The organism is Streptococcus sp. 29887, assembly GCF_032595075.1.
Classification (GTDB): domain Bacteria; phylum Bacillota; class Bacilli; order Lactobacillales; family Streptococcaceae; genus Streptococcus; species Streptococcus iners.
In genome coordinates this window covers 1,531,787-1,589,457 of sequence record NZ_CP118735.1, presented here as the reverse complement: position 1 = coordinate 1,589,457, position 57,671 = coordinate 1,531,787, and the positions used below count along the sequence as shown (strand labels likewise).

Genomic DNA, 57,671 nt, shown 5'->3' with positions numbered 1-57,671 from the left:
CGACCGAAAGGAAAGAAAGGGAAACTACGCTCGAAGGATTTTGTCTATGATGAATACTATGACTGTTATATCTGTCCTGAGAATCAGGTCTTAACCTATCGCACTACAACCAGAGAAGGTTATCGGGAATATAAGAGTGACTCAGCTATCTGTGCTACTTGTCCACTTCTATCAATTTGTACAGAAAGCAAGAACAAGCAGAAAGTGGTAACTCGACACATTTGGAAAGAGGCTTTAGAAAGCTGTGAAGAGATTCGGCACAGGAAAGGTATGAAGGAGCTCTACCAGAAGCGGAAAGAAACCATTGAACGCCTCTTTGGGACAGCCAAAGAGTACCACAATCTTCGTTACACAAGAGAGAAAGGCAAGTCCAAAATGGAGGATAAGGTTGGACTGACTTTGGCGTGTTTAAATCTCAAGAAATTGGTAAAAATGAGGGCAGGGAAGCCTTTTTATTTTGTCCAAATAGCCACTATTCTGGCAAAAAGACGGACTATCAGACCAATAAACAGAAAAAGACAAACATCAAGCGAGATGTTTGTCTTCATTCTGAACCGCTGGTAAGCGGTTTTCTTTATAAGTGGGTTACCCCACGTTTTAAGTTGGAAATAGGAAAACCAGCAATGTACGTTGCTGGTTTGTTCGTAACCCTGACGGGTTGTTTTAGGTCGGAAATAGGGACCGTCGGCAGACGGTCTTTCCTTTTATTCATTTTTTGGACCTTTTTAGGTTAGAAATGAGAAACGCCGGTAGGCGTTTTTCTTTTAATCAAAATTGGGCTGTTTTAATCGGGAAATAGGAAAACTAGCAATGTACGTTGCTGGTTTGTCCTTAACCCTGACGGGTTGTTTTAGGTCGGAAATAGGGACCGTCGGCAGACGGTCTTTCCTTTTATTCATTTTTTGGACCTTTTTAGGTTGGAAATGAGAACCGTAGGGAAGCGGTTTTATTTATAAATGGGTTACCCCACGTTTTAAGTTGAAAATGGGAACTGCCGGCAGGCGTTTTTCTTTAAATCAAAATTAGGCTGTTTTAGTAGGGAAATAGGAAGTTGAGGTAGACAATCTGCTTGGTTTTATATTCCAATTCTTCAACGTGGAAAGTTGACTTCCTTGCCAAGTCAGTCTTCTTATGCTAGACTGTCATAGTAGAAAAGGAGTTAGGATGAAACAGAGATTATCGCTTATTGGATTGCTGCTTGTCATTATTTTGACAGTCGTTCTTTCTTTGGCTAATCGTCAGGAAGTTGTTGTCAATTACTTGTTCGGCCAATTTAGAATGCCCTTGATTTTGGTGATGATTGGTTCACTTTTACTTGGTATGGTTTCCCAGTATTTGCTTGGTTTGACCAAGCACTTGACATTAAAGAGCGAAATAAAGAGTTTGAAAAAGGAATTGTCAGAAATACCAGTTCTACCAAGCCTAGAGAAGGCTGATAATGTGGATCAAAGCTAGTAAGCTTGGCAAAAATTGCCCTTATAAATAGAAGGAGAAATGATGTTTACAAAAGAATTTGGATTGATGTTTTATGTGGATGATGTTGCTGCTGAGAAGGCTTTTTGGAGCGATGCTGGTTTCACAATCTTCAATGAAGCTGAGATGATGGGCTATGAAACTTTTGATATGAAGCCACATCCAGAAGCAACGACAACCATCACTGTTTACGCAAATGAGTTTATTCGTCAAGTGTCACCAGAGGTGATTGATATGAAGCCTAGCATTTTGTTTGAAACAGATGATATTGAGGGACTTCAAAAACGTATTTCAGGCTTGACAGACACGTGTAGCGCAGTCAATGCAGAACCATTCCCTAACTTTAATTTTGCCAGCCCAAGTGGACATTATTTTGCAGTGAAGGGATTATGAATAAGTAAAACCAGTGGGGTACCGCTGGTTTTTACTTTTACTGGACCAAAGGAAGAGAGAAGCAAGTCTTCGAATTTGAAAGGAACTATGGTATAATAGAAGAAATAAGGGGAACTGTATGTTGTATAAAAAAATAATTGCAAGCGATATGGATGGGACCTTTCTAAGAGAGGATCATCATTTTGACAAGGAGCGTTTTCGCCGCCTACTTGCTCAATTTAAAACGGAGGGCTATCTGTTTGTTGCTGCAAGTGGCCGTTCTCTACCAGGTTTGAAACTCTTGTTCGAGGATTTCTTAGATGATATTGCCCTGGTTGCAGAAAATGGAGCAGTAGTTCTGTATGGTAATCAGACGATTTACATGGATGAGCCCATTAAACCGGCAACCTATCTATCCTTGGTGGATGAACTGCTTAAGAGCGGATATGTTAAACCTCAGCATATCACCCTATCTGGTCTGAAGGCTTCTTATATGTTGGATACGGTTGAAGATGATCTATATCAGGTCCTATCAGACTATTACCAAGATATTGTTTTGCTTCCACGTTTTGAGGATGTTTCTGAGGATATTATTAAATTAAATCTCTATATTGATGAGGATATACGTACAGAAGCGCAAGACTGGATCAATAATCATTTTCAACAATTGACTGCTGTCACGACGGGCTTTACCTCAATCGACATTATCTTGTCAGGTGTTCATAAGGGAATTGGTTTATCGCATTTATGCAAGTACTTTGGCTTGTCTGGAAAGGATTTGATTGCCTTCGGAGATAACCAAAATGACCTAGAAATGATGAAGCTGGCAACCTTTTCTGTTGCGACCGCAAATGCAGTTGATGAAGTCAAGACACAAGCAGACTTGGTTATTGGGCATTGTAATGAAGAAGCCGTGATGGCCTACATGGAGGAATTAGTAAATGGTAATTAAGTTAATCGCATTAGATTTAGATGGAACGCTTCTGACATCTGATAAACGGATTTCAGAGGCAAATAAAAAAGCTCTACAAGCTGCGCGTGATCAGGGGGTCTATGTGGTTTTGACTACAGGACGCCCCTTGCAAGCCATTGGCGTTTTTTTGGAAGAATTAGATTTGCTGGGTGAAAAACAGTACTCCATTACCTTTAATGGTGGTCTGGTTCAAGAAAATACAGGTCGGGTTTTGGATAAGGTGGGCTTTACCATTGAGGAAGTCCGTGCCATTCGTCAGGTGACTAATGAACTAGATTTACCCCTTGATGCAGTCTATGGAGGGGATGTATACTCTCTACCAGCTGCCCACGAATCTCTCTATTTAACTGCTAACCCCCTTTTGAATAAAATCAAGGTGACTGATGACGAATTGCCAGAGGACTTTGTGTACAATAAGGCAGTATCAGCAGTAGATGCAGATTTCTTGGATGCACAAATTCCGAAAATTCCTGCGGAAATGCACGAACGTTTTGAGATTTTTAAATCGCGTGATATTTTGCTTGAGTGGAGCCCCAAAGGTGTCCACAAGGCAAATGGTTTGGCTAAGTTGATTGGTCATCTTGGAATTGACCAGTCAGAAGTCATGGCTTGTGGCGATGAAGGCAATGACCTTTCTATGATTGAATGGGCTGGTATGGGTGTTGCTATGGCTAATGCCACAGATGAGATAAAAGCTGCCGCCAAGGTAGTCTTGCCTAAGACCAATGATGAGGACGGCATTGCCTGGGCTGTTGAACACTATGTATTGAACGAGGACTAGTATGGGATTATTCGATCGATTATTTGGACAAAAGGCTCAAGAAGAGCCTAGAGAAGAAGTTGTTGAAGAACTTGAAGTAGAGCAGTTGGTTTCTGAAAAGGACACTGAAGTATCTGAAACGGAGTCAACTATTCCTGAACAAGATAGTCCAGGACCAACTGACTTGAATGCTGAGCAAGAAGCACAGAAACAGCGTACGCTAGACATGATGGCCCAATATTATGCGGCAAAGGAAGCTGCTGCAGCTCGAGTTAAAGAAGCGCAGGAACAAGGTTTTGACCCTGCCATTCAAACCAAGGCCAAAGAAGAGCCTGTTCAGGAAATCGCTCAAGTCGAGGAGGAAAGTGAGCAGGACAAGTACCAGCGGACCTTGAAAAAGACGCGTACAGGCTTTGGTGCAAGACTTAACGAATTCTTTGCTAATTTCCGTTCAGTAGACGAAGAATTTTTCGAAGAATTGGAAGAAATGTTGATTTTGTCAGACGTAGGCGTGCAAGTAGCCTCTACACTGACAGAGGAGCTCCGCTATGAAGCCAAACTACAGAAGGCTAAAAAGACAGATGAACTCCGTCGTGTGATTATCGAAAAATTGGTGGATATTTACGAAAAAGACGGTCAATTCAGCGAGCAGATCAACTTCCAAGACGACCTAACGGTCATGCTCTTTGTCGGTGTTAACGGGGTTGGGAAGACGACGTCTATCGGTAAGTTGGCCTACAAGTACAAGCAGGCTGGCAAGAAGGTTATGCTGGTTGCGGCGGACACCTTCCGTGCAGGTGCGGTGGCTCAGTTGGTCGAGTGGGGCCGCCGTGTTGATGTGCCAGTAGTGACTGGTCCTGAAAAGTCAGACCCAGCCAGTGTGGTCTTTGACGGGGTCAAACGTGCCGTGGCAGAAGGCGTGGACATTCTCATGATTGACACGGCAGGTCGCTTGCAGAATAAAGACAACCTTATGGCAGAGCTGGAAAAAATCGGCCGTATCATTAAACGAACGCTGCCTGAAGCACCGCATGAAACGCTGTTAGCGCTAGATGCCTCGACAGGACAAAACGCCCTCAGTCAAGCCAAGGAATTTGCAAAAATTACTCCCTTGACTGGTCTAGTCTTGACCAAGCTAGACGGTACAGCCAAGGGTGGTGTTGTCCTTGCCATCCGTCAGGAACTGGATATACCAGTTAAGCTAATTGGTTTCGGTGAGAAAATTGATGACATCGGAGAATTTAAATCCGAAGAGTTCATGCGTGGACTTTTGGAAGGATTGGTATAGAAAAAAGTCGTTAGTTGAAAAACTAGCGACTTTTTCTATCTGTATGTAGCAGTGAGTAAACAGCAATGTCAACAATACCACGATTATTTCGAGCGGCTTGGCGGAGAGTTCCTTCATAGGTCATACCGACTTTTTCCATGACACGACCAGAAGGACGATTTTCACTATCGTGAACAGCCGTAATCCGTAAACAACCAACTTCTTCCAGCAGAAAGTGAGTGACTGCTTCAAGGGCTTCTGGCATATAATTTTGTCCCCACCATTTACTACCTAACACCCAGCCCAATTCAGCAGCATGTACCCGTTCATCTAGACTGACGACGGAAATATCTCCAATGGGTTGCTGACTTTCTTTGAATTCAATAGCCCACCTGTACGCTTTTTCTTGTGAATAGGATTGAAGACAGAACTGGACATAGTCTTCAGTATCTTGGAGTGTCTGATGAGTTGGCCAGGTCAGATAGGTGGTAACCTTTTCATCTGAAGTCCAGTTTTGGAAAACTGATTCAACATCGCTTGCTTGAAAGGGGCGTAAGACTAGGCGTTGGGTTTCTAATACCTGAGTTCCTTTATGTTGCATCTCATTTCCTCCTTAATAATGCCTCAATCCAGTCGGGTGCATAGGCAGAAGTACAGCCCTTTGGCACCTTCATATCCGCATAAACTGCCAATTCTTGACCGATTGCAAGGCCCTGTTCAAGGTAGTCAGAATAGGCAACTGCAATCTCCACTAAGCATTGGTTCATGGTCCATTGAACCTGTGGGTCTGCGGTTTGTAAATGCAGGCGAATATGTTCTAGAGTTTCTTCAATTTCTTGATTTGAAGCCGTTTTACCCGCAAAGTATTTGGCGCGGAGAAACCAGCCTAGTCTGTTAAAGATGGCCTCGTCTTTGGCAAGCAAGTCTTCTTCCCAAACCCTGCTGTCTTTTCGTTTGCTGAGGATAATGGAAGCCAACTTATCGAGAACATTGACCGAAATTTGTTCATTGAGGCAATTCTCTAGGTCAGCTTGGAGAAGCTGGTCAGGCTTATTTTTTGCAATTTGAATGGCTAAATATTGTGCTTCTAGGACACCTGTTTGCCAGAGTGGGGCAAACAAGTCCAGTCGATTTTTATAGGCCTTGGCGATACCAGAAATAGCTCCCATAGGAACGCCGTAGTAGGGATTGGTTTCGCCAATTTTTTCATAGCGCTTGAGGGTGCCAGTATGACTGGCTGCTTGGAGTTGGGTGAGAATGGTGTTTAATTCAGTCATAAATATCTCCGAAAAAAACTGGATTGCTCCAGTTTTTCTATTTTATTTCAATAAGCCACGTTCACGATACCATACATCCGGAGTCCATACCCACTTGCAGCCGTAGCTTTCTAGCAAATCAAAGGCTGCTTGTGGTCCCATGCTTCCAGCTGGATAGGTGTGGAGTGGGACTTGGTTGCTTGCCCACAAATCAACAATGCGGTCAATCAAGCTCCAGCTTGCCTTAACTTCTTCCCAATGGCTAAAGTTGGTAGAGTCGCCGTTCAAGACATCGAAAAATAGTTTTTCGTAGGCTTCAGGTGAATTACCAAGTGCCGTTGCATTGTGGCGGAAGTTGAGTTTGGCAGGAGTAAGAGCGAAGTGGGAACCAACTTCCTTACCATTGATAGAGAGCATAAAGCCTTCGGTTGGTTGGATGAAGATGGTCAATACGTTGGCTTCAGAAGGCTGACCAAAAATATCTTCCGCATGTTTGAAAGTGATGGTCACGCGCGTGCCCTTTTCTGTCAGGCGTTTACCTGTACGGAAGAAGAAAGGTACATCACGGAAACGGTCAGTATCAACGAAGAAGACACCTCCTGCGAAGGTTTCCGTCTGAGAACCTTCTGCAATATTTGGTTCGTCCAAGTAGCTAACGTAGTCTTTTCCGTCGATGGAACCTGCAGCATATTGGCCACGGATGAAGTTGCGCTTGAGGTCTTCGTCTGACGGTTGACGTAAGTGTTGGAAGACCTTGATCTTTTCAGCGCGGACATCTTCCTCCTTGAAGCTGGCTGGCTTATCCATTGCCAAGAGAGAAAGGACTTGAAGAGCATGGTTTTGAACCATATCTTTTAAGGCGCCAGAATGGTCGTAGTAGCCACCACGGTCCTCAACCCCAATCGCCTCAGCGAAAGTGATTTGGACATTGTCAATGTAATCGCGGTTCCAGATATGTTCAAATATAATATTGGCAAAGCGGACAGCGAAGATGTTTTGCACCATTTCCTTACCAAGATAATGGTCGATACGGTAGATTTGGTCTTCCTCGAAGGCAGCAGCCAATTCATCATTGAGTTTGCTTGCAGTTGCAAGGCTTGTTCCGAATGGTTTTTCGATAATCAAACGCTCAAAACCTTGTCCGTCAACGATCTTCTCAGACTTGAGGTGTTTGGCAATGGTTCCGAAGAATTCAGGTGCCATGGATAAGAAGAAGACCTTGTTGTGTTGGGTATCGTACTTTTCACACAAGTCATCTTGTAATTTTCGAAGAGCTACATAATGCTCCGTATCGTTGACATCATGGCTTTGGTAGTAGAAATGACTTGCAAATTCATGAGCCTGACGTGGCGTGTCGGGCAAATCTCCTAGTGATTCAATGACGGTTTGCTCAAAAAATTCCTTGGTCCAGGGTCTGCGAGCTGTTCCAATAACAGCAAAGTTTTCTTTGATATGTCCCGCCTTGTACAGACGGAAAAGTGATGGATAGAGCTTGCGTTTGGCTAAGTCGCCACTAGCACCAAAAATGGTAAACAATACATGTGATGACATAAATTCTTTCCTATTCTATTGAGTATAAATCTCATTATAGCATAAATTGTCAGAAAATTCACTTTATGACTTCATTTTTCTAAAATACTCTATAAACGTAGGGATTTTCAGGTTGCTGGATTTCTTCTATTTGCTCCAGTTCCAGTGTCGGCAGGCTTTGTTTTAAGGAATGATGGTAAGCAATCTTAATTTTTCCGCTGGCCTTGACCCAGCTGTTGTTAGGAAAAGTCTGCGAAGCTCCTGTAGAGAGTAGACCATAGACACCAGAATCGGCGATACAATGGATTATGCCAAAACGGAAGAGAAATTGCTGGTCAGTCTTGTCTGGATCATTATAAACGAATCCGACCATTTCAATTGTTTTACCGGCAAATTCATTTGGATAGTCATAGATGGCCTCCATGACCTCCATGTAATTATCACTTGTCACCTCTATTTCATCTTGAGCTAAATAGTGGTCTGCTATTGCGCGCATCTCAGATTGGTAAATTGACTTTGTAAAATAGATGGATGTATCAGGCTTGAGGTACTGGACGCTGGTTCCTTCCTGAGCCTGAGTAGCTGTGTCATTTTCAGCAGCTAGGGGGAAATGATAGCCTTTAGCCGCCACAGAAGTAGCATCTAAACTAACTGTTGGAAAGAGCCAGGCAACTGTAAGCGGAAGGATGAGGAGCAAGATACTTGCAAATCTGGCTGATTTTTTTGTCAAATGACTATGTGTTTCAATGTCTTTTACCCAGACATAGAGTTGAACCATGGCTAGGATAAAGGAAAGTATCATAGACAGATAGGCTAGATAGGTGTAGTGCAGATTGATATACTGGTCTAGTTTGCCTGATACATAGAGGTACATGGTCATTTCAAAATAAGCTGCGAGAATTAAAAATCGAATCATACAAGCCCTCCTAGAATGATGCAGTAGCCAAGGATAACCAGGAAATTAATAGTAACGAAGCTCAGAATAAATTTACCTGTGAAGTAACGCTTCATCATGAGCAGATTTTTGACATCTACCATTGGTCCAATGACAAGGAAGGCCATGACGGGAGCTAGACCAAAGCTGGATAGAAAAGATGCACCGATAAAGGCATCTGCTTCAGAACAAAGGGAGAGCAGAAAGGCAAGTCCCATCATGAGCAAGATAGCTGATAGAGGGCTGTGACCAATCGAAGTCAAGATAGCTGTTGGAACATAGACCTGTACTAAACTAGCAAAGAGGCAACCAAAGACCAAGTATCGACCTGTATCGAAAAATTCATCAATGGCATGAATAAAAGCTAGTCCGACTTTTTGCCAGTTGGTTTTATCTGAAAAATCATGGGTCGGTTGGCAGGCAGTCTGTTGGTTTTTAATCGGTTCTTTGACCCAAAAGCCAAGGACCAGACCAAGGACGAGTGCGACCAAGATAGATCCTAGAACACGATAGGCAGCCAGAAGCCAAGAATTTCCAAACGCAGTATAGGTTGCAAAAAGGACAATGGGATTGATAAGGGGGGCAGTCACTAGAAATGGAATAGCAGTATAGCTAGGCACTTTTTTTTCTAAGAGCCTATTCACAATAGGGACTATCCCACATTCGCAGGAAGGAAAAACAAAGCCCAGAAAGGTCCCGAAGAGGATGGCTAAAAAGGTATTCTTAGGTAGAAATCTGACCACCTTTTCAGGTGTGACAAAGACCTCAATGAAACCAGAAATAACTGAACCTATTAGAACAAAGGGCAGAGCTTCAATGATAATTGATAGGAAAATAGCCCCCGACTGTAAAACAGAAGAGGGCAGTTGCTCAAATCCAAACATCCTTACTTATCGTCAACTTTCTGCTTATTTTTTTCAGTGCTTGTTGGGTCTGGAAATTCAACTTCCTCGAGTTTGTCAAAGGATGCAAATTCTTCCAGCATTTTTTCCAAATCGTCTTGTCGTTTATATGTGATAGCCACGAGGCACCTCCCAAAATTTTATATATCTATTATACTCTTTTTTGCTCAAATGTATCTAAAATTTCCTAACCTAATTCAAAACTAAAATCTTCAGTTGCCATCTTAAGTCGTGGTATAATTGTCTTATGGAAAAAAGAATATCAGAATTAGTAGACTTACTTAACAAATATGCCGACGAATACTATCGCACAGACAAACCAAGCGTGTCTGATTCCGAATACGACAAACTCTATCGAGAATTGGTGGAACTGGAAACAGCCCATCCAGAATTGGTTTTGCCAAATAGTCCTACCCATCGTGTTGGTGGCAAAATTTTAGACGGCTTTGAAAAATACAGCCATGTCTATCCTCTTTTTAGCTTGCAGGATGCCTTTTCGCGTGAAGAATTAGATGCCTTTGACCAACGTGTTCGCAAGGAATTTCCACAAGCGACCTACATCTGCGAACTCAAGATTGACGGCCTGTCCATTTCCCTGACCTATGAAGCAGGCAATCTAGTAGTAGGTGCGACACGTGGTGACGGTAGTGTCGGTGAGAATATCACGGAAAACCTCAAGCGTGTGGCAGATATTCCCTTGACCTTACCTCAAGCAGTTGATATTACTGTCCGTGGCGAGTGCTATATGCCCAAAGCCTCTTTTGACCGCGTCAACCAACAACGTCAGGAGGCAGGAGAGGCTGAGTTTGCCAATCCACGTAATGCAGCGGCGGGGACCCTTCGCCAGCTGGATACGGGAGTTGTGGCCCAGCGTGGCCTTGCTACTTTCCTCTACCAAGAGGCTAGTCCGTCTGAAGCGACCAGCCAGTCACAAGTGCTGGAAAAGCTGGATAGTCTAGGCTTTGTGACCAACCACGACTACCAGTTGGCCGACAGCATGGACGATGTTTGGGCTTTTATTGAAAAAATGGCAGAGCGGCGAGAAGATTTGCCCTATGAAATCGACGGTATCGTCATTAAGGTCAATGACCTAGCTATCCAAGAGGAATTAGGATTTACTGTTAAGGCCCCTCGTTGGGCAGTGGCCTACAAGTTTCCAGCTGAGGAAAAAGAAGCCCAAATCCTGTCTGTTGATTGGACGGTTGGTAGAACAGGTGTCGTCACTCCCACAGCCAACCTCAGCCCTGTTCAGTTAGCTGGCACGACTGTTAGCCGTGCCACTCTGCACAATGTGGATTACATTGCAGAAAAAGACATTCGTATTGGTGATACGGTCATTGTTTACAAGGCAGGGGACATTATCCCTGCTGTTCTGAAAGTGGTGGACAAGTATCGGTCTGAGCAGGAAGTGATGCCTGTTCCAAGCCAGTGTCCGTCTTGTCAGAGCGACTTGCAGCATTACGAAGATGAAGTGGCCCTTCGTTGTATCAATCCCATTTGCCCAAGTCAGTTGATGAGTAAGTTGGAGCATTTTGCCAGCCGTGATGCCATGAATATTGCAGGTCTGGGATCTTCTATTGTAGAAAAACTCTTTGGAGCCGGCTTGGTACACGATGTTGCTGATATTTATAAATTAACTGTTGATGACCTATTGACCTTGGAAGGCTTCAAAGAAAAATCAGCTGACAAGCTCTATCAGGCCATTCAGACATCAAAAGGAAATTCAGCAGAACGGCTCTTGTTCGGTTTGGGTATTCGCCATGTCGGCAGCAAGGCCAGCAAGATTTTGCTAGAAAACTTTGGCGACTTGGAAGCCCTAGCTCAAGCCAGTCAGGAGGAAATTGCTTCCCTAGAAGGATTGGGTCAGGTAATAGCCAAGTCCTTGACCAGCTTCTTTGCCAGCTCAGGTGCCCAGCAACTTTTAGCTGAACTTAAGGAAAATGCCGTAAACTTGGCTTATCTGGGACAGGTAGCGGATGAAAATGCTGCCTTGTCTGGACTTACGGTCGTATTAACTGGTAAGTTGGAACGGATGAAGCGGGGCGAGGCCAAAGCTAAGCTAGAAGCTTTGGGTGCCAAGGTAGCAGGCTCTGTTTCCAAGAAGACCAACCTAGTTGTCGCAGGTGCTGACGCAGGAAGCAAGTTGGCCAAGGCCCAAGAGTTAGGAATTGAAATAAAAGATGAGGCTTGGTTAGAAAGCCTTTAAGGTATAGGATATGGAAGAACGCAAGCGAGCAAGATTGATTTACAATCCTACCTCAGGTCAGGAAATCATGAAAAAAAATGTGGCAGACGTACTAGAAATTTTAGAAGGTTTCGGTTATGAAACCTCTGCTTTTCAGACAACGGCCGCAAAAGATTCAGCAAAAAATGAGGCGAAAAGAGCAGCAGAGGCGGGCTTTGACCTAGTCATCGCAGCAGGAGGAGATGGCACCATCAATGAAGTGGTCAACGGAATTGCTCCCCTTGAAAATAGACCAAAGATGGCTATTATTCCAACAGGAACGACCAATGACTATGCGCGTGCACTCAAGGTACCTCGTGGCAACCCGATCGAAGCAGCCAAGCTGATTGGGAAAAAACAAACGATTTTGATGGATATTGGCTTGGCAAAGAATGAAAAAAATGGACTTTATCAAGAACATTACTTCATTAACATCGCTGCCGCAGGAACTCTGACAGAATTGACTTACAGTGTGCCAAGTCAGCTCAAAACAATGTTTGGCTATTTGGCTTATGTGGTCAAGGGGGCGGAGCTTTTGCCACAAGTCCAATTTACACCTGTACGAGTGACGCACGATGGGGGAAGATTTGAAGGATCCATTTCCATGATATTTGTCGCCTTAACTAATTCTATTGGTGGTTTTGAGCAAATTGTTCCAGATGCCAAGTTGGATGATGGGAATTTTACCCTGATAATGGTAAAAACAGGCAATCTCTTTGAAATCCTTCAGTTAATTGGTCAAGTTTTAGATGGTGGGAAGCATATTGAGAGTGATTTAATTGAGTATATCAAGACAAGGTCTTTATCTATCGAAAACCTTAGTTCCGACAGCCGCCTTCTTCTCAATCTTGATGGAGAGTTTGGTGGAGATGCGCCAGTTGAATTGCACAATCTTCAAAATCATATTGAATTTTTTGCGGATACGGACCTGGTTTCTGATGAGGCTATCACTTTGGATACGGAGCAGGTTGATCGAGAAAATATGACCAAACGTTTCATTGAAGAAAGTAGTCATATAGATTCTGCTATATAAATAGGAAGAAAAGACAGCAGGTCTTTTCTTTTTCTATTTCAATGGCGAATTAAACGCTTTCAAAGGCGGTATTTTCTTGACAAATAGATGTTTTAGGAGTATCCTTACATGGTATTAAATTTTAAAAGGAGAATTCGTTATGAATTTAGGCGCGTTGGCTTTAGGTTTGGCCTGTCTTGGTGTAAGTATTGGTGAAGGACTGTTGGTAGCTTCTTACCTTAGTTCGACTGCACGTCAACCAGAAATGCAAAGCAAGTTAATGGCTGGTGTATTCTTGGGTGTTGCCTTTATCGAGGGAACGTTCTTCGTAACCTTGGCTATGATGTTTGTCTTGAAATAGTAGAAAATAGAGAAATAGAAAAGGGGGGAACCTCCATTGGAAGAACATTTAAGTCCAACCCTTACCCTTGGTCCCGTAACCTTTGACCTGACCATGGTATTGGTTTCTATCATAACCATTTCCGTTATTTTCTTACTTGTTTTTTGGGCTAGTCGCCGAATGGAACTGAAGCCAAAAGGTAAACAGAATGTTTTGGAGTACGTGTACGAATTGACCATCAATTTCACTAAGGGAAATCTTGGAGATGAAGATGCTAAAAGGTACGCCTTGTTCTTCTTCACGGTCTTCACCTTTCTTTTGGTAGCAAATAACTTGGGTTTGATGACCAAGTTGGAAACAGCAGAAGGTCATAATTTGTGGACATCTCCGACAGCCAACATGGCCTACGATTTTGGACTAGCAGCCATTGCAACTGTTTTTTGTCATGTCGAGGGTATGCGCCGTAGAGGGGTTAAGCAATATCTGAAAGATTTTGTGACCCCTTTGGCAATGACTCCGATGAACATTTTAGAAGAAATTACCAACCTTGCTTCACTTGCCTTGCGCTTGTACGGTAATATTTACGCAGGTGAGGTTTTGGTTTCACTTCTTTTACAGCTATCACAACAAAGTGCAGTAGCTTATCCAGTTGCATTTGCACTAAACATTGTCTGGACAGGCTTCTCTGTCTTCATTTCATGTTTGCAAGGCTATGTATTTGTCATGCTGGTATCCATGTACTTGAACAAAAAAATCCACGGTCATGGTGAGTAAGAAAGGGAAAGAAAAATATGGCAACAATTTTAGCAATGCAATCTAGCACTGTTCTTGGAAACTTTATTCTCGTAACGGCTTCTTTTGCGATATTGATTATCCTTATTCGTGTATTCGCTTGGGACCGAATTACAGGTATTTTTGAAGAACGTGCCAATAAGATTGCCAATGATATTGATGCGGCAGAAGAAAAATTAACTGCTGCTTCAAACCTGGTTCAACAACGGGAACAGGAATTGGTTCAAGGTCGTGTTGAAGGACAAAAAATCATTCAAGACGCTATTGAGCGAGCGAAACTAGAGAAAAAACGTCTTCTTGAACAGGCAGAAGTTGAAATCCAAGGCTTGAAACAAAAAGCGCAGATGGAAATCGAAGCTGAGAAGCGTGAAGCCCAAGAAAACTTGCGTGTTCAAGTCGCTGAATTAGCTGTTGATTTGGCAGGTAAAATCATTTTAGAAGACCTAGACCAGGCAGCCCACAGCAATTTGATTGATCGTTATTTGGATAAGCTGGGAGAAAAGTAGATGAACGCTAGAGAAAATGCCCTTGTGCAAAAATACGCTCTATCATTTGTTGAAAAAGTCAGTGATCATGCAGAAATTTGGGAAATGTATGACCAGCTTTCTGAATTGATTACGATTATCCATGATAGCAAGCTTAATCGTCTTTTGTTGTCTGCTACGGTATCAAGAGAGGAAAAAGCTGCATTCGTACGAACCGTTCGCCAATCAAGTTTCTGGCAAATCAATGATTTGATTGAGGATATTATTCGTGATGGGCATGCAGACTTGCTACTGGAAACACTAGAGCGTGTCCGTTTACAAATCAGTAAATTTAAAAATGAATTTGAAGCCCATGTGGTTTCCGTTTATCCCTTGACTGAGGTGCAAAAAGATCGACTACGTCAGTTAGTGGAAGAACGATTCTCCTTGCGTGTACGAACTATCATCGAAGAATTAGACCAAAGTCTACTTGGTGGTTTCATTGTGAGTGTTAACCACAAGGTCATCGATGCAAGTGTTCGGACACAATTGAAGGATGTTAGAAAAAAACTTTAGAAAATAGAAAGTGGTGTTCTTTTGATAAATGCACAAGAAATTAGCGCTTTACTAAAACAACAAATTGAAGGCTTTCAGCCTGACTTTGACTATACAGAAACTGGTGTCGTAACCTACATTGGTGACGGTATCGCCCGTGCGCAAGGTCTTGACAATGCCATGAGTGGAGAGCTTTTGGTATTTGAAAATGGCACCATTGGTATGGCCCAAAACTTAGAAACCAACGATGTTGGTATCATCATTCTTGGTGAATTTACAGATATCCGTGAGGGGTCTGTTGTTCGTCGGACTGGTAAAATCATGGAAGTGCCAGTTGGCTCAGCCTTGATTGGTCGTGTCATCAATCCACTTGGGCAACCAGTGGATGGTCTTGGTGACATTCGTACGACTAAAACCCGTCCAATCGAGTACCCAGCGCCAGGTGTTATGCAACGGAAATCAGTAAATGAGCCGTTGCAAACTGGTCTTAAGGCTATTGATGCTTTGGTTCCAATTGGTCGAGGTCAGCGTGAATTGATTATCGGTGACCGTCAGACAGGGAAGACATCTGTAGCCATTGATGCTATTCTCAACCAAAAAGGCAAGGATATGATTTGTATCTACGTTGCCATTGGTCAGAAAGAATCAACAGTTCGTACGCAAGTTGAAACCCTTCGCCAATATGGTGCCTTGGATTACACAATCGTAGTAACAGCATCTGCTTCTCAACCTTCTCCATTGCTATTCTTGGCTCCTTATGCCGGTGTTGCCATGGCAGAAGAGTTTATGTATGAAGGCAAGCACGTTTTGATTGTCTATGATGATTTGTCAAAACAGGCGGTTGCTTACCGTGAATTGTCCCTCTTGCTTCGTCGTCCTCCAGGTCGTGAAGCTTACCCAGGTGATGTATTCTACTTGCACAGCCGCTTGCTTGAGCGTTCAGCCAAGGTTTCAGATGAGTTAGGTGGTGGCTCCATTACAGCTCTGCCATTTATCGAAACCCAGGCAGGTGATATTTCAGCTTATATAGCGACTAACGTGATTTCAATCACGGATGGACAAATTTTCTTGAAGGACGATTTGTTCAACTCTGGTATCCGTCCAGCCATTGATGCGGGTTCTTCCGTATCTCGTGTAGGTGGTTCGGCTCAAATCAAGGCCATGAAAAAGGTTGCTGGTACCCTTCGTATCGACTTGGCTTCTTACCGTGAATTAGAGGCGTTTACGCAATTTGGTTCCGATTTGGATGCAGCAACTCAGGCCAAACTCAACCGAGGTCGTCGTACTGTCGAAGTTTTGAAACAGCCCTTGCATAAGCCACTTCCAGTTGAAAAACAGGTTTTGATTTTGTATGCTTTGACAAATGGCTTCTTGGATTCAGTGCCAATTGATGATATTTTGGCATTTGAAGAAGAGCTATACGCATATTTTGATTTGCACTATGATAGTCTTTTGGATGTCATTCGTACGACGAAAGACCTTCCCGATACAGATGAGTTGAATGCTGCTATTCAAGCCTTCAAAGACCAGTCTGTCTTTAAGTAAAGGAGTGAATGATGGCAGGTTCTCTCAATGAAATCAAGTCAAAAATTGCATCTACTAAGAAAACCAGTCAAATCACCGGTGCCATGCAGATGGTTTCGGCATCTAAACTAGCCAAATCCGAGCAATTAGCCCAATCCTTTCAGATCTACGCAAGCAAGGTTCGTCAGATTACAACGGACCTCTTGCGTGGAGAATTGATGGCTTCAGATACAAGCAATCCAATGCTGATTCGCCGTCCAGTTCAAAAATCTGGTTATATTGTCATCACATCGGACAGTGGATTAAAGGGTTCTTATAATTCCAGTATTTTGAAGGCTGTGATGGGGATGATTGAACAGGACCACGACTCAAAAGATGAGTATGAAATTATTGCCATTGGTAGTATGGGGGCTGATTTTTTCCGTGCCCGTGGTATCAATCCAGTCTTTGAATTGCGTGGTCTGGCGGACAATCCAAGCTTTGAAGAGGTTCAAAAAATCATTTCTAAGTCTGTTGAAATGTATAAGAATGAACTTTTTGATGAGTTGTATGTTTGTTATAACCACCATGTCAATAGCTTGACCAGTCAGGTGCGTGTCCAGCAGATGCTTCCTGTTGAGGATTTGGACCATAATGAAGCAGATGGTTATACATCTACTTTTGAATTGGAGCCAAACCGTGAAGTCATTCTGGAGCAATTGTTGACCCAATATGCAGAATCAACCATTTACGGAGCGATTTTGGATGCCAAAACTGCTGAAAATGCGGCTGGTATGACGGCCATGCAGACAGCAACGGATAATGCTAAGAATGTCATTAACGATTTGACAATTCAATACAATAGGGCTCGTCAGGCAGCTATCACTCAGGAAATTACTGAGATTGTAGCAGGTGCCTCAGCCCTTGAGTAATAGAAATAGAGGAAATAGAATGAGTTCAGGCAAAATTACTCAGGTTGTCGGACCAGTTGTAGACGTTGCGTTTGCAGCAGAAGATAAACTTCCTGAGATTAACAACGCACTCGTTGTATATAAAAATGATGATTCCAAGCAAAAAGTTGTGCTTGAAGTTGCTTTGGAACTTGGTGATGGCGTTGTACGGACCATTGCCATGGAATCAACGGATGGATTGACACGTGGGATGGAAGTTCTCGATACAGGTCGTCCCATCTCTGTTCCAGTCGGTAAGGAAACCTTGGGGCGTGTCTTCAATGTCTTGGGAGATACCATTGACCTTGATGAGCCTTTCCCAGCTGATTTTGAACGTGAGCCAATCCATAAGAAAGCACCGGCTTTTGATGAACTATCTACTTCAAGCGAAATTTTGGAAACAGGTATCAAGGTAATTGACCTCTTGGCTCCTTATCTAAAAGGTGGTAAGGTTGGTCTCTTCGGTGGTGCCGGTGTTGGTAAGACCGTTCTTATCCAAGAATTGATTCATAACATTGCCCAAGAACACGGTGGTATTTCTGTATTTACCGGTGTTGGTGAGCGTACTCGTGAAGGGAACGACTTGTATTGGGAAATGAAGGAATCAGGTGTTATTGAAAAAACGGCCATGGTATTTGGTCAGATGAATGAGCCACCAGGTGCCCGTATGCGTGTTGCTCTGACTGGTTTGACCATTGCGGAATACTTCCGTGATGTGGAAGGTCAGGATGTGCTTCTTTTCATCGACAATATCTTCCGTTTCACGCAGGCTGGTTCAGAAGTATCTGCCCTCTTGGGTCGTATGCCGTCAGCCGTTGGTTACCAGCCAACACTTGCGACGGAGATGGGTCAATTACAAGAACGGATTACCTCAACCAAGAAAGGTTCTGTTACATCTATCCAGGCTATCTATGTGCCTGCCGATGACTATACGGATCCTGCGCCAGCAACAGCCTTTGCCCACTTGGATTCAACGACTAACTTGGAGCGTAAATTGACCCAGCTTGGTATTTATCCAGCAGTAGATCCTTTGGCATCCTCATCTCGTGCACTTTCTCCACAAATCGTAGGGGAAGAACACTATGTAGTTGCTATGGAAGTCAAACGTGTTCTTCAGCGTTACCAAGAATTGCAAGATATTATTGCTATTCTTGGTATGGATGAATTGTCTGACGAAGAGAAGACCTTGGTTGGTCGCGCACGTCGTATTCAATTCTTCCTATCTCAAAACTTCAACGTTGCTGAGCAATTCACAGGTATGCCAGGTTCTTATGTGCCAGTAGCTGAAACAGTGAAAGGCTTTAAGGAAATCCTAGATGGCAAACATGATCATCTGCCAGAAGATGCCTTCCGAAATGTCGGTTCGATTGAGGATGTAGTCGCAAAAGCTGCAAAAATGAGATTCTAAGAGGTGGCCTATGGAACAAATGACTGTTCAAATTGTGACACCAGATGGAATGAAATATGACCACCATGCAGCCTTTGTTTTGGTAAAGACTGTCGAAGGTGAGATGGGAATTTATCCCGGGCATGAGGAACTGATTGCCGTTTTGGAAATCGATGAAATGAAAGTCCGCCGTGTTGATGATGAAAATCACGTGGACTGGATTGCCGTCAATGGTGGGATTATTGAAATCAATAAAAATATGATTACGGTAATTTCGGACTCAGCAGAGCGTGAGCGCGATATTGATATCAGTCGTGCAGAGCGGGCTAAGTTGCGAGCTGAAAGAGAGCTTGAAGAAGCTTATAAGGCCCACAATGCTGATTTGGAAAAACGTGCTACAGTTGCACTTCAAAGGGCCATTAACCGTATTCGAGTTGGTAAACATTAACACACTAAAAGAGATGGGATTGGACTTGGTTCAGTCCCATTTTTCGTTTTCATGGTATAATGGAAGCATGATTATTTCAATTTTACAATTTTTTAGTCACATACTGTTTATCTATCTGGCCCATCATCTTTTGGTGACAACAGTTGACTGGTCACGGTGGTTAAAGGTTACTGGAGAAAACCAGCAGAAAATCAACCTGCTCATTCTCTTTCTAGCCATTGCTCTGGGCTACCTGGTATCCAACTTTTTCTTGGAATTGTTGGTGGTGGGGCGCTCATTTGCAAGTATATGATTTAAGTAAGAAAAGGATAGTAAATGGACACAATTATTGTTAAAGGTAGTAAAACTGGCTTGAAGGGTCAGGTAGAAATCGAAGGTGCAAAGAATGCTGTTCTGCCTTTATTGGCAGCGACGGTATTAGCTAGTCAAGGACAGACCAAATTAACTCAAGTGCCTATTTTGTCAGATGTCTATACCATGAACAACGTCGTTCGTGGTTTAGGAGTTCGTGTGAAATTTGACGAGGAAACAAAGACTATAGCTATTGATGCAACAGGTAAACTTGGTAGCGAAACACCTTATAAGTATGTAAGCCAGATGCGGGCTTCTATTGTCATTCTGGGGCCAATTTTGGCTCGAAATGGTTATGCTAAGGTATCCATGCCGGGTGGGTGTACCATTGGTAGTCGTCCAATTGATTTGCATTTGAAGGGCTTGCAGGCACTTGGTGCCAAGATAAAGCAACGTGCGGGTTATATTGAGGCGAGTGCAGAGAAATTGCAGGGGGCTCATATCTATCTTGATTTCCCAAGTGTTGGGGCTACGCAAAACTTAATGATGGCTGCAACGCTTGCTCAAGGTACGACTGTTTTGGAAAATGCTGCGCGGGAACCAGAAATCGTTGACTTGGCTATTCTCCTCAATAAAATGGGTGCCAAGGTCAAGGGTGCTGGTACAGAAACCATTACCATCACAGGTGTTGACCAACTGCATGGAGCTGAACACCAAGTAGTACAAGACCGAATTGAAGCAGGGACCTTTATGGTGGCTGCAGCAATGACAGGCGGAGATGTCTTGGTCAAGGATGCTGTCTGGGAACACAACCGTCCTCTCATATCTAAGATGCTAGAAATGGGTGTTGAAGTGACAGAAGAAGAAGGGGGCATCCGAGTTCGTTCGCAAGTGGATAAACTTAAACCCGTAACTGTAAAAACCTTGCCTCATCCAGGTTTCCCAACAGATATGCAGGCTCAGTTTACGGCTCTCATGGCAGTTGCCAAGGGGGAATCAACCATGATTGAAACAGTATTTGAAAATCGTTTCCAGCATCTAGAAGAGATGCGTCGGATGGACTTGCATTCAGAAATTTTGCGTGATACAGCTATCATTACAGGTGGTCAGACCTTGCAGGGTGCCCAGGTGATGTCAACGGATTTGCGGGCAAGTGCAGCCTTGATTTTGGCAGGTTTGGTCGCTGAAGGTGAAACGATTGTTGGTAAATTGTCCCACTTGGACCGAGGTTATTATCGGTTCCATGAGAAATTGGCAGGACTTGGCTCTGACATCAGACGTGTAAGTGGAGAAAGTGAAAATGTTTAAGGAAAATCTGAACTATGTTGGAAAAAATCTGCTTTTGGTTGCTATCGTAGCACTTTTAGCCCTACTTGTTTTTGCTCTAGGACTTATGGTAGGCTATGGTGTCATTGGTGATGGGGATAATTTATTTGCAGTCCTATCCCCTGCAAAATGGCAGGATTTAATCAATAAATTTACAGGAAAGTAGGGCAACCTACTTTTTTGATGGGAGATTTTATGGCGAAGAAAAATGTAAAGAAACAGGCTATGAGCCTACTAAGTTTGTTAGCTACTATTGTTGTAGTTGGTGGTGGCTACTTTTTAAATAATACGAGCAGCGACAATGCTGCAAACTATTCTTATTATGTCAATCAGTCGCAAGCAAGCGAGTTTACACCTAGCCAGGAGCTGGCTAGTTCGGTATTGACGGAGAAAGTAAGGAAACAACTTGGGAATTCCATTGAATGGAATGGAGCTGGAGCTTTTCTGATCAACGGCAATAAGACTGATTTAGATGCTTCGGTCGCTAGTGCACCTTATGGGGATAATAAGACTAAGACTGTGCAGGGAGAAACGGTTCCAACCGTAGCCAATGCCCTATTGGCTAAGTCAACACGTCAGTATAAGGATCGTGAAGCAACTGGTAATGGGCGTACATCATGGACTCCTGCTGGTTGGCACCAAATTCATGATTTGCCAGGGGAATATGATCATGCAGTTGATCGTGGACATCTGCTTGGCTATGCCTTGATTGGTGGTCTAGCTGGATTCGATGCCTCAACAAGCAATCCAAAAAACATAGCGGTTCAAACAGCCTGGTCTAATCAAGCCAATGATTCTACCTCAACAGGTCAGAATTATTTTGAAACCTTGGTACGAAAAGCCTTGGACAAGAACAAGCGTGTCCGCTACCGTGTTACCCTAATCTATGCAGAAAAAGACGACCTAATTCCAGTAGGAAGCCATCTAGAAGCAAAATCATCCGACGGTAGCTTAGAGTTCAATGTATTTGTCCCAAATGTGCAGAGTGGCTTGAGTATAAACTACCATAGTGGGGAAATCCATGCTAACTAGGCGAGAAGTTCTCAGATGATTTAATATTTTTAAATTGGAATATATCAGACGATTTTTTACAAATAATCGTCTTTTTTTGTCTATTATTAAAAAAATTTGCAAAAACTATTGACAAATCATCAGATGAATATTAGAATATACTTAAAGAAAACGCTTACGATTTTATCGTAGAAAAATTTAGGAGGACTTTCCGATGGAAAAACATGTTGAGCAACGTGTCGAAGACGTTACTTATAACAAGGCTAAATTATGGCAGATTATATTGTTTGCAATGAATAATTCGTCGACCAATATCTACCTAGTTGCCTTCACTTTTGTGACATATTTATCGACAGGGGTACTTGGTTTAGCAGCGCTATTTGTTAGTCAGCTCATGGGATATATTCGTATCTTCGATGGATTTATTGATCCATCAATTGGTGTTCTCATTGACAAGACTGATACTAAGTTTGGTAAGTACCGTCCAATCTTAGTTTTAGGGAATATTATTACAGCTTCCTCACTCTTTATGATGTTAGGCTTAAGTGGAGTTAGCGAAAATTTGCGTCTACCATTGTTCCTAGTTGTTTTAATTATTCATAAAATTGGTTATTCATTGCAACAAACGATTACCAAAGCAGGGCAAGTTGCGCTTACCAATGATCCAAAACAACGTCCGATTTTTAACATTGTTGATGGTATCGCTACAACTGTGTTAATGACTGGTAGCCAAGTGGTCGTGTCAGGAACCTTGGTTCCAAAACATGGTGGGTTTACCCCGGGATTCTTCCAAGAGTTATTCCTTGGTGTAGTCATTATTTCAGCTGTTCTGGGTATTCTTGCTATTATCGGTATTTGGGAGAAAGACAATAAGAAATACTTTGGTCTTGGTGAGAAGACACAAGAAACTAAGTTGAAAGACTACTGGAAAGTTATCAAAGGAAACAAACCTTTGCAGGTTCTTTCAATCTCTGCAGCTTTTGTAAAATTTGTTGCTCAACTGTTTGGAGATTCCGTTATCGGGGTTATGCTGTATGGTATTATCTTCGGTGACTATGCTCTTTCTGGAAAAATGTCTATGCTCTTGATTTTGCCAGGTATTCTTGTAACAGTTGGTGCAGCGCAATTGGCTCGTCGGAAAGGTTTGCGTTTTGCATATGTAACGGCCCTTCAACTGGGAATTACAGGCTTGATTATTCTTGCTGTTATGCTTCTTTCTGCTGAACCTGGAATGTTAGATTTAACGAATTGGAATCTCTATACAATCGGATTCTTTGTTGTCTACATTGTTGCACGCTATGCATCTAGTGCTCCATCTGGCTTAGTATTGACCATGGGTGCAGATATTACAGACTATGAAACTTCAGTATCTGGTCGTTACTTGTCAGGTATGATTGGGACTATCTTCTCATTGACGGACTCAATTGCTTCTTCATTTGCTCCGATGGTGGTTGGTTTTGTATTAGCGGCGATTGGATTTGGCAAAGAATACCCAACTGTTGAAACTGCCTTCTCTACAGATTTGAGAATGGCCTTGATTGTCCTGTTGACAGTGATTCCAGTAGCGGTTTTGAGCCTATCCTTGTTCTTGATGAAATTCTACAAACTAGACCGTGAAGAAATGGCTCGTATTCAAGAGAAAATCCATGTTATGAAAGCGGCTAAAGATGAAGAACGTGTGCGTGCGATTGCGAAAAACGTTCCATTATCTGATATGGATTATGTTGATGTAACTAAGTACAAAGTAGACCAGTACGATGGTAAGTAATAAGTAACAAATAACTGACCTAGTTGGAGGATTCCAGCTGGGTCTTTCATCTAGGAGGCGGTATGAAGAAAATTTTGGCTTTTGGGGAAGTTTTATTGCGACTATCTCCTCCTCATTATCAGACCTTAACACAGGCATCTAGTTTAGAATGTCAATTTGGTGGCTCAGAGTTGAATGTCTTGGCTAGTTTAGCCCAGTTGGGGCATTTAGTTGAGTTGGTGACGGCACTGCCTAAGAATGAAGTGGGAAAAATGGCAGAACACTTTCTCTTTGCACGGCAGATTGGACAGAAGCATCTGATTCGAAAAAAAGGAAGGCTGGGGCTTTATTATTATCAAAAGGGCTTCTCTCTCAGGCCTAGTCAGGTGACCTACGACCGTGATTATTCTGCCTTTAGCTTATCCAAGGAAGAAGAGTATGATTTGGAAGGTATGTTTGACGGTGTAGATTGGTTTCATGTCAGTGGAATTACAGTTGCACTGAATCCAGATATTTATCGTCTGGCCTTTCGTTTGATGGAAATGGCAAAGGGGCAGGGTGTTAAGGTTTCCTTTGACTTGAATTATCGCGAAAGTTTGTGGTCTTCTTTTGAAGAAGCGAGGGAAAAACTATCTCCCTTTGTGCAATTGGCGGATGTCTGCTTTGGCCTAGAGCCTATTCAACTTTTAAATGAATCTGGAAAAGATCTGAAGGATGAATTGGGGCTAGAACGTCCTTATGAATATAAGGATACCTTGCTGAAGGTTGTTAAAGGTTTAGCAGAGAACTATTCTTTGCAGGGTCTTGCTTTTACCCAGAGGGAAATGACCTACAATAATGAATATTTGTTGAAGGCATACTTGTATCAAGATGGTATTCTATATGAAACGGAAAAAGAATCCATTCAAGTTTTGGACCGTGTTGGTACAGGGGATGCCTTTACAGCAGGAATTATTTTGGGCTATTTGCAGGAAAAAACGCCACAGGAAATAGTCGACTTAGGGATGGCTAGTTTTCAATTCAAACATACCATTGAAGGGGACATTAATGTCATCAGTCAATCAGATATTGATTTGCTATTGAAAAAAGGGTCACGTGAAATAAAACGATAGAAAGAAGGAAAAAGTATGTTGTATCCGATACAAACAAAAACACGCTCAGTCTATTCTTTAAATGGAATATGGAAATTTAAGCAAGGGAACAATGATGTTCATACTCTGTTAGATACAGATGAAGTAATGGTTGTACCGAGTTCTTTCAATGATCTTGTTGTCGATAAAGCAAAGCGTCGTTTTGTCGGTGATAATTGGTATGAACTCACGGTGGCTCTTCCTGTCGTATCAGCTGATGAAGAGTTGGTTGTGCGTTTTGGTTCGGTGACGCATCAGGCAAAAGTCTATGCAGATGGTCAGCTAATCGGGGAGCACAAGGGTGGTTTCACACCTTTTGAATGCTTGATTCCCTCAAACTTATACGATGCTGACCAATTCCGTTTGACAGTCTGTGCCAATAATGAGTTGAATTACACAACCCTTCCAGTAGGGAATTATAGTGAAGAAGTGGATGAGAATGGTCAAGTTGTGAAGACAGTCAAGGAAAATTTTGACTTTTTCAACTATGCTGGTATTCAGAGAACCGTACATCTCTATAAACGTCCCCAAAATAGGATTGAAGATATTGTTATTCGGACGGAGCTAAATCAAGATTTGACTCAGGCGGAAGTGAATGTTGATGTGAAGACAGTTGGGCAGTACGATTCCATCCGTATGTCTATTTTAGATCAAGAGGGACAGGAAGTAGGTCTTCTTGAAAATGGACAAATGGTCATTGAACATCCACGCCTTTGGGAGGTCTTGGATGCCTATCTCTATACTGCTAAAGTTGAATTAGTTGACGGAGAAAACTTGCTCGATACCTACTCAGAACAATTTGGTATTCGTAGTGTAGCAGTTGAAAATGGGCAATTTTTCATCAACGGAAAACCTTTCTATTTCAAGGGATTTGGTAAACATGAAGATACCTTTATTAATGGTCGTGGTTTCAATGAAGCAGCCAATCTGATGGATTTGAATTTGCTTAAAGATATTGGAGCAAATTCCTTTAGGACATCCCATTATCCCTATTCTGAGGAAATGATGCGTTTGGCTGATCGTTTGGGAATTGTCGTCCTTGATGAAGTGCCAGCAGTTGGTCTGTTCCAACAGTTTAATGCTGCCTTGAATTTGACAGGGGATTCTGAAGAGGTAAAAAGCACCTGGGAAGTTATGCAAACCAAGGAGGCTCATGAGCTGGTGATTGATGAATTGATAGCGCGTGATAAGAACCACCCATCTGTAGTGATGTGGGTTGTCGCCAATGAGCCAGCAGGGCATGAAAAGGGAGCACGTGCTTACTTTGAACCTCTGATTCAGCGCATGAGGGACAGAGATCCTTCTAAGCGTCCTGTGACCTTGGTCAATATTATGACAGCAACGCCTGATAAGGATGAGGTTATGGATTTGGTCGATGTTGTCTGTCTCAATCGTTATTATGGCTGGTATGTTGCTCATGGTGACTTGAAGACCGCAGAGAAGGGACTTCGTAAGGAATTAGAGACCTGGCAAGAGCTTTATCCAGACAAGCCGATTTTGATTACAGAATATGGTGCAGACACCTTGCCGGGCCTACATTCGATGTGGGATATTCCTTATACTGAGGAATTTCAGGTGGATTACTACGATATGAACCATCGCGTTTTTGACTCTATTCCGAATTTAGTGGGTGAACAAGTCTGGAATTTTGCAGATTTTGAAACTACAGTTGGTATCATTCGCATTCAAGGAAATCACAAAGGATTGTTCTCGAGAAATCGACAACCCAAGCAAATTGTAAGAGAAATTAAGAAACGTTGGACTGCCATTCCGAACTACCATTATAAGAGGAAATGAGCTATAATAGTAGCAAATAGAAAGTTGTAATGGAGGACCAAGCACATGGCGAAACCCTTGGTAGAAAAAGCATCAGAACGCTTATTGGAATTGATTTTGGAAAGAGGATATGAAGTTGGTGACAAGCTTCCAAATGAGTATGAATTGGCCCAAGATTTAGAAGTTGGCCGTTCGACTGTTCGTGAAGCTGTTCGGAGTTTGGCTACTCGAAATATTCTGGAAGTGCGCCAAGGGTCGGGAACCTATATCAGCTCTAAAAAGGGAGTATCAGAGGATCCTTTAGGTTTTTCTTTGGTCAGAGACCGTGTGAAGTTGACGACAGATTTGTTTGAAGTGCGGTATTTGCTTGAACCGAGAATTGCGGAGCGTGTCGCTCAGTTTGCTTCAGATGAAGATATTGCTCGACTAGAAGAAATTGTCCTTGCTATTGAAGAGGCGGTAGCTGCTGGAGATTCGAAGCATCTGGAATTGGATGTAGAATTCCACTGTATGTTAGCTGAGATGAGTGGGAATCTGGCTATGACAAGTCTCATGCCTGTCATTAATCAATCTATTCATCTGATCAATGAAAATTATTCAAATCGTCAGATGAAATCGGATAGTTTACAGGCCCATAGGAATATCTTAATGGCTATCAAACAACGCCATCCTGTTGCGGCCTATGATAGCATGCTAGCACATATTATAGCAGTAAGACAGGTTGTGTTAAGTGAATGGTTCGATAAAGATATGACCATGCATGGTCTCAATGATCATAAATAGAAATAAAAAATATACTGCCCAGAATAATTTTCTGGGTATTTTTTGCATTTTCCTTGACAAATCATCTGATGAATTATATACTATATCTATAAATGACAACGCTTTCTAATTGGAGGTCAAGATGTTAAGACAATTAAAAGAAAATTATTTTTTTGCAGTGATTCGCGGAAAAGATGAAAACGATGCGAAAGAAATCGCTCGCCATGCGATTTTGGGAGGTATTCGAAATATTGAGATTACATTTTCGACTCCAAATGCAGCGACAGTTATCAAAGAATTACAGGAAGAGTTCTCAGACGATTCTTCCGTAGTCATTGGTGCAGGAACTGTAATGAATGTATCTCTCGCACAAGAGGCCATTGATGCTGGTGCTAGTTTCCTGGTTAGTCCCCATTTTGATAGGGAAATTCAAGACTTGGCACAAGAGGCTGAGGTGCTCTATTTCCCAGGCTGTGCAACTGCAACAGAGATTGTCACAGCCAGTCAAGCGGGATGTCCTATTATCAAGCTTTTCCCTGGTGGCGTGTTGGGGCCTGGATTTATCAAGGATATTCACGGCCCGGTGCCTCAAGTGGATTTGATGCCTTCAGGTGGCGTATCAGTTGATAATGTTGCAGATTGGAAAAAAGCCGGTGCTTGTGCTGTTGGAGTCGGTTCGGCTCTGGCAAGTCGAGTGCAGGCTGAAGGCTATGAAAGTGTAACGACAATTGCTCGCAGTTTTGTTGCAGCTTTGGAGGGATGAAATGAGTTTTAATGACAAAAACTTTATGCTAAAAAACGAGCCTGCTAAGGAGCTTTACGGAAAAATAGCAGAGCTTCCTATCTATGATTTCCATTGTCACTTGGATCCTAAGGAAATTTTTGAAGATAAGGTTTATGAAGATATTGTTGATCTGTGGCTGGGGGGTGACCATTATAAGTGGCGCTTGATGCGGGCTAATGGTATCTCAGAAGAAGAAATCACAGGTTCAGCAAGTAAACTAGATAAGTTTAAAGCCTGGGCAAGGACCTTGGAACGGGCTTTCGGAAACCCTCTCTATCATTGGAGTCATTTGGAATTGCGACAGGTTTTCGGTGTTGAGGAATTGTTGACCGAAGAAAATGCCGAGCGACTCTATTATCAGCTCAATGCTTATTTGCAAGAACATCAAGTTAGTCCACGTAAGTTGATTGCGGATGCTAGGGTGACCTTTATTGGGACAACTGACCATCCACTAGATAGCTTGGAATGGCATAAGCGTCTGGCTGAGGACTCGACCATAGATACTGTAGTGGCACCGACTTTCCGCCCAGATGAAGCCTTTATCGAGCATCGAAATTTCAATCCATTTATGAAACGCTTGGAGGAAGTAACAGGGGTAGCAGTAAGAGACTTTGCAAGTTTTGTAGAGGCACTAGGTCAGCGTGTTTCCTATTTTGCTCAACACGGTTGCCGAGCAAGTGACATTAGTTTTACGGCTATTTCATATGAAGAAGCAAGCCTTGAAGAGTTGGATGAAATTTTACTAGCACGACTTGCAGGTAAAGAAGCTGGTCAATCCAGTATCAATAAATGGCAGACTGCTATCTTTAGAGAATTGTGCCGATTGTACAAGAAACATGGCTTTGTGACACAAGTTCACTTTGGTGCCTTACGGAACAACCATACCGGACTGTTTGAAAAACTTGGAGCAGATGTAGGTGTGGATTCGATTGGAGACCAGACATGTCTGACTGTGAATTTGAATCGTTTGTTAGATAACTTGGTCAAGGAAAATGCCCTTCCAAAAATGATTTGGTACAATCTCAATCCAAGTTACAACATTGCTCTGGCCAATACTTTGGCGAATTTCCAGTCCAATGAGGAAGGGCGCCGTAGTCAGCTACAATTTGGTGCTGGTTGGTGGTTCAATGATACCAAGTTGGGCATGATTGACCAGATGAATGCCTATGCAGAACAGGGCATGCTTGCCAATTTCGTTGGTATGTTGACAGATTCGCGTAGCTTTTTATCTTATCAACGGCATGATTATTTCAGACGCATTTTAGCGACCTATGTTGGTCAATGGATAGTTGATGAGGAAGTGCCAGAAGATTACAATCGTTTAGGCCAGTTTGTAGAAGCCATATCCTATTACAATGCCAAAGAATTTTTTGAACAATAAAGGAGAGTAAATCATGAAAATGTCATTTCGATGGTACGGGAAAAAAGATCCTGTGACACTGGAAGAGATTAAAGCAATCCCTGGTATGCAGGGAATCGTAACAGCAGTCTACGATGTACCAGTTGGTCAAGCTTGGCCCCTTGAAAACATTCTAGAGCTGAAAAAAATGGTAGAAGAGGCAGGACTTGAAATTACGGTTATTGAATCCATTCCTGTCCATGAAGACATCAAACAAGGGAAGCCAAATCGTGATGAGTTAATTGAAAACTATAAAACTTCCATCCGTAATGTAGGGGCTGCAGGTATTCCAGTTGTATGCTACAATTTCATGCCTGTGTTTGACTGGACCCGTTCAGACTTGCACCACCCACTTCCAGATGGTTCAACCTCTTTAGCTTTCCTAAAATCTGATTTAGCAGGTGTTGATCCTGTGGCGGATGATTTGAACTTACCAGGTTGGGATTCGTCCTATTCCAAGGAAGAAATGAAGGCGATTATTGAAAATTATCGTCAGAATATCTCTGAAGAAGATTTATGGGCGAATTTGGAGTATTTTATCAAAGCGATTCTACCAACGGCTGAGGAAGCTGGAGTCAAAATGGCCATTCACCCTGATGACCCTCCGTATGGAATTTTTGGATTGCCACGTATTATTACTGGTCAAGAAGCCGTTGAACGATTTTTGAATCTCTATGATTCAGAACACAATGGAATTACCATGTGTGTAGGATCCTATGCTTCTGATCCGAAAAATGATGTCCTTGCCATGATGGAATATGCTCTCAAACGCAATCGTATCAATTTTATGCATACGCGCAATGTGACGGCAGGTGCTTGGGGCTTCCAAGAAACTGCACATTTGTCACAAGCTGGTGACATTGATATGAATGCTGTTGTTAAATTATTGGTGGACTATGACTGGGCTGGAGCCTTACGTCCAGACCACGGCCGCCGTATCTGGGGAGATCAAACCAAGACACCTGGTTATGGTCTGTATGACCGAGCCCTTGGGGCAACCTACTTTAACGGTCTCTATGAAGCCAATATGCGAGCAGCAGGCAAGACACCAGATTTTGGAATTACAGTCAAAACAGTTGGAAATAAGGAGAGCTAATATGTCACGTGTTATTGAATTTAAGGATAAGGTTGTTGTTATTACAGGAGCAGGTGGCATTCTCTGTGGCTATTTGGCAAAAGAATTTGCCAAGGCAGGTGCAAAGGTTGCGCTTTTAGACTTGAATGAGGCTGCGGCTCAGGTATTCGTTGATGAGATTGAAGCAGTAGGTGGTGTTGCAAAAGCTTACAAATCTAACGTTCTTTCTAAGGAAAATTTGGAAGATGTTCGCCAGCAAGTCCTAGCAGATTTTGGCCCTGTAGATATTTTAATCAATGGTGCTGGAGGCAATAATCCAAAAGCGACAACGGACAATGAATTCCATGAGATTGGTCTGCCAGCTGAGACCAAGACTTTCTTCGACTTGGATGAGGCAGGTATCAACTTTGTATTCAATTTGAATTATCTTGGAACCTTATTGCCAACACAGGTCTTTGCACAGGATATGATCGGTCGCTCGGGAGCAAATATTATCAATATTTCCAGCATGAATGCCTTTACTCCTTTGACAAAAATTCCAGCCTATTCAGGTGCCAAGGCTGCTATTAGTAATTTTACCCAATGGTTAGCAGTCCATTTTTCAAAAGTTGGCATCCGTTGTAATGCGATTGCGCCTGGATTCTTGGTTACCAACCAAAACCGTGGTTTGCTGTTTGACGAGTCGGGTCAACCGACCGCACGTGCCAACAAGATTTTGACCAATACACCAATGGGGCGGTTTGGTGAAGCGGAAGAGCTAGTCGGCGGAGTCTTCTTCTTGGCAGACGAGAATTTGGCAAGCTTTGTCAACGGTGTTGTTTTACCGATTGACGGTGGCTTCTCAGCCTATTCAGGAGTTTGATGATGAAAACGGATTACGTATTTTGTGTGGACTCTGATGGCTGCGCCATGGACACCATGACCTACAAACATAAACTCTTTTTCGGCCCCTTGGCTGCGGAAGTTTTTGGTGTTGAAGATAAAGAACCATTTTTAACTGAATGGAACCGAGTCAATCTCTACTCACGAGAACGTGGCATTAACCGTTTTGTTGGCTTAGTAAAAGGCCTAGAATTTGCAGGTGTGACTGGTATAGACAACTTGAAAAATTGGGTTGCTACAACATTTTCTTTGTCAAATGCTTCTCTGGAAAGATTGATAGAGGAGCAGCCGTCAAAAGACTTGGAATTAGCTTTAGAATGGTCCAATCAAGTCAATCAAGCCATTAAGCATTATAGCGGTCCTGTTTTAGCCTTCATCGGCGTTCACAAGGGCTTGGAAAAATTGAGCCAGTTAGGAAAAGTCTACGTGGTTTCTTCTGCTAATAAGGAAGCGGTAGAAGAAGAGTGGACAGACCAGAGGTTGATGGACTTTGTTACAGAATTGTACTGTCAAGACCGTGGCAAGAAAGAAGATGTCATCAAACTGTTAATAGAGGAAGGGTATTGTCCTGATAAGATTATGATGATTGGTGACTCGCCAGGTGATTTGAAGGCGGCGGAACTCAATAATGTCCACTTCTATCCTATTTTAGTAGGACAAGAGATGCAATCTTGGGCAGATTTGACAGAAACGATTGCAGATGACTTTGTTCATCAAGCATTCACAGGTGAGAAAGAAACAGAATTGACACAGAAATTTTGGAATAATTTAGACGACTAGAGAGAAGGGCTAGAGGCGCTATGCCCTCTAGCTTTTTTGGAGGCAAACATGACACATTTAGTAGATTTACAGAAGAATCCTTACAATCTTGACGAAGAGGCTATTTCTTGGATTGAAGAAACCATTGCTCAGATGACTTTGGATGAAAAAATCGGTCACCTCTTTGTCAACATGGGGAGCCAGCGGACGGAAGAATATCTGACTGGAGTATTAAATGATTATAAGATTGCTGCTGTTCGTTATAATCCTGGACCTGCTGCAGATATTTGGGAGCAAAACTATATTTTGCAGACCAAGTCTAAGATTCCCCTTTTGATTGCAGCCAATACCGAATCTGGTGGGAATGGCGCTGTTACGGACGGAACGAAAATTGGGGATGAAATCAAGATTGCTGCGACAGCCGAACCTCGCTATGCTTATGAAATGGGGAAAGTTGCAGGACTTGAAGCAGCTGCGGTAGGCTGCAATGCCTCCTTTGCACCGATTATGGACCTCAGCCGTAATTGGCGAAATCCAATCATTGCAAACCGAACTTGGGGAGCTAATGTAGACCAAGTCATTGAATTATCCAAAGAATACATGCGAGGCATTATGGAACATGGCATTGTACCGTTTGCTAAGCATTTTCCTGGAGATGGTATAGATGAACGTGACCATCATCTCTCTTTTGCTTCGAATCCCATGACCAAGTCTGAATGGATGGAAACATTTGGACGGATTTACGGTGAGATGGCTGACGCAGGTCTTCCAGGTATCATGGCTGGACATATTCATTTGCCAAATGTTGAGAAAGAAATGCACCCAGAACGTGAATTGGATGACATGTTACCAGCTTCGCTGAATAAAACCCTCTTGGATGAATTGCTTCGTGGAGAGTTAGGTTACAATGGAGCCATCGTCACGGATGCCAGTCACATGATCGGTATGACTGCTTCTATGTCCCGTCGTGAGCTATTGCCTACAGCTATTGAGGCAGGTTGTGATCTTTTCCTTTTCTTCAACGATCCAGAAGAAGATTTGCAATGGATGAAAGAAGGATTGGAAAATGGTCTGCTTTCTGAGGAACGCCTCCATGATGCCCTTCGTCGTACCTTGGGCTTGAAAGCTAAACTTGGTCTTCACTTGTTTGAAGGTCGTCGTCAGGAAATCATGTTGCCAAAAGAAGAAGCACTGGCTTTGATTGGTAGAGATGAGGCAAAACAGCTTGCAAAAGAAATAGCTGACAAGGCGATTACCTTGGTAAAAGCCAAACAAGAAGGAATTTTCCCAGTCAATTCAGAACGCTACAAACGGATTTTATTGGTCGAAGTGGATGGCTATAAGGGTGGTTTTGGCGCCATGATCAATGCTGGCAAGAAGAGAGCAGCCGATACGCTGAAAGAACTATTAGAAGCTCGGGGACACCAAGTATCCATCTGGGAAAACACAGAAGCACGGATTGCCAAATTGCCAGAAGAAGAAAGACCGGCAGCGATTGCAAATGTCTATGCTTCCAAGCGTCCAATTGCCGAAATCACAGATAACTATGATTTGATTATCAATTTAGTCGATGTCAACTCAGGAGGAACAACTCAGCGGATTATTTGGCCAGCTGCCAAGGGAACACCAGACCAGCCTTTCTATGTTCACGAAATTCCAACCATTGTTGTTTCAGTTCAGCACCCATTTGCACTTGCAGATATGCCACAGGTTGCAACCTATATCAATGCCTACGATGGCTTGCCTGTCACTTTAGAAGCCTTGGTTGCTAAACTAGCAGGAGAGTCAGCCTTTACAGGAGTATCGCCTGTTGATGCCTACTGTGGTTTGCTAGATACACGTATTTGGCGCGGAAAATAAGGAGGAAATAATGCCTAGATTGGTTGATTTGCGGAAGAAACCCTATTGTTTGAATGAAGAGCAGATTGCTTGGGTAGAAAACACCTTGGCTCATCTGACAGATGAGGAAAAAATCGGTCAACTGTTTGTCAATCTATTCTTCTTCGGAGGGGATGCCTTTAGTGGAAATAATCTGAGTAATCAGGAATTGATAAAACGATACCACATAGGTGGCGCCCGTTATATGAATGGCAGTCCAGAACAGGTACAAGGACTGATTAACGAGTTGCAAAGCTATTCAAAAGTACCTCTCTTGGTTGCGGCGAACTGTGACTCAGGTGGAGATGGAGCTGTGAAAGGAGGGACCTATATTTCTTCAGGCGCTCAATCTGAAGCCAGTCGGGATCCTCGTATTCCCTACCTAGCAGGTCTCGTATCTGCGCGCGAGGAGACTGCATTAGGTGTAAATGTCAACTTTGATCCTTGCGTGGATATTGTTCAGAACTGGCGCAATACCATTGTCAATACCAGAGCCTACGGCACAAATGCGGATGATGTTATTGCTTATACCAGTGCCTATCTAGAAGGATTGACTGCTGAAAGAGATGTTATTCAATGTATCAAGCATTTCCCAGGAGATGGTACAGAAGAACGTGATCAGCACCTAGTCCTCGGTGTCAATGAACTCTCTCCAGAAGAATGGGACAAGAGTTTTGGTCGTGTCTATCGTCATCATATTGAAGCTGGTGTTGAGATGATTATGGCGGGTCATATAGCCTTGCCATATTACCAGAAAGAACTGAATCCAAGTTTGATGGACGAAGACATTTTGCCTGCAACCCTGGCTCCCGAATTGATCCAAGATTTATTGAAAGAAAAACTGGAATTCAATGGCTTGGTCATAACAGATGCCAGCCACATGTTGGGTATGACAGCAGCCATGCGTCGTGAAGACTATGTCCCAGCAGCTATTGCTGCGGGTTGTGATATGTTCTTATTCTTCAATAACTTAGAAGAAGATTTTGAATTCATGCTCAATGGCTACCGCAAGGGAGTGATTACTGAGGAACGCCTTCATGATGCTCTCCGTCGCATTTTAGGTCTGAAAGCCAAACTCAATCTGCATATCAAGCAAGCGGAAGGAACCTTGCTAAAATCAGCTGATGAATTGGCTATTATCGGCTGTGAAGAACACTTGGCTTGGCAACGTGAAGCAGCAGATAAAGCAATTACGTTGTTGAAGGATACCCAGAAAAATCTTCCAATTAGTCCAGAAACCCATCGCAGAATCCGTTTGTATTACTTAGAAGGTGAAAAAGAAGGCATTATGGCGGCAAGTACAGAAGTGGTTGATAACCTTAAAGCTGCCTTGGAAGCGCGTGGTTATGAAGTGACTGTCAATGATGGTACGACTCGAATCAAAGGTAAAACGCTGCAATACCGAGAAGAAGTTGATTTAGCCTTGACTGTTGCCAATGTCATTGGATATGGAGCGCAGAATAATTACCGCATCCAGTGGAAAACGGCCATGTCCAATGAAGTTCCTTGGTATGTACATGAAGTTCCAACCATTTTCGTTTCACTAAACTATACAACTCACCTTCACGATGTTACCATGGTCAAAACTGCTGTCAATGCCTACCATCATAATAAAAACACGATTGAATCCCTCCTTGATAAATTAGAAGGAAAAGATGACTTCTATGGTGTGCCAAATGAGAATGTTTGGGCCAATAAATGGCAGGCAAAACTATAAAACTAAACTCCTTTCTATCCTAGATAGAGGGAGTTTTTCTAGGGATATTTATTGCCAAACTTTCTTATTTTTGATAGAATATTCTTAATTGAATAGAAGTCTGTGAGACTAGTACACCTATGGAAACTGTCCAGGGAGTTGAGCCGTGACTGTAAGCTCAATCAGTGAAAGTTGGTCGAATTCACTCACACAAGGACTTAGAACCTGTATTCACAGTTCAGCACTTCCATCTAAGGCTAGTTTTTCAGCTACTCATCGTTAGTTTTTTTCAAAATACAGTCAGTATTCCCTCAAAAAACTGCCTTGATTAGCGAAAAAACTATCTCTTATGTGCAAGCACTTTACTTGTGAATACAGGTTCATAGAACTAAGGTCTGCCTTGCAGATGAAAACGGATGGTACCGCGTGACAACGCTCCGATACGAGTGGTGTCATGCGTTTTTTTATTGGAGGAATTATGTCAAACATTGAACAACAGTTGGCTGAATTAAGCCAAACTACACTTGAAAAGTTAAAAGAAATCCAGCACCAAGGAGAAAAAGAACTACAAGACCTGCGTGTTGCGGTTTTGGGTAAAAAAGGGTCTTTGACGGACTTGTTGAAAGGCTTGAAAGACCTTTCGAACGAAATGAAACCAATCGTTGGTAAACAGGTCAATGAAGTGCGTGATGTGCTGACGGCTGCTTTTGAAGAAACAGCTCAGAAGGTTGCAGCAGCGAAAATTCAGCAGCAATTAGCTTCAGAAACCATTGATGTGACCTTGCCAGGTCGTCATGTCAAGGTCGGAAAACGCCATGTCTTGACTCAGACTTCTGAAGAAATCGAAGATATTTTCTTGGGCATGGGCTTCCAAATCGTTGACGGATTTGAAGTGGAAAAAGATTACTACAACTTTGAGCGCATGAATTTGCCAAAAGACCACCCAGCACGTGATATGCAGGATACCTTCTACATCACAGAAGAAATCCTTATGCGGACCCATACGTCGCCTGTTCAGGCGCGTACCATGGACCAACATGATTTCTCAAAAGGTGCCTTGAAGATGATTTCGCCTGGACGTGTTTTCCGTCGTGATACGGATGATGCGACCCACAGCCACCAGTTCCACCAGATTGAAGGCTTGGTTGTCGGTGAAAATGTATCCATGGGCGATCTCAAAGGTACGCTTGAAATGATTATCAAAAAGATGTTCGGTGAAGAGCGTCAGATTCGTCTGCGTCCGTCTTACTTCCCATTCACTGAGCCTTCTGTTGAGGTGGATGTTTCTTGCTTCAAGTGTGGTGGTGACGGCTGTAATGTATGTAAGAAAACAGGCTGGATTGAAATCCTCGGTGCCGGCATGGTCCACCCGCAAGTATTGGAAATGAGTGGCATTGACTCAACCAAGTACTCTGGATTTGCCTTCGGTCTTGGTCAAGAACGTATTGCCATGCTTCGCTACGGTATCAACGACATTCGTGGTTTCTACCAAGGTGATGTACGATTCTCGGAGCAATTCTAACGTAGCACTACTTAAGGCTGACAAAGCCAGCTCTTAAGTAGACGGAAATCGCCATTAAGCGACTTTCCTAGCTACCTTACTAGGCTTTCAAGCAAAAAATATCGTTTTGCTTGAAAGCCGTCGTAATCTGATAAAGGTTAGTAGATTGTTGGTTGAGAGAAATGGTAGCCGCTATGGCGGTCTACCTACTCCCCTCACTAGGTTCAAGGTTGAAAAAAATGTTGTTTTCAACCTTGAACCGTCGTAACACCGCTGGAGTAGGTGAACGGAAATCGCCATTAAGCGACTTTCCTAGCTACCTTACTAGGCTTTCAAGCAAAAAATATCGTTTTGCTTGAAAGTCGTCGTAATCCGATAAAGTTAGTAGATTGTTGATTGAGAGAAAAGGTGGCCGCTATGGCGGTCTGCCTACTCCCTTTACTAGGTTCAAGGTTGAAAAAAATGTCGTTTTTAACCTTAGAGCGTCGTAATCTCGCACTATTTAAGGTGTGGGAATCGCTGCTCTGCGACTTTCCTAGCTACCTTACTAGGCTTTCAAGCAAAAAATATCGTTTTGCTTGAAATACTAGTAATCCGATAAAGTTAGTAGATTGTTGATTGAGAGAAAAGGTAGTCGCTCTAGCAGCTTACTTAACCCAGTTAGAATGAGAGGCAATGAGATTCAGATTGATCCTATACGTTTAGAAGAGGTTTCCGTTTTGCAGGAGTTGGCCAAGCAGACCTTTGCTGAAACCTTTGCTCATGACAATGATCCAGAGGAGTTGGAAGCATTCTTCGAGGAGGCTTATTCCGTGGAGGTTTTGACCCGTGAGTTGTCGGACCCAAATTGCCAGCATTATTTTCTGAGGATTGGTGATCAGGTGGCTGGTTATCTCAAGCTCAACCAAGGTCCTGCCCAGACGGAGCAGGAGTTGGACAATGCCTTTGAAATTCAGCGTATCTATCTCTTGCAGGCTTTTCAAGGTCGCGGTCTTGGGAAGGTCTTGTTTGAATTTGCTTTGGAAAAAGCAGAGCAGTCTAGTTGTGACTGGGTCTGGCTGGGAGTTTGGGAACACAATTACAAGGCTCAGCAATTCTATACAAAATATGGATTTGAAAAATTTGGCCAGCATGAATTTGCGGTCGGTGATAAGATAGATGTGGATTGGCTACTGAAACGGCCTTTGCACCAGAAAGGATAATATGTTAGTAAGTTACAAATGGTTAAAAGAACTAGTTGACTTTGATGCGACAAGTCATGACTTGTCTGAAAAAATGTCAACAACAGGAATTGAAGTAGAAGGTGTTGAGCAAAAGAGTGCTGGCCTTTCTAAGTTGGTTGTCGGTCAGGTTGTGTCTGCTGAGCCAATTCCAGATACCCACCTCAATATCTGTCAGGTCAATGTGGGTGAGGAAATCACGCAAATCGTTTGCGGTGCTCCGAATGTCAAGCCTGGCATCAAGGTGATCGTCGCTCTGCCAGGAGCTCGTATCGCTGGAAACTACAAGATCAAGAAAGGCAAAATTCGCGGCGTTGAGTCTTTGGGTATGCTCTGCTCATTGAGCGAAATCGGCGTGTCCGACTCTGTGGTGCCAAAGGTCTATGCGGACGGTATCTACCACCTGCCAGAAGATGCAGTCGTGGGTGAGCCAATCTTTTCATACCTGGACCTGGACGACGAGATTATCGAGCTGTCCATCACGCCAAACCGTGCTGACGCCCTTTCTATGCGTGGCGTGGCTCACGAAGTGGCAGCTATCTATGACAGCAAGGTCAACTTCAAGCCTGTTGTCTTGGAAGAAAGCGATAAAAAAGCCAGCGATGTGATTGAAGTGGCTATCGAGTCGGACAAGGTGACTGCCTACACGGCCCGTGTTATTGAAAATGTGACTATCGCACCAAGTCCACAGTGGTTGCAAAATCTGCTCATGAACGCAGGTATCCGTCCGCTTAATAACGTGGTGGACATTACCAACTACATCTTGCTTTACTTCGGTCAGCCAATGCACGCCTTTGACTTTGACAAGTTTGACGGCAAGAAAATCGTGGCTCGTCAGGCAAAAGAGGGTGAGAACTTGGTAACTCTTGACGGCGAAGAACGTGACTTGATTGCTGATGACATTGTCATTTCCGTTGCGGACAAGGCAGTTGCCCTCGGTGGTGTTATGGGTGGTGCCAATACAGAAATCGACAATAGCTCTAAGACCGTCGTGCTGGAAGCTGCCCTTTTTGACGGCAAGTCTATCCGCAAGACCTCAGGTCGCCTCAACCTTCGGTCTGAGTCCTCTTCTCGCTTTGAAAAAGGCATCAACGTAGCGACCTTGACGGAGGCTATGGACACAGCGGCTGCTATGATTGCAGAGCTGGCTGGCGGTCAGGTCTTGTCTGGTATCGTTTCTGCGGGCAGCGTGGACACTTCGGACGTCCCAGTCACAGCAACCATTGATTACGTTAACCGCTCGCTCGGGACCAACCTCGACTATGCTCAAATCGCAGACATTTTCCGTCGTTTAGGTATGGAAACAACTGGCGATGCAAGTCAGTTTACAGTCGCAGTACCGCGTCGCCGTTGGGACATTCGCATTCCAGCGGACTTGGTAGAGGAAATCGCTCGTATTTATGGTTACAATAATCTACCGACCACTCTTCCGAAAGAGGACGGAACAGCAGGTGAGTTGACCCTGACCCAGAGCATCCGTCGCCAAGTTCGTAGCCTGGCAGAAGGTGCAGGTCTGACAGAAATCATTTCCTATGCTTTGACAAAGCCTGAAAAGGCTGTGGAGTTTGCGGCTCGTCCAACCACAGTCACTGAACTAATGTGGCCAATGACTGTTGACCGCTCTGCCCTCCGTCAGAACATGGTGTCTGGTATGCTGGAAACAGTAGCCTACAACGTGGCTCGTAAGAATAAGAACTTGGCCCTCTACGAAATCGGTAAAATCTTTGAACAGTCTGGCAATCCAAAAGAAGACTTGCCACAAGAAATCAATAAATTTGCCCTTGTCTTGACTGGCTTGGTAGCTGAGAAAGACTTCCAGACACCAGCTGTGCCTGTTGATTTCTTCCATGCCAAAGGGATTTTGGAAGCTATCTTTGCTCATTACAAGTTGGCAGTTGACTTTGTAGCGACTAGTGAGATTGCTGCCTTGCACCCAGGTCGTACAGCTGAAATTCATTTGAATGGGGAGGTAATCGGCTTTGTCGGTCAGGTACATCCTCAAACGGCTAAGGACTACGGTATTCCTGAGACCTATGTGGCTGAAATCAATCTGAATGCGATTGAAGAAGCCCTCCAGCCTGCTCAGCCATTTACCGAAATCTCTAAATTCCCAGCAGTTAGCCGTGATATTGCCCTGCTCTTGAGCAGTGATGTCAAACATCAGGATGTCCTGGATGCGATTGCTGGTGCTGGCGTGAAACGCTTGACCAAGGTGACCCTCTTTGACGTCTATGCTGGCAGCAATATTGAGGCTGGCAAGAAGTCTATGGCTTATAACCTGACCTTCCAAAATCCTGCGGACAGCCTGACGGATGAGGAAGTGGCTAAGTACATGGAGAAAATCAGTAAGTCGCTCGAAACACTTGGAGCTGAAATTCGTTAAACTTTAGTCTTTCATTTTATCTTTTATTACTTCGACGTATGAGGAAACTCCGTTTCCTTATCTCCAACTTCAAATAATTTCAGATTATTTGAACTCGCTTTGCCGTACTCGACAGCTGTGACTTGCTATCGCAAGTAATATTTCTAGCCTTACACAGACGGTTGGTCTGTGCAAGCTATCTGCAGCTTGTGATGCGAACTTTATTCGCTCTATTTCCGACCTCCAAAGGTTTCCCAAACCTTTGGAGCTAGTACAAAAGCAAACTGAAAGACTATACTACAAATCCTAGTCTGCGGGCTAGGATTTTTGGGAGGGAAGTATGAACACTCAAGGTATTCAAGAAAAATTTTTCCGAGATGGGAAGTTGCTTGTCATTCCGAAGAAATTAAAAAGTAAGCAGGTCTTGTTTGCCTACTTGCAGGAGGAATTGGCTAAGAAGGGCTCGACATTTACAGAAAAAGATGTCAATGCCTTTCTAGCTGAGATCTATGATGATTATGCTATTTTAAGACGTTACTTGGTAGATTATGGCTACCTATCGCGTGACCAGTATGGTTTGGAATACAGAATAGAAGAAGAGAACTGATGTCATCGAGTAGAGAAAGGCTGGTAATCTGATTTTATCAAATCCTAGTTTTCAGACTAGGATTTTTTGCAATTTTTTTATAGAATTTATAGAAATTTCTTGTACAAAATAGTATAATATATACAATTGAGAGCTAGTTTATCAATAGTAGGTATCAACTCAAGGAGATTTTTCCTTGATGGTCTTAGACCCGAAGGCTAAACGAAAGGGGTAATCTATGCTAAATAGTGATATTCGTGCGAAAGCAAGAGATATTAGAAGTACAACAGATGGGATGATTTTCTTGTTTATGCCCCCCATTTTGATTTCTTTCCTCTCTACTCTGGTTACATCTTACTTGAAGGTTGCTTATGGTTGGGCTGGTATCCCTATTTTTAACAAAACGGTTGAGGAATTTGGAAGTGTTCGTAGCTTTCAAATCCACCTATCTCCACCAAGCATATTTTTAAATCTGGCTATAGAATGTCTGATAATCACCGCTTGTTTTCAGCTCATACGAGTTGTTCGAAAAGAAGGTTGCCGTTTGACTTTCATGGATTGTTTTAACCGACTGGATGAGAAGAATATCTTCCCGCTGGTTTTAACGGTTGTCATTCGAAGAGCCTTGCTCTTTGTGTGCAGTCTACCGATTTTGATTGGAACCAGCTTGATTACTTGGGCGCTGTTAGATGAGGGAGCTTTAGGAGCTATCTATTTTGGACTACTACCAGACATCGGTGCTTTGTTTCATTCTAGTAGTATGCAATTAGGGCTAGCCTTGCTCATCATAGGTGGCTTAGTGACCAGTTTTATTGGCTATAGTTTTAGTCTGGTCGAATTTCTACTCTATGACCATGTGGAAATTGGGACCTACTCCTCACCTTTGGTCTTATTCAGACAGAGTTGGCAATTGATGAAAGGAAATAGATGGCGTTTGTTTTTGCTAGACCTGTCTTTCCTGGGCTGGTTTATCGGTATTTTCATGACTTTGGGATTGCTAGCTTTCCATGTTTATCCATATTATTGGACCTGTAGGGTCTTGTTTTATGAGGACTTGAAGGCAAAAAATCCTCTTGTCTTTAAAAGTCTTTTCTCAGAAAGCAATCGGTTTATGTCATCGTCGGTAGTTTAGCTTTTACTTTAGTAGAGTGAATAGTTGAGTTAACAAGTAGAGAGTTGAGAGGAGGGATGATGATGTGGATGAAGGAGAAGATGGCAGAAGCTACCCTGATCCGTGAGGCAACCCAGGGCATGACGGCCGCCTTTTCGCCTGTAGTTGTATTGTCTATTTGTCATCTTGTAGTGGGCTTACTTGCTGCTCTAAGAGGCTTTCTTCTGCTTAGGCAGGATAGCAGTCTGGTTGTAGAACGCTTGGTAGCCCATCTCTCTCTGGCCCTGGTCACTAGCTCGATATTGAATGCTATCATACACATTCTCTTTGGTCTAGCAAGCTTTCAGCTAATAGACTTTCTCAAAGGGCAAGTGGACAAGCTCAGTTTAAAGGGGAGCCTGTCCCTTTCTAGAAAGGAGTGGACAAAACCAGTTTTAATCACCCTGATTTTCCATTACTCGATTGATTTTCTAGCGGGGTTACCGCTGGGCATAGGTATTGGCCATCTCATCGTCGGCTTGGTTTTACATAGTTTGATGATTTTATCACCTGGGGCAATGGCAGAGCTGGCACTTTATCATCCAAGCCAATTCTTACAGACAGGCTTCATTCTTCTGGTCCTTGGAAGTCTAATCTATTTCTTTATCCATTATCGCTTCTCCCAGACCGTATTTGTTTTATATGATCAACTAGCAGAGGACCGCTACCATCAGCCTAGAGCTGTTTTTCAAGAAAGTCAGCTATTGATGAAGGGAGCTTATTGGAAAGCTTTCTGTTTGGACTTGGCATTTTTTGTCTGGTTTATCAGTGAATGCCTGACCCTCAACCTTCTATCTTTTTATGTCAGACCTTACTATCAAATCAGCAGAGCTATTTTTTATCAGGATTTAAAAGAAAGACTGTCAGCTAGTGAATAGCCGACAGTCTTTCTTCATTATTGAGCTGTATTTTTATTTTTAAAGTAGAGGTCGTAAACCAACCAGGCGATGACAAGACCTTGGACGATGAGGCTGATAACGGATCCTTCCACACCGAAAGCACCGCCTGACAACCAGTCTGGGCCAGAGGTTTCTACTGCAATAAAGGCTTGACCAGCCTGGTTACCGCTCACTGGAAAGGCGAAGACATTTCCTTGGAAACAATTCCATGCGGCATGGATACCACCAATCACCCAGAGATTGCCTGTTTTCAACATGACCAGACAGGCCAGAATGGCAAAGAGGGTCAGGTCTAGGATAGGAATGAGGGAGATAGCATTATTTCCCAAGTGGAGAAAGGTGAAGAAGAGGGAAGAAATAAGGATACCGACAGGGATATTGTGCTTGGTAGCTAGGGAAGAAAACATCCAGCCCCGAGTGAGTAATTCTTCGGTCGTTCCCTGAACGGACCAGGCCAAGACCAGAATGAGAAATTCCCCCAGAAAGGCGGGCGAAACATGGAAGCTAGTAAACTGCACGACACCAAAGGCCCACATGAGCAAAACGCAGGCTGTTAACATGGCTGCACCAATTCCCCAACCAAGTATGAAGTCTTTGAAGGCTCCTTTTTTTATCATGCCCAGTCCAGACCAGGAGCTCTTTTCAACAAATCTAGCCCAGAGGATAACAGCGAGGCTGATAAAGGCAAAGGAAAATAATTCCAAACTTAGTGATATAAATGGATCGTAGATGTAGTTGAAAAATAAGGTCATTATGACTATATAGCCGATAATTTCCGCTAGAATCATCAAGATAATGCCCACGATAGGCGATAGGATAAAATTGAGGTTAAAGCGTGATTTGGCTTTTTCTGAAATGAATGCTGTTTTCATATTTTTCTCCTAGTTTGTGTTTAGTACTAGTCTATCATATTTTCCTATGGAAAACTAGACAGAATTTTGTTAAGCGTGATATAATGATACAAAAGTATAAAAGGAGAATATCTATGAAACTAATGGATTGGCTAAGAGATTTTCAATTTGGCGAACACCAATTGGTAGGTCCATTTTTCTATGCAACCCCGCTCGCTTTGAAATTTGAAGTTGGTCCTGCAGAGGAGGCTGAAACCCTTCCTAAGAAAGTTTATCTGGACCGAGCTTATGCGCGTGCGGTTGAGCTTTTGGAGCGGGCTAGTTCAGGATACGACTATGTGGTTCTCTCTCTTCTTCAAGAGGAAGAAAGGGATATAGCCAGCTACCTCTGGCATTTTACATCGAAATTTAACTTTAACAAGTGTCCTGAGCCTGAGCTGATAGAAGTGGAGGACTGGACGGGAGAAGTGCTGGTCTTTGAACGCTATCTTTTCCCAGTCGCTGACCAAGATTTGAAAGCTCTTTTGTGGGAGATCATCAAGGCCGACCATGGTGGTTTTCACTACCTTTCATCTTCTGTATTCTTCCTATCCAGTAAGGAAAAGGTCATTTATCATTGCTATGACGATAGGGGAGTGGATGTTGCGGTGGTGGATGATGACAAGCGTCGCCAGCTTTTTACGGACTGCCATAACCTGCTTTTTGACTATGATATGGAGGAGATGGTGAGGAGGATGGAGAGCTAGAAATCCTTGTCTAAAGATGGTATACTACATCTGGAATCAACATTTGAAGGAGATTTTATGGAAATTGATAACCGACTGGTTCTCTTAGGAGATCAGTTAAAAGAACATTTAGGAAAAGGCAGTAAAGTAAAAATGGCTGCAGCAACTTTTTCCATGTTTGCTTATCAGTCTTTAAAAGAAGAGCTCGAGCAAATTGAAGAGCTGCAATTTATTTTTACAAGTCCAACCTTCACGACCAATGAAGTTGCGAAAGAGTACCGCGAATACACCATACCAAAGAAACAGCGAGAATCATCTATATTTGGAGCTGAGTACGAGCTCAAATTGATGAATGAGCTGACCCAAAAATCTCTTGCTAGAGAATGTGCCGACTGGGTACGTCGAAAGGCTCAGTTTAAGTCTGTCAATGTCCATGAAGAAATTGACAACGGCATTCGGATTGACAACGGTCAAATCATCGCAGTAGACAAGCTGAAAAACTTTGACCGTAAGGAACTGGGTTATGAAAATTCACTTTTTAAGTCCAGTCGCAATCTCTACACAGAGCCACAAAGTTTGACCTATCTACGAAACTTTGAAGACTACTGGGAAAATGATGAATATTTCCGTGATGTGACCGAGGAAGTTTTAGAAAATCTGACCCTGGCCCATAAGGAACATTCGCCAGAGTTTCTCTACTATGTCATGCTTTATAATATCTTTAGTGAATTTTTAGAAGATGTCAATCAAGACCAACTGCCAAATGAACATGTTCAGTATAAGGAAACCAAGATTTGGAATCTCTTGTATGATTTTCAAAAGGATGCGGTCAAGTCGCTGATTTCAAAATTGGAACGATACAACGGCTGTATCTTGGCGGATTCGGTCGGTCTAGGAAAAACCTTTACAGCTCTTGCTGTCATGACCTACTATGCCTATCGAGGCAAACGGATCTTGGTTCTTTGTCCCAAAAAGTTGGAGCATAACTGGAACATGTACCGTCACGACTATGTCAACAATCCCATTTACGACCGCTATCTCCAGTATGATGTTCTCTACCATACAGACCTCAGCCGTGACAAGGGAATATCAAATGGAATTGATTTAGCACTTAATCGTTGGGATACCTATGATTTGGTGGTTATTGATGAATCACACAATTTTAGAAACGGTGGATCATCTGATGCCGAGATTGAAGAAGGTCGTGAAAACCGCTATTCCCGCTTGATGAATCGGATTATCAAAAGCGGTGTGCCGACAAAGGTTCTTATGTTGTCTGCTACACCTGTCAATAATCGCTTTAATGATTTGAAAAATCAAATTGCCCTAGCCTATGAGGGCGATGCGACACAATTTGATGCCAAATTAGATACCAAATCCTCCATCAATGATATCTTCCGTATGGCACAGGCTGCTTATAATCAATGGGCAGAGCTACCAGCAGAATCACGGACGACAGCAGCTTTACTAGATAGACTTGATTTTGATTTCTTTAAAGTCCTTGATAGCGTGACCATTGCACGAAGCCGTAAGCATATCCGACAATTTTATGATAGAAATGCGATTGGTGATTTTCCAGAACGACTGGCCCCTAAAAACTTCTATCCAGACTTGACGGTCAATCGAAGAGATATTACTTATGAACGGATTTATGCTCTGTTAGACCAACTTCAATTAACAATCTATCAGCCAAGTCTTTTCATTCATCCCTCAAAACGTTCCCGCTATGAAAAAGCGGAAGGGCAAGGTTTGACCCAGCTTGGACGGGAAACGGGAATTAAGAAACTGATGATGATCAACCTCTTGAAACGCTTGGAAAGTTCTATCGAGGCCTTTCGCTATACCTTGATTGAGGTGGTCAAGGCTTATGTAGACAAAACAATTCTGAGCATAGAAGAGTTTGAAGTTGCAGGTGGTGAAGGGAATGTTCAGTTGCAAGAGTTGGCTGAAGATGATTTTGATGTCGAAGATAGCAACACGGATTTCTTTGTTGGAAAGAAATTCCCTATCAAGCTGGCAGATATGGACTACCTATCTTGGAAGAGGGATTTACAGGCTGACCAAACAGTGTTGAGAGAATTAGAAAATCTGGTCAATTTAATCACACCACAGGAAGATCAGAAATTACAGACCTTGTTTAACTTGATTGATGACAAATTGGCACAGCCAATCAATCCAGATAACAAGAAAGTGATTATCTTCTCAGCCTTTGCGACGACAACAGACTATCTTTATAAAAATATTAGCCATTATCTCTTGGATAAGTATGGACTTCACACAGCCCAGATTTCAGGGACAAAAGGCTTTTCGACCACTTTGCCACTCAAAAATAAGGACTTGAACACCCTTCTGACCTATTTTTCACCGAGATCCAAGCAGAAGGACTTGCTTTATCCTGATGATCATCGAGAAATTGATGTCTTGATTGCGACAGATGTTATCTCAGAAGGTCAAAACCTGCAGGATGCTGATACCATGATTAACTATGACATTCACTGGAATCCTGTCCGTATTGTCCAGCGCTTTGGACGGGTAGATCGTATCGGTAGTCAGAACAAATACATCCAGCTGGTCAATTTTTGGCCAAACATTGCTTTGGACACTTATATCGATCTCAAGGCGCGTGTGGAATCCAGAATGAAAATCTCAGTTCTGACTTCAACGGCTGATGACAATGTCTTGACCAACGAGGAAATCGAGGACAATAATTATCGGAAGAAACAGCTCGAACGCCTCCAGACAGAGGTCGTTGATTTGGAAGATATGAATGAGGGGATTTCCATTATGGATCTAGGTTTGGAAGACTACCGTATGGACCTGCTCAGCTATTTAGCCAAACATCCAGAGTTAGAAGCGATGCCTAAAGGTCTTCAAGCAGTGGTGCAGGCAGGGCAAGGTCAACCAGCTGGAGCCATCTTCCTCTTGAAGAATATTGCCCACCAGACCCATCTCAGTAAGAAAAATCGTCTTCATCCCTACTATCTGGTCTATATCAGTGACCAGGGAGAAACGGTCTACTCCATTGCAGATACCAAGGCATTGCTGGAGCACCTACGCATGATTACCAAGGGCAAAAATCAGCCTGAGAAAGATTTGGTGGCAACCTACAATCGTGCCACTGATGATGGTGCCAAAATGGAGCATTACTCCGACCTCTTGCAAAGAAGTCTTGAAAATCTCGTGGAGAGTGATGAGGAGACCTTCAATGAGTCCCTCTTCACGTCAGATACCATTGACTTTATGGATAGCGGGGTGGACGGAAGTGATGATTTTGAACTAATGGCCTTCTTTGCCGTTTTGAAAGGAGAAGACTAAGATGCCATTTTTACCATCTACTCTAATTCCAAGACCCAAAGTCCTCTACAAGCCTTATCAAAAAGGCAACAAGGACTTTCTAGATAATTTTGGCCTGTCTACAGCTGATAAGCAGCTCCTCCGGCAACAAATCGGTCAGATTACCGCTACCCATCAACTAGATGCCAAGACCCTCCCCATTCCAGCGGGTAAGACCATTCAGCAAATCATCGTCCTTCGGATTGATCTCTTGAGTCAGCAACTAGACCCGCACTTACTAGCAGAGCTGGACACTTATCTGGGATTTTACACCCTCTTTCATCTGGTATTTCCAGATGGGACAAGCCAGTATTTGATTCATTTTAAGGAAAAGCTGGCGCAATCGAGAGAGGGTCGGAATTTTAAGATTGTTCGTCACTTTCAAACAGATAAACCTCTGGCATTGACCTACCAAGAAAGAGACTTGGACCAGTTTTATGAAAACTTGGTCAAACAAGCGGGGGAAGAAGAACTGGTCGGAGGCGAAGCTTCTATCAAAGAACAGATTGAGCAGACGGAACGCTTAGCAGCAATGGAAAAGCAAGCAGCCCAGCTCAAGAAAAAGATGTTTGCCGAAAAAGCCATGCGCAAACAAATGGAGCTTCGAAAGGCCTACAAAGCCCTAGAAGAAGAAATCCAACAGTTGAGAACCAGCATTCACAGTTCAGCACCTTCATCTAAGGCTAGTTTTTAAGCTACTCATCGTTAGTTTTTTCAAAATATAGCCAGTATTTCTTCAAAAAACTATTACTTATATGAAAGCACTTCACAAGTGAATACAGGTTCAAAAAAAATCCACAGTAAATTCTGTGGAGAATATGGTATAATAGAACAGTAGAAAAGTTCCAAAAGCGGGGTGGAAATCTATTTTGGGAGGTGGTGCCTATGCAGTACCGAACTAGAAAGGTTTGCCGCAATGTCTGTCGCAGAGGCCCTTGGGCTGATGTTTCAGTTTGGCACGTTACTAATCGTGCTACTGACATTTATTTTTAACAATCGTAAAAAATAAAAGACAGCCAACCGCTACGAAACTTTGACCGAGTGAACTAGCAGGTTGACTGTAATCTTCATTCGTCCCGTCTTTAAAATGCTCAAACAGTCTGGGAGACTGTTTGAGGTCGTTTCTCGAAAACGGAAGGAAACGATACTGGGATTGAGTTGACGCTCAATCCCTTTTTCAAAACCATTATACCACAAACTAAAATCGTTTGACAAATGCTACATGAAATTTTAGTAAGCATTAAAATCCAGGTGAATTCTGTAAAAAAACATGGTATAATAGAACAGTAGAAAAGTGCTCCTGTATCCATGAATGGATGTAGGAGAAAGACGGTGGTTACTTTCTAAGTGAGAGGACGGTGATGCCTATGAGCAACTCATCAAAATCTGACGGAAAGGGGGTAACAATCTTTTGACAGCGTTTGAAGTGGTACAAACTTTATTGAGTTTTGGTGGTTTTACCATCGCCTTGATAGGGTTGTGCTATAAAATCTTCAAAGATGATGACCAAAAGAAATAGCCGTCAATACTTTGGCTAGTAACGGCTATTTCTGAATAGTTAAAAATGAGCCACCGTCTTTAAAGCGGTTCTACTGGGATTGAGTTGGCGCTCAATCCTTTTTTCGAAACTATTATATCACAAACTAAAATCGTTTGACAATTTTTTATCTACATCATCAAAAAAGGCTTGACAGCCTAAGAAAAGGAGATTACCATGAGCACAGCAAAGTTTGGAGAATACACTCAAGTTGAAAAGCTAGACCTGACTTCAAAAGATATTTTATCAGACAATATTGCAAAGATTGGTCAGCTTTTTCCTGAGGTTCTAACAGAAAGTAGTGATGAAAATGGCAGGTTGCGTCCAGCTATTGACTTTGACAAGCTACGCCAATTCCTTTCAAGAGAGATTGTTGAGGGGCGGGAGTCTTATGAGTTTACCTGGGTCGGCAAACGCGGAGCGATTGCGGAGGCAGGTAAACCGACCAGCCAGACCCTTCGCCCAGATCTTGAGGAAAGTGTTGACTTTGACAAGTCTGAAAATGTCTTTATAACAGGGGACAACTTGGAAGTCCTCAAGGTCTTGCAGGAGTCTTATCTGGGCAAGATTGATATGATTTACATCGATCCGCCATACAATACAGGCAAGGACTTTGTATATTCAGATAAATTCCAGATGAGCGAGGAAGAACTGGCAGATGAAATGGATCTGCGAGATGAGGACGGTTTGCAACGGGTGGGCTTGACCAAGAATGAAAAATCCTCCGCCCGCTATCACTCTGACTGGCTCAATATGATGTACCCTCGCCTAGTCCTTGCCCGCAACCTCCTCAAAGACAGTGGCGTTATCTTTATCTCCATTGACGATAACGAACAAGCCAACCTCAAAGCTATCTGTGATGAGATATTTGGGGAAGAGAATTTTGTTACAAATTTTTGCTGGCATAATAATAAAAAAGGGCGGCAAATGGATAAATTTGTAAAAAATTCATTTGAAAACATATTACTATACTCTAAAAATATTAATGAACTTGAGATTAATTCAAAAAAGGTTCAAGTTGATTTGAAAAAATATGATCAAGTTGATTCGATTTCAAGGTATAAAAAGGGTTATCCATTGCATAACGGTACTGCTTCGTTCCATATTGATAATCGACCAAATCTGGCATATTCAATTTATTACAACCCATTTTCAGCAAATGTGAAGATCCTTGATGAGAAAGTTCTAGGTGATTCTGGCTATGAGATCGTTTTGAGTAAAGAAGGTCAAAATCTACTAACTAGAGGTTTTGTACGAGTGGTACCTAAGTATAACTCAAAATATGATAATCAACGTGTATGGAGATGGAGCGCAGAAAAATTTCTAAAAGAGTATAAGAGTGAATTAATATTTGTACAGGAGGATCAAGGATATTATTTTTATCAAAAAGAACGTATAGATGATGAGGGAACCAAAAATCAGCAGTTCACTAATTATATAGATATTGATACTTCTAATGGGAAAATTGAATTAAATCGTCTATTCGATAATAAAACTTATTTTGATTTCCCAAAAACAATTAAGTTGATAAAAATGCTTTGTGACATAAAATTAGGGACAGATTCAGTTATCCTCGACTTCTTCGCTGGCTCTGCAACCACAGCTGATGCAGTCATGCAGTTGAATGCTGAAGACGGTGGTAATCGTAAGTACATTCTTTGTACGTTGGATGAACAAGTGGCAGACAAGTCAGCTGCCAAGGAGGCTGGCTATCAAACCATTGACCAGATTTCTCGTGAGCGGATTCGTCGGGCTGCTAAAAAGATTCAGGAAGAACATCCTGAAACCGTCGGCAAGCAAGACTTTGGTTTTAGAGCTTATAAGCTAGACAGTTCAAACTTCAAGGATGTCAGCCAAACACCAGACAGCTTTAGCCAAGAAAGTCTTTTTGACAGTGTTTCCAATATCAAAGACGGTCGGACAGACCTTGACCTCCTCTTCCAGATTATGCTGACCTGGGGGATGGAGCTATCCCTTCCAATCGTTAAAACTCAAATTGACGGCACAGACATTTACAATGTAGCAGACGGTGCCTTGATAGCCTGCTTTGCCGATGAAATTTCAGAAAGCGTCCTCCGCCAAATCGCTAAAGAAGAGCCACTTCGTGCGGTCTTCAAGGATGAATCCTTCGCCAACTCCGCAGCCAAAATCAACCTCGGTCAAATCTTCAAAGAAGAAGCCCCAAATACCAAAGTGAAGGTGGTGTAGGGGTATGAACAATTATTTACAAATTTCAATATCAGAGAGAATAAATAAAAAGTTAAATTCACTCAATATTGTCCGAAATGCTCGAATTGCTGCTGGAAAAAGATTGGCAGGATATGCAGCTTTGTGGGACGTACTATTCTTGATTATGAATATCATTTCTGCGACAATGCTCATTTATTCGTTGATACAAAATGAAACTGAAACAAGATTGGTTATATCAGCAACTTTTTCACTATATTCACTAATCATTCAATATTATTGTTCAACACAAAACTATAAAGAAAGAGCGATTAAATTTCATTATCATCAAATTCAACTTGAGAGATTTATTACTGAGTTACAAAAGTTGTTTCTATTTCGTGTAAGTCATGCTGAGAAACTTAGAAGATATGAAGAGATTATGAATAGTTATCACGTTTGCTTGCAAGGGGAAGAAAATCATTCATCAGTTGATAGATTTTGTGAAGATAATAAAAAGTATATAGAGTCAAAGAACTTTAGGGAAAACAAGTTTTATCACTATATAAATATAGATACAGTGGTTATGTATTCCCAGTTCCTCATAATTATTATTTTTATTGTGTTATATTTTTATGCAGGATCGGAGGCAACCAATGAAACTTCAATTTAAACAGCAGCAATTTCAGTTAGATGCGGTGGCCTCTGTTGTGGATGTTTTTGCTGGTCAGGGCAAACATAGCGGTTTTGACTACCACATGGACAAAGGTCAGGGAATGGATGCGGAACTGGATATGAATTTTATCGGTTTCCGCAATGCTCCCATCCAGCTTTCGCAGGACATTGTCAGCCAGCAGGTACGAAATCAGCAGCTCCGCTATGGACTTAAACCTTCTGAAAACCTATCCATCCAAAAAGTGGATGGTCGTCCGTCTTACAATTTGACCATTGAGATGGAGACAGGGACAGGGAAGACCTATACCTACATCCGCACCCTGATGGAGCTCAATAAGCAGTATGGCTGGCTCAAGTTTATCATTGTGGTGCCGAGTATCGCCATTCGTGAGGGGGTGCTCAAGTCCTTTGAGATCATGGCAGACCATTTTCAGATGGAGTACGGCAAGAAACCACGTTACTTTGTCTATGATTCTAGCCGTTTGGGAGAGCTGGACAAGTTCGCCAATTCCTCGGATATTCAGGTCATGATTATCAACTCCCAGGCCTTTAATGCCACTGGAGCGGATGCCCGTCGCATTCACACCGAGCAGGAAAGTTTCCGCTGGAGAAAGCCCATCGATGTTATCGCAGCGACCAATCCCATTTTGATCATCGATGAGCCTCAGTCGGTTGAGGGGAAAAAGACTAAAGAACGCTTGGAGGACTTCAAGCCTCTATTTACCCTCCGCTATTCAGCCACCCATAAGGACAAGCACGATATGATTTATCGTCTGGATGCCTTGGACGCCTATAATAAAAAGCTGGTCAAGAAGATTGCCGTTAAGACCGTGGAGCAGACTTCTACCACAGGTACACAAGGCTACCTTTATCTGCAAGAACTGGTTCCGCAAAAATCAGGAGCACCCAAGGCTCGAATTGAGTTTGAAATGCGGACTAAGTCAGGTGATGTCAAGCGTGTAACCAAATTGGTGGAAGAGCCTTTTGCTCTCTATGAAGAGTCTGGTAATCTCCCAGCCTATCAAGATGGTTGGACCTTGAGTCATTTTGATGCGCGTGAGGGTGAAAATTCCATTCAAATCGGTGCCAATCGCAAACTCCATGTGGGCGAAGTGATTGGGGAAACCAACGAAGATGACATCCGTCGTATCCAGATTCGGGAAACCATTGCCAGTCACCTGCAAAAAGAAGAAGGCCTTTACAAACGAGGTATCAAGGTGCTATCCCTTTTCTTCATTGATGAGGTAGCTAAGTACAAGTGCTACGACGAGCAAAATGATGCCTACAATGGCACCTATGCCCAGATGTTTGAAGAGGAATATGAAGCCCAGGTCAAGGCCTTGTTGGCAGATCCCAACCTCCATGGCAGCAACTTTTGGCATTATCTAAATAATCATCAGGAAGGCAATCCTGTTCACGCAGGTTATTTCTCCGTTGATAAGGTGAAAAAATCGGACAAGGTCAAGTTTGTGGATTACAAATCGGCAACTGAGAAGAAAAACAACCAGTCCAACGACAAGGATGCCTTTGATTTGATTATGAAGGACAAGGAGCGTCTGCTGTCCTTTGATGAGCCAGTACGCTTTATCTTCTCCCACTCAGCCCTCAAAGAAGGCTGGGACAATCCTAATGTCTTCCAGATTTGTACTCTGAAAAATACGGGTACGGAGACAGAAAAACGGCAAAAGATTGGTCGTGGGATGCGTCTTGCTGTTGACCAAAAAGGTGTCCGTCAGGATGAGGAACTCTTAGGAGCTGATGTTCATAATATTAACAAGCTGACCGTCATTGCCAATGAAAGCTATGAGGATTTTGCAAAGAACTTGCAAAGAGAACTCAAGGAAATCTTGGCTGATCGACCAAGCAAGGTGGAAGTGGACCTCTTTGTCAATAAGGTCTTGGAAAATGAAACTGGTCAAAAACTGACTGTCACCAAGGAAGTGGCTAAAGAGATTGAACGCCAGTTGATTAAGCAAGATTATATTGACAGCAAGGGAAATCTGACCACCACTTACTTTGAACAAAAAGAAACAAGTCAGTTTACTTTATCTGAAAATCTGGCTGGCTATGAAGTGGCTGTAAAAGACATCTTGGAATCTATTTACGATGCCAATCGTTACCAGATTGAGCGTGAAAATGATTCGGAAGTTGTTTTTGCAAGAGAGATCAATCCTGACAACTACAACCGTCAAGAGTTTAAACGTTTGTGGGAAAGCATTCATCACAAGTCCACCTACTATGTCGAGTTTGACGACGAGGAGTTGATTGAAAAATCTGTCAAGGCCTTGAATGAGTCTCTGTTTGTCAAAAAGCCAAGCTATATGATTACAGAGGCTGAGGCTAGGGAAATGAAGGCTGAGCAAGGTTTGGATTTCAAGGTCAATAAAGACGGTAAGCGTCAGGCTGAATTGGACAAGTCTTCTATTCAACTCCGCTATGATTTGTTGGGTGAAATCGCCAGTCGCACGGAGTTGAAACGAAAAACAGTTGCTCATATTCTGAAACAAATCTCACCAAGCAAATTTGACATGTTCGCCTATAACCCTGAGGCATTTATCCAACAAGCTAGCAGACTTATCGATGACCAAAAGGCCAGTCAGGTGATTGAGCATATCCGCTACAATATCTTGGAAGAAACCTTTGACACTTCTGTTTTTACGGATAACCCAGAAAGCGGAAAATTGTCGGACAAACGGATACTGGAATCGCAAAAAGGCGTGTATAATTATGTTAAGGTTGATTCGGATACGGAGCGGAAGTTCAAAGAAGAGCTGGATCAATTTGAAGATGTCATGGTCTACACCAAATTACCTAGCAATTTTAAGATTTCCACCCCTCTGGGTGCTTACAACCCTGACTGGGCAATTGCCTTTCGAGATGGTTCGGTTAAGCATGTCTACTTTGTAGCCGAAACCAAGGGTTCCATGTCTAGTTTGCAACTGAAAGGGGCAGAGCTTGCAAAAATTGAGTGTGCCAAGGCCCACTTCAAAGCCTTGAAAGAAAAAGGTTTGATTGCGGACGACCACATGTACGATGTGGTGGATTCCTATGAAAAATTATTAGAAATCGTGAGGGGATAGGATGAATCATCCAATAATACTCTTTTTTAAATATTGGTATATCACTTTTCCGCTATTGTTTATATTACTCAGCCTGTATTATAAAGGGGAGAATGAATCCTCTTTAAATATGCAGTCAAAAGCAAAAGATGAATTTGAAAATCAGGAGGATGAGCAGAAAATCTACCCTATTCAAAATTTATCTTATTATCTAACATTACATAACCAGCTAATTTTAAAGTCTAGAAATTGGATCATTAACCTGAAAGAAAAGAGTCCTTATGAATATCAAACTAGGGATGTGCTAGAACAGGGCTATTTCATTTTAAATGAAATGGAGCATTTTAAGGATGAGTTGTATTACGCAACGGGATATGTGCCATTGATGAGCCGTTATGTAGGTTTTATAAGTATTTTGTCTGAATTTACTTATGAGGTGAAAATGAGGGATCCTGAACAAAAAGAGTTTGTACTTACTATGTCAAAATTAAATTTTCAAGAGCAACCAATAAATTACTTGGCTGAGAGTAAAATGATGTATGCAACTATCGATTCGGAAGACTTCCGTGAAGAAGTAACGAATCTAGTAGAAAGAGTCGATGCTTGGATGGAGGATTTAGAAAATCCATTTTCTTATGAGTTGCAACCGCGAACGAAACTAAATTATGCTTATGCGATTATCACCAGGCTTAATGAGTTGAAGGAGGAATTTAGTAGTGTTTTGGTTGCAGAGATGAGGGATATTGAGAGCCTTGAATTTCTTTCAGGACTTGAAGCTTGTATAGAAAATTTTACGAACGAAGTAGAACTTAGAGATCCAGAGAAGTCTAAGTTAGTTCATCTTTTGGATCATGACCCAGATTTGATTTCTTCACATATACAAGTAGTGAAATATACCAATCAAATTGTTAGCATGATTCAGTCCAAGACTTGTCATCAAGAGTTATTGGCAGAGCATATGGCACACTATAACTTATACGAAGAAACCTTGGAAAAATTAGCCAAGATTCATTTCAATCCAGAATTATTTGACCATGAACTTGTTGAAAGGCAGGAGATTATTGATTTTATTCATACTTATCAGAGGTTTCAACAAAAGGCTATCAAACATTTAAACAAAGATGAAGTTAGAGAATATCAAATTGCTCGTAGGTTACTTGACACTAAGATGAGTGAATTTGAGTACAGAGATCTTTTGGAATAATTCTAGAGACAGATATTTTAGATGTTTGACTACATGCACAATTTTAATTATTTGTAGATCAAAGGAGAAATATATGGGAGCATTTCTATTTTTTACATTTGCGATTTGTTATCTGGTAGGCATTATCGCTATAACGATTGGTCTCAGACGTAGGAAGTAGGAGGAAAGACAAATGGAAGAACTCTTTATGAAACTCTTTATTTGGTTTTTTATCTTACTCTGGGCCTCACCTGTAATCATTGTCGCATTGGCAGGTGCTTGGGTCATTTTATGCCTATTGTTTGGCAGAAGAAAATAATAGTTACGAGCATTGCAAAAGAACACAGGCTAGCGCAAAATGCTAGTATATTTCAGATATACAGGGAGGGGTTGCCATGCCTTACCGTAAATTAACATCAAGAGATCGGACTTTTATCAAAGGGCAGACGGACCGCTTGCTGAATCAGATGAATAGCAATGCGGCCTATTTGGCGACAGTTCAGACCTATGAAGCAGCCAAGGCTCGAGCCAATCAAGCCTATTTGGCTATGGAGTTGGAAGATGACCCAGAGAAAAAGGTCCGACTGGCAAAATTGGTTGAAACCTATACTGCACAAGCCCAGGCTATATTGGACGAGTGGGAGGAGAAGAACAGACGTGCAGAGCAGGCGGCAAGAAATGTCAAGTTGATCTTGTGGCTGACCGTACTGTTCACCCTTAGCTTTGTTTTTCCAGTCAATATCATTCTAGTCATTCTTTTTGCCGT

General features: G+C 42.6%; 54 protein-coding genes and 1 pseudogene (2 of these 55 running past the window's edge). 48 read left to right on the top strand and 7 right to left on the bottom strand.

The genetic code is table 11. The features are described from left to right. From PW252_RS07730 to ftsY, 6 genes and pseudogenes are all read left to right on the top strand, one after another. Window positions 1-734: pseudogene (locus tag PW252_RS07730) on the top strand (IS1182 family transposase); it begins 891 nt to the left of the window's first position. 430 nt (window positions 735-1,164) lie between these two features. Further along, a complete protein-coding gene (locus PW252_RS07725) occupies window positions 1,165-1,455 on the top strand; it encodes a LapA family protein (RefSeq protein WP_248032494.1) in 291 nt (96 codons plus the stop codon). A 42-nt stretch (window positions 1,456-1,497) separates the two neighbouring features. Then, window positions 1,498-1,866, top strand: a complete 369-nt coding sequence (locus tag PW252_RS07720; RefSeq protein ID WP_248049089.1) for a VOC family protein — start codon at window positions 1,498-1,500, stop codon at window positions 1,864-1,866. A gap of 118 nt (window positions 1,867-1,984) precedes the next feature. Next, the gene (locus PW252_RS07715) at window positions 1,985-2,797 is read left to right on the top strand and encodes a Cof-type HAD-IIB family hydrolase (RefSeq protein ID WP_248049086.1); all 813 of its coding nucleotides are present in this window, start codon (window positions 1,985-1,987) and stop codon (window positions 2,795-2,797) included. Next, window positions 2,787-3,599, top strand: a complete 813-nt coding sequence (locus PW252_RS07710) for a Cof-type HAD-IIB family hydrolase (protein WP_248049083.1) — start codon at window positions 2,787-2,789, stop codon at window positions 3,597-3,599. Before PW252_RS07715 ends, PW252_RS07710 begins: the two co-directional genes overlap by 11 nt. Before the next feature lies 1 nt (window position 3,600). Further along, window positions 3,601-4,866 carry a signal recognition particle-docking protein FtsY gene (gene ftsY, locus PW252_RS07705; protein WP_248049081.1) on the top strand — a complete coding sequence of 422 codons (1,266 nt, stop codon included), beginning with the start codon at window positions 3,601-3,603 and terminating at the stop codon, window positions 4,864-4,866. 22 nt (window positions 4,867-4,888) lie between these two features. Here the strand turns inward: ftsY and PW252_RS07700 are convergent, their stop codons facing one another. From PW252_RS07700 to PW252_RS07675, 6 genes are all read right to left on the bottom strand, one after another. Next, window positions 4,889-5,446, bottom strand: coding sequence for a GNAT family N-acetyltransferase (locus tag PW252_RS07700; RefSeq protein ID WP_248049079.1), 558 nt, complete (start codon window positions 5,444-5,446; stop codon window positions 4,889-4,891). Window position 5,447: 1 nt separating this feature from the next. Then, window positions 5,448-6,122 (bottom strand): DNA alkylation repair protein, encoded by a 675-nt coding sequence (locus tag PW252_RS07695; RefSeq protein ID WP_248049077.1) that lies wholly within the window; start codon window positions 6,120-6,122, stop codon window positions 5,448-5,450. Window positions 6,123-6,164: 42 nt separating this feature from the next. Then, the gene (zwf, locus tag PW252_RS07690) at window positions 6,165-7,652 is read right to left on the bottom strand and encodes a glucose-6-phosphate dehydrogenase (protein WP_248049075.1); all 1,488 of its coding nucleotides are present in this window, start codon (window positions 7,650-7,652) and stop codon (window positions 6,165-6,167) included. 79 nt (window positions 7,653-7,731) lie between these two features. Next, window positions 7,732-8,547: a TIGR03943 family putative permease subunit gene (locus PW252_RS07685; protein ID WP_248049073.1), complete on the bottom strand. Its 816-nt coding sequence runs from the start codon at window positions 8,545-8,547 to the stop codon at window positions 7,732-7,734. After that, window positions 8,544-9,449, bottom strand: coding sequence for a permease (locus PW252_RS07680; protein ID WP_248049071.1), 906 nt, complete (start codon window positions 9,447-9,449; stop codon window positions 8,544-8,546). The genes PW252_RS07685 and PW252_RS07680 overlap by 4 nt, the downstream gene beginning before the upstream one ends. A 2-nt stretch (window positions 9,450-9,451) precedes the next feature. Further along, window positions 9,452-9,589 carry an SPJ_0845 family protein gene (locus PW252_RS07675; protein ID WP_172050468.1) on the bottom strand — a complete coding sequence of 46 codons (138 nt, stop codon included), beginning with the start codon at window positions 9,587-9,589 and terminating at the stop codon, window positions 9,452-9,454. 125 nt (window positions 9,590-9,714) lie between these two features. Here PW252_RS07675 and ligA point away from each other — a divergent pair, with 125 nt between their 5' ends. The 31 genes from ligA (at window position 9,715) to PW252_RS07520 (ending at window position 43,355) form a co-directional block, all read left to right on the top strand. Then, window positions 9,715-11,673, top strand: a complete 1,959-nt coding sequence (gene ligA, locus PW252_RS07670) for an NAD-dependent DNA ligase LigA (RefSeq protein WP_248049069.1) — start codon at window positions 9,715-9,717, stop codon at window positions 11,671-11,673. A gap of 10 nt (window positions 11,674-11,683) precedes the next feature. Beyond that, window positions 11,684-12,724 (top strand): diacylglycerol kinase family lipid kinase, encoded by a 1,041-nt coding sequence (locus PW252_RS07665; RefSeq protein WP_248049067.1) that lies wholly within the window; start codon window positions 11,684-11,686, stop codon window positions 12,722-12,724. A 139-nt stretch (window positions 12,725-12,863) separates the two neighbouring features. Beyond that, complete coding sequence (locus tag PW252_RS07660) at window positions 12,864-13,064, top strand: F0F1 ATP synthase subunit C (protein ID WP_105109681.1); 201 nt, start codon at window positions 12,864-12,866, stop codon at window positions 13,062-13,064. A 36-nt stretch (window positions 13,065-13,100) separates the two neighbouring features. Then, on the top strand, window positions 13,101-13,817 hold the full coding sequence (gene atpB, locus PW252_RS07655) for a F0F1 ATP synthase subunit A (protein WP_105118077.1): 717 nt from the start codon (window positions 13,101-13,103) through the stop codon (window positions 13,815-13,817). A gap of 17 nt (window positions 13,818-13,834) precedes the next feature. Continuing rightward, window positions 13,835-14,341: a F0F1 ATP synthase subunit B gene (gene atpF / locus PW252_RS07650; RefSeq protein WP_105124191.1), complete on the top strand. Its 507-nt coding sequence runs from the start codon at window positions 13,835-13,837 to the stop codon at window positions 14,339-14,341. Continuing rightward, a complete protein-coding gene (locus PW252_RS07645) occupies window positions 14,342-14,875 on the top strand; it encodes a F0F1 ATP synthase subunit delta (protein ID WP_105113939.1) in 534 nt (177 codons plus the stop codon). Between the two features lie 3 nt (window positions 14,876-14,878). Then, window positions 14,879-16,399, top strand: coding sequence for a F0F1 ATP synthase subunit alpha (gene atpA / locus PW252_RS07640; protein ID WP_161942060.1), 1,521 nt, complete (start codon window positions 14,879-14,881; stop codon window positions 16,397-16,399). A gap of 11 nt (window positions 16,400-16,410) precedes the next feature. Next, window positions 16,411-17,289, top strand: coding sequence for a F0F1 ATP synthase subunit gamma (locus PW252_RS07635; protein WP_024398204.1), 879 nt, complete (start codon window positions 16,411-16,413; stop codon window positions 17,287-17,289). A gap of 19 nt (window positions 17,290-17,308) precedes the next feature. Further along, window positions 17,309-18,715 carry a F0F1 ATP synthase subunit beta gene (atpD, locus tag PW252_RS07630; protein ID WP_105113937.1) on the top strand — a complete coding sequence of 469 codons (1,407 nt, stop codon included), beginning with the start codon at window positions 17,309-17,311 and terminating at the stop codon, window positions 18,713-18,715. A 10-nt stretch (window positions 18,716-18,725) separates the two neighbouring features. Further along, window positions 18,726-19,142, top strand: a complete 417-nt coding sequence (locus PW252_RS07625) for a F0F1 ATP synthase subunit epsilon (RefSeq protein ID WP_105113936.1) — start codon at window positions 18,726-18,728, stop codon at window positions 19,140-19,142. 67 nt (window positions 19,143-19,209) lie between these two features. Further along, window positions 19,210-19,434 (top strand): DUF1146 family protein, encoded by a 225-nt coding sequence (locus PW252_RS07620; RefSeq protein ID WP_172050474.1) that lies wholly within the window; start codon window positions 19,210-19,212, stop codon window positions 19,432-19,434. A 23-nt stretch (window positions 19,435-19,457) separates the two neighbouring features. Then, the gene (gene murA, locus PW252_RS07615) at window positions 19,458-20,741 is read left to right on the top strand and encodes a UDP-N-acetylglucosamine 1-carboxyvinyltransferase (protein WP_248049065.1); all 1,284 of its coding nucleotides are present in this window, start codon (window positions 19,458-19,460) and stop codon (window positions 20,739-20,741) included. Beyond that, a complete protein-coding gene (locus tag PW252_RS07610) occupies window positions 20,734-20,925 on the top strand; it encodes a DNA-directed RNA polymerase subunit beta (protein WP_105113934.1) in 192 nt (63 codons plus the stop codon). The genes murA and PW252_RS07610 overlap by 8 nt, the downstream gene beginning before the upstream one ends. Before the next feature lie 29 nt (window positions 20,926-20,954). Then, window positions 20,955-21,791: a DNA/RNA non-specific endonuclease gene (locus PW252_RS07605; RefSeq protein WP_248049063.1), complete on the top strand. Its 837-nt coding sequence runs from the start codon at window positions 20,955-20,957 to the stop codon at window positions 21,789-21,791. Window positions 21,792-21,984: 193 nt separating this feature from the next. Continuing rightward, on the top strand, window positions 21,985-23,538 hold the full coding sequence (locus tag PW252_RS07600; RefSeq protein WP_105113932.1) for an MFS transporter: 1,554 nt from the start codon (window positions 21,985-21,987) through the stop codon (window positions 23,536-23,538). Between the two features lie 62 nt (window positions 23,539-23,600). Continuing rightward, a complete protein-coding gene (locus PW252_RS07595) occupies window positions 23,601-24,629 on the top strand; it encodes a PfkB family carbohydrate kinase (RefSeq protein WP_172050476.1) in 1,029 nt (342 codons plus the stop codon). 15 nt (window positions 24,630-24,644) lie between these two features. After that, entirely contained in the window at window positions 24,645-26,444 is a 1,800-nt protein-coding gene (gene uidA / locus PW252_RS07590; RefSeq protein ID WP_248049061.1) for a beta-glucuronidase, read from the top strand. 45 nt (window positions 26,445-26,489) lie between these two features. After that, a complete protein-coding gene (locus PW252_RS07585; RefSeq protein ID WP_248049059.1) occupies window positions 26,490-27,206 on the top strand; it encodes a FadR/GntR family transcriptional regulator in 717 nt (238 codons plus the stop codon). Window positions 27,207-27,327: 121 nt separating this feature from the next. Further along, window positions 27,328-27,948 carry a bifunctional 4-hydroxy-2-oxoglutarate aldolase/2-dehydro-3-deoxy-phosphogluconate aldolase gene (locus PW252_RS07580; RefSeq protein WP_105113928.1) on the top strand — a complete coding sequence of 207 codons (621 nt, stop codon included), beginning with the start codon at window positions 27,328-27,330 and terminating at the stop codon, window positions 27,946-27,948. Between the two features lies 1 nt (window position 27,949). Beyond that, on the top strand, window positions 27,950-29,350 hold the full coding sequence (gene uxaC / locus PW252_RS07575) for a glucuronate isomerase (RefSeq protein ID WP_248049057.1): 1,401 nt from the start codon (window positions 27,950-27,952) through the stop codon (window positions 29,348-29,350). A 13-nt stretch (window positions 29,351-29,363) separates the two neighbouring features. Beyond that, window positions 29,364-30,464 (top strand): mannonate dehydratase, encoded by a 1,101-nt coding sequence (locus PW252_RS07570; protein ID WP_248049055.1) that lies wholly within the window; start codon window positions 29,364-29,366, stop codon window positions 30,462-30,464. A 1-nt stretch (window position 30,465) separates the two neighbouring features. Further along, a complete protein-coding gene (locus PW252_RS07565) occupies window positions 30,466-31,305 on the top strand; it encodes an SDR family oxidoreductase (RefSeq protein WP_105111691.1) in 840 nt (279 codons plus the stop codon). Beyond that, window positions 31,305-32,105, top strand: coding sequence for an HAD family hydrolase (locus tag PW252_RS07560; protein WP_248049053.1), 801 nt, complete (start codon window positions 31,305-31,307; stop codon window positions 32,103-32,105). Before PW252_RS07565 ends, PW252_RS07560 begins: the two co-directional genes overlap by 1 nt. Window positions 32,106-32,153: 48 nt before the next feature. Continuing rightward, window positions 32,154-33,944 carry a glycoside hydrolase family 3 protein gene (locus PW252_RS07555; RefSeq protein ID WP_248049051.1) on the top strand — a complete coding sequence of 597 codons (1,791 nt, stop codon included), beginning with the start codon at window positions 32,154-32,156 and terminating at the stop codon, window positions 33,942-33,944. 10 nt (window positions 33,945-33,954) lie between these two features. After that, the gene (locus PW252_RS07550; protein WP_105113923.1) at window positions 33,955-35,679 is read left to right on the top strand and encodes a glycoside hydrolase family 3 protein; all 1,725 of its coding nucleotides are present in this window, start codon (window positions 33,955-33,957) and stop codon (window positions 35,677-35,679) included. 457 nt (window positions 35,680-36,136) lie between these two features. Continuing rightward, a complete protein-coding gene (pheS, locus tag PW252_RS07545; protein ID WP_248049049.1) occupies window positions 36,137-37,180 on the top strand; it encodes a phenylalanine--tRNA ligase subunit alpha in 1,044 nt (347 codons plus the stop codon). 644 nt (window positions 37,181-37,824) lie between these two features. Next, window positions 37,825-38,361 (top strand): GNAT family N-acetyltransferase, encoded by a 537-nt coding sequence (locus PW252_RS07540; protein ID WP_248049087.1) that lies wholly within the window; start codon window positions 37,825-37,827, stop codon window positions 38,359-38,361. 1 nt (window position 38,362) lies between these two features. Then, a complete protein-coding gene (gene pheT, locus PW252_RS07535) occupies window positions 38,363-40,762 on the top strand; it encodes a phenylalanine--tRNA ligase subunit beta (RefSeq protein WP_248049047.1) in 2,400 nt (799 codons plus the stop codon). Between the two features lie 319 nt (window positions 40,763-41,081). After that, window positions 41,082-41,348 carry a DUF2087 domain-containing protein gene (locus PW252_RS07530; RefSeq protein ID WP_248049045.1) on the top strand — a complete coding sequence of 89 codons (267 nt, stop codon included), beginning with the start codon at window positions 41,082-41,084 and terminating at the stop codon, window positions 41,346-41,348. A gap of 217 nt (window positions 41,349-41,565) precedes the next feature. Then, window positions 41,566-42,459 (top strand): DUF975 family protein, encoded by an 894-nt coding sequence (locus PW252_RS07525; RefSeq protein WP_248049043.1) that lies wholly within the window; start codon window positions 41,566-41,568, stop codon window positions 42,457-42,459. Window positions 42,460-42,515: 56 nt separating this feature from the next. Next, on the top strand, window positions 42,516-43,355 hold the full coding sequence (locus PW252_RS07520) for a DUF975 family protein (protein WP_248049042.1): 840 nt from the start codon (window positions 42,516-42,518) through the stop codon (window positions 43,353-43,355). Window positions 43,356-43,372: 17 nt separating this feature from the next. On the opposite strand, the gene PW252_RS07515 is transcribed toward PW252_RS07520, so the two are convergent. Beyond that, on the bottom strand, window positions 43,373-44,248 hold the full coding sequence (locus PW252_RS07515) for a CPBP family intramembrane glutamic endopeptidase (protein WP_248049041.1): 876 nt from the start codon (window positions 44,246-44,248) through the stop codon (window positions 43,373-43,375). A gap of 113 nt (window positions 44,249-44,361) precedes the next feature. Here PW252_RS07515 and PW252_RS07510 point away from each other — a divergent pair, with 113 nt between their 5' ends. From PW252_RS07510 to PW252_RS07465, 11 genes are all read left to right on the top strand, one after another. Beyond that, complete coding sequence (locus PW252_RS07510; protein ID WP_248049039.1) at window positions 44,362-44,973, top strand: DUF3885 domain-containing protein; 612 nt, start codon at window positions 44,362-44,364, stop codon at window positions 44,971-44,973. A 57-nt stretch (window positions 44,974-45,030) separates the two neighbouring features. Next, window positions 45,031-48,267, top strand: coding sequence for a helicase-related protein (locus PW252_RS07505; RefSeq protein WP_248049037.1), 3,237 nt, complete (start codon window positions 45,031-45,033; stop codon window positions 48,265-48,267). A gap of 1 nt (window position 48,268) precedes the next feature. Further along, the gene (locus PW252_RS07500; protein WP_248049035.1) at window positions 48,269-48,979 is read left to right on the top strand and encodes a DUF4391 domain-containing protein; all 711 of its coding nucleotides are present in this window, start codon (window positions 48,269-48,271) and stop codon (window positions 48,977-48,979) included. 222 nt (window positions 48,980-49,201) lie between these two features. After that, window positions 49,202-49,294, top strand: a complete 93-nt coding sequence (locus PW252_RS11345) for a putative holin-like toxin (protein WP_221622108.1) — start codon at window positions 49,202-49,204, stop codon at window positions 49,292-49,294. A 417-nt stretch (window positions 49,295-49,711) separates the two neighbouring features. Continuing rightward, window positions 49,712-49,804 carry a putative holin-like toxin gene (locus PW252_RS11340; RefSeq protein WP_079269952.1) on the top strand — a complete coding sequence of 31 codons (93 nt, stop codon included), beginning with the start codon at window positions 49,712-49,714 and terminating at the stop codon, window positions 49,802-49,804. Between the two features lie 195 nt (window positions 49,805-49,999). Then, a complete protein-coding gene (locus tag PW252_RS07490) occupies window positions 50,000-52,030 on the top strand; it encodes a site-specific DNA-methyltransferase (protein ID WP_248049033.1) in 2,031 nt (676 codons plus the stop codon). A gap of 4 nt (window positions 52,031-52,034) precedes the next feature. After that, window positions 52,035-52,661: an SLATT domain-containing protein gene (locus PW252_RS07485; protein WP_105100399.1), complete on the top strand. Its 627-nt coding sequence runs from the start codon at window positions 52,035-52,037 to the stop codon at window positions 52,659-52,661. Continuing rightward, complete coding sequence (locus PW252_RS07480) at window positions 52,645-55,743, top strand: type III restriction-modification system endonuclease (RefSeq protein WP_248049031.1); 3,099 nt, start codon at window positions 52,645-52,647, stop codon at window positions 55,741-55,743. Before PW252_RS07485 ends, PW252_RS07480 begins: the two co-directional genes overlap by 17 nt. Window position 55,744: 1 nt before the next feature. After that, window positions 55,745-56,926, top strand: a complete 1,182-nt coding sequence (locus tag PW252_RS07475; RefSeq protein WP_248049029.1) for a hypothetical protein — start codon at window positions 55,745-55,747, stop codon at window positions 56,924-56,926. A gap of 172 nt (window positions 56,927-57,098) precedes the next feature. Then, the gene (locus PW252_RS07470; protein ID WP_316716654.1) at window positions 57,099-57,224 is read left to right on the top strand and encodes a hypothetical protein; all 126 of its coding nucleotides are present in this window, start codon (window positions 57,099-57,101) and stop codon (window positions 57,222-57,224) included. A 76-nt stretch (window positions 57,225-57,300) separates the two neighbouring features. Beyond that, window positions 57,301-57,671, top strand: the beginning of a protein-coding gene (locus tag PW252_RS07465) for a secretory pathway Sec39 family protein (RefSeq protein WP_248049027.1). The gene runs 376 nt beyond the window's last position; only the first 371 of its 747 coding nucleotides appear in the window; it begins with the start codon at window positions 57,301-57,303; the stop codon falls past the right edge of the window.

What these genes read in the sequence shown, in the direction of transcription:
- PW252_RS07725 (WP_248032494.1), top strand. Translation starts at nt 1,165, where the DNA reads ATGAAACAGAGATTATCGCTTATTGGATTGCTGCTTGTCATTATTTTG.
- PW252_RS07720 (WP_248049089.1), top strand. Translation starts at nt 1,498, where the DNA reads ATGTTTACAAAAGAATTTGGATTGATGTTTTATGTGGATGATGTTGCT.
- PW252_RS07715 (WP_248049086.1), top strand. Translation starts at nt 1,985, where the DNA reads ATGTTGTATAAAAAAATAATTGCAAGCGATATGGATGGGACCTTTCTA.
- PW252_RS07710 (WP_248049083.1), top strand. Translation starts at nt 2,787, where the DNA reads ATGGTAATTAAGTTAATCGCATTAGATTTAGATGGAACGCTTCTGACA.
- ftsY (WP_248049081.1), top strand. Translation starts at nt 3,601, where the DNA reads ATGGGATTATTCGATCGATTATTTGGACAAAAGGCTCAAGAAGAGCCT.
- PW252_RS07700 (WP_248049079.1), bottom strand. Translation starts at nt 5,446, where the DNA reads ATGCAACATAAAGGAACTCAGGTATTAGAAACCCAACGCCTAGTCTTA.
- PW252_RS07695 (WP_248049077.1), bottom strand. Translation starts at nt 6,122, where the DNA reads ATGACTGAATTAAACACCATTCTCACCCAACTCCAAGCAGCCAGTCAT.
- zwf (WP_248049075.1), bottom strand. Translation starts at nt 7,652, where the DNA reads ATGTCATCACATGTATTGTTTACCATTTTTGGTGCTAGTGGCGACTTA.
- PW252_RS07685 (WP_248049073.1), bottom strand. Translation starts at nt 8,547, where the DNA reads ATGATTCGATTTTTAATTCTCGCAGCTTATTTTGAAATGACCATGTAC.
- PW252_RS07680 (WP_248049071.1), bottom strand. Translation starts at nt 9,449, where the DNA reads ATGTTTGGATTTGAGCAACTGCCCTCTTCTGTTTTACAGTCGGGGGCT.
- ligA (WP_248049069.1), top strand. Translation starts at nt 9,715, where the DNA reads ATGGAAAAAAGAATATCAGAATTAGTAGACTTACTTAACAAATATGCC.
- PW252_RS07665 (WP_248049067.1), top strand. Translation starts at nt 11,684, where the DNA reads ATGGAAGAACGCAAGCGAGCAAGATTGATTTACAATCCTACCTCAGGT.
- PW252_RS07660 (WP_105109681.1), top strand. Translation starts at nt 12,864, where the DNA reads ATGAATTTAGGCGCGTTGGCTTTAGGTTTGGCCTGTCTTGGTGTAAGT.
- atpF (WP_105124191.1), top strand. Translation starts at nt 13,835, where the DNA reads ATGGCAACAATTTTAGCAATGCAATCTAGCACTGTTCTTGGAAACTTT.
- PW252_RS07645 (WP_105113939.1), top strand. Translation starts at nt 14,342, where the DNA reads ATGAACGCTAGAGAAAATGCCCTTGTGCAAAAATACGCTCTATCATTT.
- PW252_RS07635 (WP_024398204.1), top strand. Translation starts at nt 16,411, where the DNA reads ATGGCAGGTTCTCTCAATGAAATCAAGTCAAAAATTGCATCTACTAAG.
- atpD (WP_105113937.1), top strand. Translation starts at nt 17,309, where the DNA reads ATGAGTTCAGGCAAAATTACTCAGGTTGTCGGACCAGTTGTAGACGTT.
- PW252_RS07625 (WP_105113936.1), top strand. Translation starts at nt 18,726, where the DNA reads ATGGAACAAATGACTGTTCAAATTGTGACACCAGATGGAATGAAATAT.
- PW252_RS07620 (WP_172050474.1), top strand. Translation starts at nt 19,210, where the DNA reads ATGATTATTTCAATTTTACAATTTTTTAGTCACATACTGTTTATCTAT.
- murA (WP_248049065.1), top strand. Translation starts at nt 19,458, where the DNA reads ATGGACACAATTATTGTTAAAGGTAGTAAAACTGGCTTGAAGGGTCAG.
- PW252_RS07610 (WP_105113934.1), top strand. Translation starts at nt 20,734, where the DNA reads ATGTTTAAGGAAAATCTGAACTATGTTGGAAAAAATCTGCTTTTGGTT.
- PW252_RS07605 (WP_248049063.1), top strand. Translation starts at nt 20,955, where the DNA reads ATGGCGAAGAAAAATGTAAAGAAACAGGCTATGAGCCTACTAAGTTTG.
- PW252_RS07600 (WP_105113932.1), top strand. Translation starts at nt 21,985, where the DNA reads ATGGAAAAACATGTTGAGCAACGTGTCGAAGACGTTACTTATAACAAG.
- PW252_RS07595 (WP_172050476.1), top strand. Translation starts at nt 23,601, where the DNA reads ATGAAGAAAATTTTGGCTTTTGGGGAAGTTTTATTGCGACTATCTCCT.
- uidA (WP_248049061.1), top strand. Translation starts at nt 24,645, where the DNA reads ATGTTGTATCCGATACAAACAAAAACACGCTCAGTCTATTCTTTAAAT.
- PW252_RS07585 (WP_248049059.1), top strand. Translation starts at nt 26,490, where the DNA reads ATGGCGAAACCCTTGGTAGAAAAAGCATCAGAACGCTTATTGGAATTG.
- PW252_RS07580 (WP_105113928.1), top strand. Translation starts at nt 27,328, where the DNA reads ATGTTAAGACAATTAAAAGAAAATTATTTTTTTGCAGTGATTCGCGGA.
- uxaC (WP_248049057.1), top strand. Translation starts at nt 27,950, where the DNA reads ATGAGTTTTAATGACAAAAACTTTATGCTAAAAAACGAGCCTGCTAAG.
- PW252_RS07570 (WP_248049055.1), top strand. Translation starts at nt 29,364, where the DNA reads ATGAAAATGTCATTTCGATGGTACGGGAAAAAAGATCCTGTGACACTG.
- PW252_RS07565 (WP_105111691.1), top strand. Translation starts at nt 30,466, where the DNA reads ATGTCACGTGTTATTGAATTTAAGGATAAGGTTGTTGTTATTACAGGA.
- PW252_RS07560 (WP_248049053.1), top strand. Translation starts at nt 31,305, where the DNA reads ATGATGAAAACGGATTACGTATTTTGTGTGGACTCTGATGGCTGCGCC.
- PW252_RS07555 (WP_248049051.1), top strand. Translation starts at nt 32,154, where the DNA reads ATGACACATTTAGTAGATTTACAGAAGAATCCTTACAATCTTGACGAA.
- PW252_RS07550 (WP_105113923.1), top strand. Translation starts at nt 33,955, where the DNA reads ATGCCTAGATTGGTTGATTTGCGGAAGAAACCCTATTGTTTGAATGAA.
- pheS (WP_248049049.1), top strand. Translation starts at nt 36,137, where the DNA reads ATGTCAAACATTGAACAACAGTTGGCTGAATTAAGCCAAACTACACTT.
- PW252_RS07540 (WP_248049087.1), top strand. Translation starts at nt 37,825, where the DNA reads ATGAGAGGCAATGAGATTCAGATTGATCCTATACGTTTAGAAGAGGTT.
- pheT (WP_248049047.1), top strand. Translation starts at nt 38,363, where the DNA reads ATGTTAGTAAGTTACAAATGGTTAAAAGAACTAGTTGACTTTGATGCG.
- PW252_RS07530 (WP_248049045.1), top strand. Translation starts at nt 41,082, where the DNA reads ATGAACACTCAAGGTATTCAAGAAAAATTTTTCCGAGATGGGAAGTTG.
- PW252_RS07525 (WP_248049043.1), top strand. Translation starts at nt 41,566, where the DNA reads ATGCTAAATAGTGATATTCGTGCGAAAGCAAGAGATATTAGAAGTACA.
- PW252_RS07520 (WP_248049042.1), top strand. Translation starts at nt 42,516, where the DNA reads ATGATGATGTGGATGAAGGAGAAGATGGCAGAAGCTACCCTGATCCGT.
- PW252_RS07515 (WP_248049041.1), bottom strand. Translation starts at nt 44,248, where the DNA reads ATGAAAACAGCATTCATTTCAGAAAAAGCCAAATCACGCTTTAACCTC.
- PW252_RS07510 (WP_248049039.1), top strand. Translation starts at nt 44,362, where the DNA reads ATGAAACTAATGGATTGGCTAAGAGATTTTCAATTTGGCGAACACCAA.
- PW252_RS07505 (WP_248049037.1), top strand. Translation starts at nt 45,031, where the DNA reads ATGGAAATTGATAACCGACTGGTTCTCTTAGGAGATCAGTTAAAAGAA.
- PW252_RS07500 (WP_248049035.1), top strand. Translation starts at nt 48,269, where the DNA reads ATGCCATTTTTACCATCTACTCTAATTCCAAGACCCAAAGTCCTCTAC.
- PW252_RS11345 (WP_221622108.1), top strand. Translation starts at nt 49,202, where the DNA reads ATGTCTGTCGCAGAGGCCCTTGGGCTGATGTTTCAGTTTGGCACGTTA.
- PW252_RS07490 (WP_248049033.1), top strand. Translation starts at nt 50,000, where the DNA reads ATGAGCACAGCAAAGTTTGGAGAATACACTCAAGTTGAAAAGCTAGAC.
- PW252_RS07485 (WP_105100399.1), top strand. Translation starts at nt 52,035, where the DNA reads ATGAACAATTATTTACAAATTTCAATATCAGAGAGAATAAATAAAAAG.
- PW252_RS07480 (WP_248049031.1), top strand. Translation starts at nt 52,645, where the DNA reads ATGAAACTTCAATTTAAACAGCAGCAATTTCAGTTAGATGCGGTGGCC.
- PW252_RS07475 (WP_248049029.1), top strand. Translation starts at nt 55,745, where the DNA reads ATGAATCATCCAATAATACTCTTTTTTAAATATTGGTATATCACTTTT.
- PW252_RS07470 (WP_316716654.1), top strand. Translation starts at nt 57,099, where the DNA reads ATGGAAGAACTCTTTATGAAACTCTTTATTTGGTTTTTTATCTTACTC.